Source organism: Methylococcus sp. S1M (assembly GCF_051295855.1).
Lineage (GTDB): Bacteria > Pseudomonadota > Gammaproteobacteria > Methylococcales > Methylococcaceae > Methylococcus > Methylococcus capsulatus.
The window spans coordinates 114,239-171,909 of sequence record NZ_JBPDXO010000001.1 but is presented as its reverse complement, the minus strand read 5'-3'; the positions used below and the strand labels follow the sequence as shown (position 1 = coordinate 171,909).

Below are 57,671 nucleotides of genomic sequence, written 5' to 3'. Positions count from 1 at the left end.
AGGCATAAGCACCGTTCCCGTCCTGCTCCATCGGCACGAGTTCCCGACCCCGCCCGCGCCAGCCGCATTCCGGACACAGGTACATGGATCGCTCCATTTCGTCCAGGAAACGCTGAAACGCAACGAAGCTGATCTTGTTCATCGACATGCGGGCGGAACTGATGTGAAAGCGGATCCCTGCCGCTTTGTCGTCGCAATCCTTGGTGATGCGTCTGGCCATGGCGATTCCCCGTTCTTGTTGTTTGTGGACTGGTGCGGGTAACCCGGTTACCTGTGTCAAACAACTTACTCCTTCCTGGATCGACGGGTCAAATCCCACACCCACCGACCGTCCATGATCAGCGAAACAGGCCGGTTACCGACGATGGTGATACCAAGACATGAAGGATCACGGACGACAGCAGGCCGGCAGCCACGTCGTCGAGCATGACGCCCCAGCCGCCCGCCGTTCCACGGTCGATGGCCCGGATGGGCCAGGGTTTGACGATGTCGAAGAACCGGAAGAGGATGAAGCCCAGCAGCACGTTCTGCCAAGAGGTCGGGAGGCCCCACATCGTCACGAGGAAACCGACTATCTCATCCCATACGATCGCGGGATGGTCGATCTCTCCCAGCGCGCGGCCACAGCGCCCGCAGGCAACCACGCCCAGCCCCAGCGAAACGACGACGACGGTCGAATAGACCACCGGACCGGTGCCGACGAGCAGAAGATATGGCGGAATTGCCACCAGGGTCCCCAAGGTGCCAGGCGCCCAGGGAGACAGCCCGGCCCCGAAGCCAACGGCGATCGCAGTCCAGGGACTATGGAATGCCTGGCGGAAACCGACGCGACGGCCCCTCATCTTCGCGCCTCCCCGGAAACGAAGTGCAGATACCCAGAGCGTGACAGCTCGACCGGACGGCCGCGCCGCCGGATGATCAGACCCGATCCGGTACGGATCGTCCCGATGCGCCTCACCGGGGTGGCGGTTGCATCGGCGGCAGACGCGATCGCCTGGGCATAGGCGGGGGACGCGGTGAAACACAGTTCGTAGTCGTCACCGGCGACCAACGGCATCTGCCAGTCGCCGGAGTCGGCCACGTAACGGCCGACGCCTGCCGACAACGGCAGAGACTCCCAGTCCACCTCGGCGCCAACGGAACTTTGCTCGAGGATGTGCCCGAGGTCTGCCGCCAGACCATCCGAGACATCGATGCCGGCGCTGGCAAATTCTCCGAGGCGTATGCCGAAGTCGGTCCGGGGCTGGGGGGCTTCCAGCCGATCCAGCGCCTCCTCGTCCGGGACAAGATAGGCCCCCTGCCTGATCCTCAGCCCCAGACCGGCGAGGCCGATGCTGCCGGTGAGATAAATGGCATCTCCGGGTTTGGCACCCGCACGCTTTACTCCAGGCCTGCCGTCCACGGTTCCCAGGGCGTGGACCGTGATGGCCAGCGGCCCCCGCGTGGTGTCCCCCCCGATCAGCTGTACCCTGTGGCGCTCGGCGAGGCGGAAGAAGCCTTGCGCAAAAGCCGCGATCCATTCGGGATCGTTTTCCGGCAGGGTCAAGGCCAGCAAAGCCCATCTCGGTCTGGCTCCCATGGCGGCCAGGTCGCTGAGATTGACCGCGAGCGCCTTATGGCCGAGCCTTGTCGGATCGGTATCGGAAAAAAAATGGATGCCCGCGACCAGTGTGTCGGTGGTCAGGGCTAACCGCGCAGCTGCCGTGAAGTTCAGGACCGCGCAGTCGTCGCCGATGCCGATCTCGGTGTTCACGTCCGCTACCCGCTGTCTGGAAAAAAAGCGCCGGATGATCTCGAATTCACCCGGCCGTTGCATGGAACCGGGCAAGTTCACCCCCGTCGGCGGGCCGCCATTTCGACCGCCCGGCATTCGTGTGCCACCCGGTCGAGGATGCCGTTCACATAACGATAGCTCTGGGCAGCGCCGAATTCCTTGGCCAGATTGATGGCCTCGTTCAGAATCACCCGGTACGGCGTCTCCGGCCGGCGCATGAATTCGTAGCAACCGATGCGAAGGATCGCTCGCTCCACCGGATCGACTTCATCGATGGGACGATCGAGATATTTCGCCAGCGCGGCATCCAGCAGGGCCAGATTGTTCGCCACGCCATGGAGGAGCTCCTTGAAATAGCCGACCTGGACGTCGGGCACCTGACATTGACTGGCCCGCTGCTCCAGCGTCACATCCTCTTCCTCGTCCGTCCCTTGGGAACGGCCAAACTTCTCCAGCAACTCCTCGAGTTGTTCCCGTTCGGGCGGACTCAGTTCAAAACCCTCGGCATGGCGCCGGTACAACGACTTGGCTAGCTGCAACTCCTCGACGAACTGACGTTCGATGTCCGGCAGGCTGTCCCGCGCCAGTTGCCACTGGTAGACGGCCTGCACGGCGGCACGGCGCGCCAGTGTCCGCGCCAGACTCATTCGGCCCCCAACTGCCGCAGCAGATTGACCATTTCGATCGCGGACAACGCCGCTTCGGCGCCCTTGTTGCCGGCTTTGGTCCCGGCCCGTTCGACTGCCTGCTCGATGGTGTCTACGGTGAGCACGCCGAAGGCGACTGGCAGACCGTGCTGCAGCGAAACGCCCGCCAGGCCTTTCACGCATTCGCCGGCGACGTAATCGAAATGCGGGGTCGCGCCTCTGATCACCGCACCCAGCGCGATGATCGCATCGAAACGCCCGGAATCGGCGATCTTCTTGACGGCCAGTGGCAGCTCATAGGCACCCGGTGTCTTGGCGATGCAAATGTCCTCCCTGCTGGCGCCGTGGCGGATCAGGGCATCGACCGCGCCGCTGACCAGGTGGTCCACGATGAAACTGTTGAAGCGCGAAGCGGCGATGCACACACGCAGCCCGGCGGCATTCATGCCACCTTCGAAAATCTTGATATGAGCCATATCGGTTCCCGATCAGTCGGTTGTCACGTAGTCCACGACTTCCAGCCCGTAGCCGGAAAGCCCCAAATATTTCTTGTGCGCGCCCAGTACCCGCAGTTTGCGCACGCCCAGGTCGGCGAGAATCTGCGCCCCGGTTCCGGTCGTGCGCCAGTCCACGCCCGGGTCCTCGCGCTGGCCGATGTCCACACCGTGGTCCTCCATCTGGTACTGATGTATGCGCTCCACCAAGCAACGATCGTCTTCCTCGTTGCGGATCACGACGAGCACGCCACGCCCCTCGTCGGCGATCCGCTTCATCGCCGCGCGCAGGGAGATACCGATGTCGCCGCGCCTCACCCCGAACAAATCGGTCAGCAGATTGCGGCCATGGACCCTTACCAGCACCGGCTCGCCGCCGGCGACGTCGCCCAGCGTCAGGGCGAGATGCAGTTTGTTGTCCAGACGGTCCTGATAGGCGTGGAGGCGGAAGCGACCGTGTTCGGTCGGGAAATCGCATTCGCAGATGCGTTCCACGGTCTGCTCGTTCTGCATCCGGTAATGGATCAGGTCGGCGATGGTGCCGATCTTGAGGCCATGGACGGCCGCAAACTTTTCCAGGTCGGCACGCCGCGCCATCGAACCGTCCTCGTTGAGGATTTCGACGATGACAGCCGCCGGTACCAGGCCGGCCAGGCGCGCCAGGTCGCAGCCCGCCTCCGTGTGTCCGGCACGGTTGAGCACCCCGCCGGGTTGCGCCATGAGCGGAAAGATATGGCCCGGCTGGACCAGATCGTCGGGCCTGGCGTCCGGAGCGACGGCGCACTGGATGGTACGCGCCCGGTCGCTGGCCGAAATACCCGTGGTGACACCGGTGGCGGCTTCGATCGACACCGTGAAATTGGTCGAATGCGGCGTCCGGTTCTCATTCACCATCAAGGGCAGCCGCAACTGCTGGCAGCGCTCACGAGTCAGTGTCAGACAGATCAGACCCCGGCCATAACGCGCCATGAAGTTGATGTCCTCCGGCCGCACATGCCCCGCCGCCATGACGAGATCGCCTTCGTTTTCCCGGTCCTCATCGTCCATGATGACGACCATCCTGCCTTGGCGGATGTCTTCTATGATTTCTTCGATCGTATTCAGCGTCATTCCGGGATGAATCCATGACCGCGCAGCCATTCGCGCGTGAGTGAACCGGCGGGCCGCGCCGCGTCCCCGCCTTGAATCAAGCGCTCCAGGTACCGGGCCAACAGGTCGACTTCAAGATTGACGCGTCGGCCAGCCTGGGCGTCCTTCAGCGTCGTTACCGCCAGCGTATGGGGAACGACGTTGACGTCGAACACGCTGCCGTCGACGCGATTGACCGTCAGACTGATTCCGTCGATGCAGATCGACCCCTTTTCGGCGATGTATTTCGCCAGGTGCGCAGGCGCATCGAGCTGGAATCTGACCGACCGTCCATCCTCGTCCCGTGCCATGATGGTACCGATGCCGTCGACATGGCCGCTGACGATGTGTCCACCCAGGCGGCTGCCCGGTGTCAGTGCCAGCTCCAGGTTGAGCGCAGTCCCGGTCCGGAGCTCCCCGAGCGTGGTACGTGACAGGGTCTCGCGGGAGACGTCGGCGCGGAAACCGCCCTCGCCGAACCCGACTACCGTCAAGCAGACGCCATTGACCGCGATGCTGTCGCCAAGCCTCACATCGCTCATGGCCAACTTGCCGGCGGCGACGGTCAGGCGGTAATCGCCGCCGCGGGGCTCCTTGCGCTGTAACTGCCCCATGGCCTGTATTATGCCTGTAAACATGGTTTCAGGGTTCCCCGGAACTCACCACCCGTTTCAGCCGCTCGACCGCAGGATCAGCCGCATGTCACTGCCGACCCGCCGCGCATCCACGATCGCCAGTTCCGGACGGTCCGCCATCCCGGCCAGACCGGGCAGACGGAACAGCCCACGCGCTTCGTCTCCCAAGACACAAGGAGCGAGATAGACGACCCACTCATCGACCACGCCGGCCGACAGCAGCGCTCCGTTCAGGCTAGCACCGGCTTCGAAAAGCACCTCGTTGAACTCCAGCCGTCCCAGCAGCCGCACGACGGCTGCCACGTCCGGCCTTCCCGCGCCATCGGGCTCGACCTCCAGCACTTCGGCGCCGACATCGAGCAGTGCTTGCCGCGCCCGGGGATCGCTCGCCGTGGTCAGCACCAGCGTACGTCCGGGCTGCTGGAAAACCCGTGCGTTCGGCGGTGACTGCAGACGGCTGTCCAGAATCACCCGTGCCGGCTGCTCCAGCTCGGTCGCATCATTCGGCCGGGCGGTGAGAAAAGGATCGTCGGCTCGCAAGGTGCCGATCCCTGTCACGATAACCGAGCTGCGCGCCCTCAGGCGATGGACGTCGCGCCGAGCCGCATCTCCGGTGATCCATTTGCTGTCACCGGACGCCAGGGCGGTACGCCCGTCGAGGCTCATGGCCAGCTTGCTCCGGACAAACGGCAAACCCGAACGCATCCGCTTGACGAAGCCCTGATTCAAGCGCTCCGCCTCCCGCGCCAGCAAACCGCAGGACACTTCGATGCCCGCCCGCCGCAACCGTTCGAGACCTTGCCCGGCCACCCGTGGATTGGGATCCTGCATGGCTGCCACCACCCGATGCACCCCCGCCTCGATCAGGGCATCGGCGCAGGGCGGTGTGCGGCCATGATGCGAACAAGGCTCCAGCGTCACATAGACCGTGGCCCCTGCCGCCCGCCCCCGGGCATCCCGCAGCGCCGCGATCTCGGCATGGGGGCCGCCGGCCCGCTGGTGCCAGCCCGCGCCGACCACTTCGTTTCCTTGCACCACGACGGAACCCACCCGGGGGTTGGGGTCGGTCGTATACATACCCTTTTCGGCCAGACGCAAGGCATGCGCCATGAAGCAGTGATCCTCGGGAGACCAGCCGGCGCCATCAGACAAAGGGAATATCGATGAAGACACGGATCGCCTGTTCTTTTAGGCGTCGAATGCATCCGCCTGTCTGCCGGCGGTTTCCGAATCCGGTTCGCTCTCCAGGCGGTCGATCACTTCACGAAACTGGTTGACGTCCTCGAACCGGCGGTAGACAGAGGCGAACCGGACATATGCCACGTCGTCGAGCTGGCTCAACTCGTTCATCACATATTCGCCGACCAAGCGGGACTGCACTTCACGTTCACCCGTCGCAAGAAGACGCTTCTCGATCCGGGTGATGGCGGCTTCTACCCGGTCGCTGGATACGGGACGCTTCTCCAGGGCGCGCAGCATGCCCGCCCGCAGCTTCTCCTCGCGGAACGGCTGCCGGCTGCCATCCGATTTCACCACCCTGGGCATGTTGAGTTCCGCCGCCTCATAGGTGGTGAAGCGTTCCTTGCACTCGCCGCACTCACGGCGGCGGCGCACCTGGTCCCCTTCGTGGGACAGGCGGGAATCCACGACTCGGGTATCTTGAGCACCGCAGAAAGGGCACCGCACAGGCGTACTTCACCCCTCACAAGCGGCGCGACTCCGCTGAGCGGCCTGCACTTTCAGTTGGCATAGACCGGGAAACGCCGGCACAGATGGGTCACCTCCTCGCGCACCTGGCCTATGACCGTTTCATCTCCCGGGCAGTCCATGATATCGCACATCCAGCCTGCCAACAGCCGGCACTCCTCGACCCCAAAGCCGCGCGTCGTCACCGCGGGGGTCCCCACCCGGATGCCGCTGGTCACGAAGGGCGACTGCGGATCGTTCGGCACCGCATTTTTGTTGACGGTGATATGCGCTCTGCCCAACACCTCTTCCGCCAGCTTGCCGGTGAGGCCCTTTTGGATCAGATCGACCAGGAACAGATGATTCCGGGTGCCGCCCGACACGATACGGTAGCCGCGCTCGATGAAAGTCTTCGCCATGGCGTCGGCGTTCTCCATCACCGCTGACTGGTAGTGCCTGAAATCCGGCTGCAAGGCCTCCTTTAATGCCACTGCCTTCGCCGCGATCACATGCATCAGCGGCCCCCCTTGAATGCCGGGGAAAACCAGCGAGTTGAGCTGTTTCTCGACCTCGGGATTGGCTTTGGCCAGAATCAGGCCACCGCGCGGGCCACGAAGCGTCTTGTGGGTTGTGGTCGTGGTCACGTCGGCGATCTGCACCGGGCTGGGGTACAGGCCGGCCGCGATCAGCCCCGCGACGTGGGCCATGTCGACCATGAGCCAAGCACCGACCGAGTCGGCAATCGCCCGGAAACGCTGCCAGTCGACCACCTGGGAGTAGGCCGAGAAACCGGCCACGATCATCTTTGGACGGTGCTCCCGGGCCAGTTCGTCGACCTGGTCGTAATCGATCTCCCCGGTTTCCGGGTTGAGTCCATATTGTACGGCATTGTAAATCTTGCCTGAAAAGTTGACCTTGGCGCCATGGGTCAGATGTCCACCGTGCGCCAGACTCATGCCCAGCACCGTATCGCCCGGCTTCAGCAAAGCCATGTACACGGCGGCATTGGCCTGCGAACCGGAATGCGGCTGGACATTGGCATAATCAGCCCCGAACAGTCGTTTCGCGCGCTCGATGGCCAGTGTCTCCACAATGTCGACGTACTCGCAGCCTCCGTAGTAGCGTTTGCCCGGATACCCTTCCGCGTATTTGTTGGTCAGCACGGTTCCCTGTGCCTGCAGCACCCGCGGGCTGGCATAGTTCTCCGATGCGATCAGCTCGATATGGTCCTCTTGCCTGCGTTCCTCTTCCTGGATCGCAGCCCAGAGTTCGTCGTCGAATCCGGCAATTTCCATACCCTTGCTGAACATGGGAACCTAAACCTCTTCCGTCGGAGTGAAAAAACGCGCCTTGGCAGCGCAAGATCGAACGCGAGAGTTTACACTGATTGGTCGCAGGCTTCCAAACGCGTTCCCGGGAATCGCCTTACCCCCAGCGGCTCACGACAAGCGGAAAATGGCGATTTCCTTGCGTAGCTCAGCGATCGCCGTTTCCAGCCGCTGGGAGGCCCGGTTGGTTTCTTCCAATGCCCGTGCGGACTGCATCGCACTCTCCGACAAGGCCACCATGGCGTCGCGAATCTGGAGCGCGCCGGCCGACTGCGAGCGCATGCCTTCGTGCACGGCGTCGAAGCGGGGCGTCAGCTCGCCCACCTGTTCGATGATTCGGGAAAATTGTTGACTGATCCGGCGGGTCTCGTCGACCCCCCGCCGGACCTGCTCCGAAAACTTGTCCATTTCCATGACCCCGATCGATACTGCGGCATGCATCTCCCGCACCACGGTCTCGATGTCCAGCGTGGCCACGGCGGTCTGATCGGCGAGGCGGCGGATCTCGCGGGCGACGACGGAGAATCCCAGGCCGAACTCTCCGGCTTTCTCGGCCTCGATCGAGGCGTTGAGCGACAGGAGATTGGTTTGTTCAGCCACCCGCTTGATAGTGGTGGTCATGGCGGAAATATCGCTCGCACGCGCGCTGATCGCATTGAGCTTGTCGGCGATGGAACCGGTGGACTCGGCCAGGGTATGCATCACCTGTTCCATGTCGGTCAGTTCGTTCCGTCCGGCGTTCGCCATCTCGGCCGTACTCCCGGCCATGCGCGTCACATCCGCCATGGTGCGCAACAGCTCCTCCGAGGTCGCCGAAATTTCCCGCGAGGCCGCGGCGATCTGATTCGTAGTCGCACCGAAAGCCGATATGTCCTCCTCCTGGGCCCGGTTCATCGCCGTCAGCGTATTGGAAGTCGACACCAGCTCGATGATCGATTTCTGCACCTGTCCGACCAGCGAATTGAGATAGGACGTCATCCGCCCCAGAGCCCGGAGCAGCTTGCCGGTTTCGTCGTTCCGGTCGCTGTCGAGGTTCGCCGTCAGGTCGCCGGCGGCGACCGTCTCGGCGGCGGCAATGGCTTCGCCCACCGGGCGCGAGATGGTACGCGAGACCAGAGACGCCGCCAGGGCGGTGGGAATCAGCAGCAGCGCCAGCAGCCCGCCGTTGACCAGGCGCTGGGTATCCACCAGGGCCAAGGCTTCGCCCACGTCCATCTGCACCGAGAGGCCCCAGCGGAAGGACGGGAGATAGGTCCAGCTCGCTAGCACCGGCTCCTTGAATATCCCTGGGATTTCACCGAAGTCACGATTTCCGAGGACGGCTTTCTGGATGCCTTGGCCTTGACTGTCCCCCATCTGGATACGGAGTTTCTGCGCCGCGTCGGGCTGGTTCCTCAGCGGTGAAATGATGCGTATCTCGTTGTGGTCGAGGAGGCCCACGATGGTCTGCCCGGTGTTTCCCAGGCCGCTGTAGTCCAGGAACGGTGCGAACACCTCGTCCGTATCCAACTGCAGGGCGATGATGGCGACGAGTTCTCCCCCACTGTCGAACAGTGGCGTCACGACGTATCCCACCGGTTTATCGCCCCCCGGATAGGCGCCGAAATCGGAGATTTCGGCATCGAGCAAGGTGGTGGCGTGCAGCACTGCTTTGGCCAGCGGTGACTCCTTCAGCAAACCTTCAAAGAGGTTGTTCCCGAGCTGCTGGACCGGATGCGACTGGTACAGAACCTCCCCACGCGGATCGAAGGCGATCAGATTCCTGAAAGCGAGATTTTCGATCATGAAGTCCAGCACGGGACGTATCTCTCCATCGAATGCCTGAAGTTCCCTGGCGTAGCGTCCCGGTTCGCGCCGGTACTTCTGCAAGGCGTTGATCGAAGAGACCAGATAACGGTCGTTGCGCAGCACCACTGCAGCCCGTATCCGCTCATAAGCATAGGTTTCGACGTCCTCGGCCTTGGAAAGGGCGATGAACATCAGCTCTCCCTGGACGCGGTCGCGCAGTGCCTCAGCGGAAAGGTTGTTGGTGACCACGGTCAACACAATGGCTGGAACCGTCGCCAGGACCAGGAACCAGCGGAGTATGCGCCCTCCGATGGTGCCTTGTTCGAGCCACGACACCGTAAATTTCACCGCAGTTTGTCCTTGCGGCCGGCGGCCGCGACGGGAGGCACCGGATTCGCCCAGTTGTGGTTCCAGCCCAGGTAGAGTTCGTTGAGAAAACTTTCCCACTCGCGTCTGCTGCGGGTCCTGGGATACGGAACGGGCCGGATGGGATGATCCGTCGACCAGACGATTTCGACCTGGCCGTTGTCGAGAATCCGCCCGATGTTGAACGACCGCCAGGTATGGCGGGTGGCCGGATCGATCGTCACCACCCCCTCGGGGGCATCGATGCTTTGGCCGAGCATGTATTCGTTCACCAGGGCGGCCTCGGGCGACCCCGCCTCCCGCACCGCCTCGGCCCAAAGCAGCACGCTGAAATACGCCGTCTCCGGGAAATCCGCCGTCACGCGGTCCTGGCCGTAACGCTCCCGGAAGCGGCGGACGAACGAGGTGTTTTCCTCGCGGCCCACTGCCTGAAAATAACCCCAGGCGGAATAATGCCCGACAGCATCCGCCGGCGGGATATCGCGGAGCTCTTCCTCCCCGACCGAAAGCGAAACGACGGGAACGTCTTTCGCCTGGATGCCGGACTCCCGCAGCACACGGTAGAAAGCCAGATTCGATTCTCCCGCGATCGTACTGATGACGACGCTCGGGCGGAGGGCGACGATCTTTTCGACCACGCTGCCGACGTCGCTGCTGCCGAAGAAAACGTATTCCTCGCCCACGATTTCGCCGTCCAGCCCCTTGATCCAGTCCCGCAGGACGGCATTGACGCTGTGCGGCCAGACGTAATCCGACCCCACCAGGAAAACCCGGTGGCCCAGCTTGTCCAGGCTCCACTTCAGGGCAGGAACGATCTGCTGGTTGGGAGCCAGCCCCGTGTAGATGATGTTCTTGGAAATCTCCAGGCCTTCATAGGCCATGGGGTAGATCAGCAGATGGTCATGTTTTTCCACCACCGGCTTGACGTTTTTCCGGCAAGCCGAGGTCCAGCAGCCAATGATCGCACTGACCTTTTCCTCGGTGATCAACCGGCCCGCCTGCCTGGCGAAGGTTCCCCAGTCCGATGCGCCATCGGCCACCACCGCCTCGACACGGCGCCCCAGCAGACCGCCACCGGCATTGATCTCGTCGATCGCCATGAGCTCCGCATCCACCGCCGATTTCTCGCTGATGGCCATGGCACCGGTCAGCGAATGCAGTATACCGATCCTGATCGGCGGCCGGGTGTGCTCACGAAATGCCCATGCGCCTACCAAAGCGGCCAGGACCGCGAGCACCGCGCTCGAAACGATCAGCTTCTTCATGGCTGACACCCGGAGCCCTGCACTGGCATCCTTGCTCAGATCACGTGATCCAGCGTGGGATAGATGGAAAACAGCCGGCTGAATCCACTGATCTCGAAAACGTCGTTGACCGCCGGAGTCAAGGCGCAGAGTTTCACCGAGCCTTCCGCTTCCTTGAGTTTCTTGGCGATCAGCAGAAAGACCCGTAACCCGGCACTGCTGATGTAACTGATGGAGGAAAGATCCATCACCAGGTTGCGAGTTCCCGCGTCCAGCCAGGCCAGCGCCTGCTCCTCGAAAGCACGGGACGCGGCGGCGTCGATACGGCCGCTCAGATGCGCGACCAGCACCGCGCCGCGGGTTTCACAAGTGATATCAAGCATCGGTCTGCTCCAGGCAACGAGTCGAAATGCGGAAAATCATTCAACAAAAGTCAAGCGTAACTCCGCCATCCCATGGGAAAGCGCTCGCGAACGCACCCGGTCCGCGAGCTTATAAAGCAGATAGCCTGCCATTTCCAGGATACCCGTATCGGACTCCAGCAGCGCATCGTGGCTGGGAGCATGAGTGGCGAGCGGGATCACCTCGCCACGATAACGGGCAATGACGGCAAATGTGAATTCGTCCACCAGGGTCTCGACCTCGACGATGCCCTGGCCTCGTTCGTTCCGCACCACGAAACCATAATCATGGAGGATTTCGAACGCCTGCCACATCGCATATTCGCTGCGCCGCACGACATCGGCGCGGGCGCCCCAGGCCCGTCCCTGCCGGTCCAGGTAGTCGATCACGTCGTCGAGCTGCGATTCCCCCAGGACGAACGATCGCCGCCGCCGGGTACCCGCGCCGATGCGGAACACCCCCGACAGCAAGGTCGCGCCGGCCACCCCGAGAGCGACGCTCGACTGGGTCACCGGCACAAGGAAGGACGGCAGTTCTTCACGGTAATAGTGCTTCAAAGGCTCGTGGCTGACCCCCAGCAAGAGCCCGATGCCGACGGTGAGAATCTTGCGGTTGTCGAGCATGCGCGACGCGATCATCTGCAGGCCGGCCAGCAGGGTGAAGGATGACAGGAATACCGCCGCCGCTCCGATCACCGGTACGGGCAGCACGAACCACAATACCGTGACCTTCGGTACGAACGCCAGGGCAATCAGGATGCCTCCGAGCCAATAGGCGATGTGGCGGCTGGTACAGCCGGTGGCGGCGGCCAGGGAGACGGCACCGCCGCTGGAGGTGAGGGGCAGACCGTTCACCAACCCGGCTATGAGATTGGAAACCCCTTCCGCACGGATGCCACGGGAAATCTGCGCCATATCAGGATGCCGCCATTCCGAGTCGTTGAAGCGCTGAGCCGCGGCGAGCGCACCGAATCCGTGCAGGGAAAAAGCCAGACCCAGTACGACGTAAGGCACGACCAGCTTCGGATCGAATGCCCAGCCGAAGGTGGGCAACTGGGGCAGCGCCAGCAAAGGCGTCGCCTTGTAATTCTCGGCGTCTTCGGGCCGAATGCCGTCGACCAGAACACTGACGGCCAGACCCACGGCCAAGCCGGCAAAGGCCGAAAACAAGCGAAGACTGCCGGACGACCAGACGTTGCAGACGATCATGACCGCAAGCGCGAGAAATCCGACGGCGATGTCGTGCTTCCATAGCCCTCCGGGCGCATCGATGCCACCGAGCAGTGTGACGCCCTTGTAGCCGAGGCCCAAGCCGATCAGGGTCACGGCCACCCCGGCGAGTTCGACCGAGAATACGCTGCGCAACCGCCGGAACACCTCACCAAACAAGATCTGCGCCATCCCCATCACGCCCACCATGCCGAAGGCCAGCTCCAGCCCCCCGGCAAGCCGCGCCAGTTCCATGGTCGCGAACGACGCCGACGTGGTCTGCAAAGGACAAAAATATCCGGAACCGATGCCCAGGCGCCCGACCGCCTGCAACATCACCCCGACACCAGAAACCAGGAGTGTGGTCGCCATCAGAATCTGCGAATCGTGGTCACCGATATTTTCGGTCCTCACGAACAGCGGCGAAATCGCGAGGTAAACCCCCAGAAACGACATCTGCTGCAAGCCCACGAACGCGGCGATCGCTGCTGGCGGCCTGTCGTTCAGCCAATAGACGATGTTCTCGGGCCGCTTCATCCGGGATGGGGTCAATCGGTCACAGGCAAGAACTGCGAGTTGTCGCCGCTGGTGACCCACAGGTCTCCAGACTCCAGATCGAACCACCAGCCCTGCAGGAAAAGCCGCTCTTTCTCCACGGCCTCCCGGACCCAGGGATAGGTCAGCAGATTCCCCAGCGAACCTTGAATGGCCGCACGCTCGACCAGATAGGAGTAGTCTTTCAGCCGCTCCAGTGAGACCCGTCTGAGTCCCTCCCCGCTGGCATCCGGCACATACTGCCAGCAGGCTTCCATGGCCATCGAGACCCACTCGCCGATGAAGTCGCTCTCGAACTCGGCTCCCGTCGCCATGTCGAGCAAGGCCTTGATACCACCGCACTGGGCGTGACCGAGGACGATGACATGGGGCACATGGAGATGACGGACGGCATATTCCAGCGCTGCGCCTACACCATCGGGGGCGGACGAGCCATGGTAAGGCGGAACGAGATTGGCGACGTTGCGCACCACGAACAGATCGCCCGGCGCCACGTTCATGAGCAAAGCCGGATCGACCCGCGAATCGCTGCAGGCGATCATGAGCGCGACCGGCCGCTGCCCCCGCTCGACGAGCTGCTGCATGTGTTCCGGGTAACGCCGGTAGAAACGTTCCTTGAATCCTTTGACGCCGGAAATGAAACGTTCGAGATCGCAGCAGATGCCTTCGACCTCGCATTCATCCTTGCCTTTGCTGTCAGACTCTTGCACGATTTCTGTCCTTGATAAGGTGGATGCGGTCCGCGCACGGCCCGTCGCGTCGAAAGACGCTCGCTCAAAAGCGGCGTCATTCTACACCGGTTTTCCCCAACCCAATCCACATCGAGCCGCCATGGAACAGAACGAGGCCGACGTGCAATGCGCCAAATTCGAGCGCACCATCGAAGCCGGCATAGAGCCTCTGATCGAGGTCATGGAGCAGCTGGAAGCCTTCTGCTCGGCCGCGGGCGTACCCGAGCCGGTCACGGTCCAGTTGAATCTGGTGCTGGAAGAACTGGCGACCAATGCCATCAAATACGGATACGGAGCCGGTGAACAGGGACAAATCGGCGTTTGCCTCACCCTGAATGGCGGTCGCGCCTCGCTCACCGTCACCGACGACGGCAATGAGTTCGACCCCACGGTCGCGCCATCTCCCGACATCCACAGCAAGCTCGAGGAACGCGCCATCGGCGGCCTTGGGATTCTCCTAGTGATGAGGATGATGGATTCGGTTTGTTACCAGCGCCGGGACGGGACAAATGTCGTTGCGGTAAGTAAGACGTTCGCTCCACTCCAGTAGGAAAGCACCCATGAAAATCGCTGGTGTTTGACAGCAGGTCATACGGCTTGGGCGAGAACCGGACATGCCGGTTCAACGAGGGATATTCACACGCATGTGTTTCCTTGCAACACAATAGAACTGCGGCCCGATAACAACCGATCGATGATAATGGGGTCTTCATACACCACCGGCGCCGAGGCCGAAAAACCATCCACGCATAGATGGCGCCATATTGAAATGCGGCCGGTGGAATGCTTTGCTCAGGTTGCGCCCATCAACGGTCGGCACCCAGCCTCTCGACAGAAGCAAAGATTTGCCAATCTCTCGATTATGCAATCAAGCAGGCTGCTTCCGACTTTAATGATATCCGCCTTAACGTCACCCCATACTATGTCATGAACCGATTGGATACAAAGCCTATCTTTCCAGAAGCGGATTGTGACATATTCGACTGGGGGGCGTTTTACGTATAATTGACCCTGGAAAGAGAGCGACCAGGCCACAGCAAAAAAACGACCATGAGGAACTCATGATCTTCGAACCCGGCAAGACCTTGGAAACCCCGTGAACGTCAAGCAGCCCATCAGACTCGGTGTCAATATCGACCATGTGGCGACCATCCGGCAGGCGCGGCACACCCCCTACCCTTCGGTCCTGCACGCCGCTTTCGTTGCCGAGCAGGCAGGAGCAGGCGGGATCACCGCACATCTGCGCGAAGACCGCCGGCATATCCAAGACCGGGACATCGAGCTGCTCCGCGAACACATCGAGACCCGGCTCAATCTGGAGATGGCCGTCACGGACGAAATGGTCGCCATCGCCTGCCGTATTCACCCTCACGCATGCTGCCTCGTCCCGGAACGGCGGGAGGAGCTGACGACCGAGGGAGGACTGGACGTCGCAGGACACCTGGACCGGATCGGCGAGACGTGCCGGCGCCTTGGCGACGCCGGCATCGAGGTGTCCCTGTTCATCGACCCGGAGCCCGCTCAGATCGAGGCCGCAGCCCGCGCCGGCGCGCCCGTGATCGAACTGCACACCGGCCGTTACGCGGATGCGAGGAACGACCAGGAACGGTCCATCGAGTTGGAAAAACTCCGCCATGCCGCGTCGGTAGCGGAAGCGTTGGGGCTGCAGGTCAATGCGGGACACGGCCTGACCTACGCCAATGTGGGAGCGATCTGCCGCATACCGCAGATCGTCGAGCTCAACATCGGCCATGCCATCGTCGCCCGCGCCTTTTTCTCCGGCCTGAAAGAAGCAGTGGCCGACATGGTGACGCTACTGCATACGGCCCGGTGGGGATGAAATGTCGGCCACAAATGGATTGGTCCTGTCTTGTGGCAGATGGATGACCGCTTTTTGATTGATAGCGGGGCAGCGTCCAGGGTCACGATCAAGCTCCCCATTCATGGGTCGAGCCGTCCTGGTACGGCAGCATCCCAAAAAAAGCCACGCTCCCGGCGTTTGCGCTGTGTCCCCCGTCTTTCCGCCCGGGGCATCGGACGATGCCCTTTACAGCATGCGACCTCGGCGGACAGTTTGCACGTGACGATGAAATTGACCGCTCGCCTGTGATCTGTCATATTTGAAAATCAGTTCCGGTCCGGCTGAACCGCTGTGAGTGCGCGCAATCCCACCTCAAACGTCCATGGATAACAAGGGAAGCAAAGCATCCGAGGACCGTCTCCGCCCGGATTTCGGCGGAAGCATGCCCGCCCGGCCCATCCTGCTGGAGCCGCGCGGTTCGTCCTGGCTGCGCGTGGGGGGGATGCTTTTCCTGTGGCTCACGCTCGTGATCATGGCGTTGATCCTGTGGCGAGGAGAAGCCCTGATCAAAGCGCTGAATATGTCTCCCGGCGAACGTATCGCCCTACAGAACCCGGATCTGCAGCAATATCAGAACGAACTCGATTCCCTCCAGGGCAGGGTTGCCGGTTTGATGAAGGACTCGGTCGAGAACAAACTCAGAACGCTGGAAAGAAGCGTTCAGAATGGACGCTTCGGCGCGGACGAAGCAGAACTCCTCGAAGCCCTGAAGTATGAACTCCGGTTCCTGCAAAGCTACGCCACTCAGGGCGGCCAGCTCAAATCCGCCGGTGAACACGAGCGCTACCGGATGTCATCGGAACCGGCCGAGGATCCGGCCGCTGCCAGGACCGTGCGGGAATGGGTGGAATTCGAGAAACTGCTCTACCTCGGGGCCGGAGCCCTGGGAGCGGGGACCCTGATGCTGGGGGGAGCCTGGCTGAGTACACGTTCGGTACAATACCTGCCGTCCCGCCAAGATGTGTTCCTGACGGGCCCTGCGAAAGACGATTCCGCATCGTGACTGTTCCTTGAGCGCTTTCAACGTCCGGCCCTCGAGCCGCGATCTCGCCGGGGCAGTAGCGATACCGGCCGATGTTCGGCCATTCCGGCACCGTCTGAGTGTGGCACCGATGATGGACTGGACCGATCGGCATTGCCGCTTTTTCCTTCGGCTGATTTCCCGCCATACCCTGCTCTATACCGAGATGGTGACGACCGCCGCCATCCTCCATGGCGACCGGGAGCGGCTCCTTGGCTTCCATCCGGCGGAGCACCCGCTGGCGATCCAGCTCGGCGGCAGCGATCCCGAGGCTCTGGCCGAATGCGCAAAAATCGCGGAATTCAGGGGATTCGACGAAGTCAATCTCAACGTTGGCTGTCCCAGCCCCCGTGTCCAGACCGGCCGCTTCGGCGCCTGCCTGATGGCCGAACCGGAGCGCGTGGCCGACTGTGTCCGCGCCATGTGCGAGGCCGTCTCGGTGCCGGTCACCGTCAAGACCCGCATCGGCATCGACGACCGCGACTCTTACGAAGACCTGCTTCATTTCGTGACGATCGTTGCCGAAGCCGGCTGCCGCACTTTCATCGTCCACGCCCGCAAAGCGTGGCTGCAAGGTCTTTCACCCAAGGAAAACCGCCAAACCCCGCCACTGCGCTACGACGTGGTCCGCCGGCTCAAGTCCGAGCTACCGGAACTCGCGATCGTGCTGAATGGCGGTATCCAGACGCTGGACGAAGCCGAACGGCACCTGTCGTGGTGTGATGGCGTCATGATAGGTCGAGCCGCTTATCACAACCCCTACCTTCTTGCCGAGGCCGACCGCCGTTGCTACGGGCACAGCGACGTCAGGCCCCGAACCCGGGAGGAGGTCATCGAAGATTTTATGCCCTACGTCCGGAACGAACTCTCCAAAGGTAGCCGGCTGCATGCCCTCACGCGACATATCCTGGGCCTTTATCATGCAACGCCAGGGGGGAAACGCTGGCGTCGGCACATCAGCGAAGGCGCCTCCCGGCGGGGCGCCAGCGAGGCACTGCTGCTGGAGGCCGCGCATGCACTCGGCGCGAACGGCCTTCGCGGAAACCAGGGCCGGCAGGGCTCGTTCACTTAACCCGATTCTAGAGGCCAACCCGATGCACAGCGTGATGGAAACACTGTTCAGCCAGCTTATTCAGGAAATCGGCGAAGACGTCTCCCGCGAGGGACTCGTCGACACGCCCAAGCGGGCGGCGAGCGCCTTTCGGTTCCTCAACAGCGGCTATCACCAGTCGCTCGATCACGTCCTCAACAACGCGGTTTTCGAGGCGGATTCCGAGGACATGGTGATCGTCAAGGACATCGAGCTGTATTCGCTGTGTGAGCATCATCTGCTGCCCTTCATCGGCAAGTGCCACGTCGGCTATCTACCCCAGGGCAAGGTCATCGGTCTGTCCAAGATCGCCCGGATCGTCGAGATGTATGCCCGCCGCCTGCAGATACAGGAACGCCTCACCAAACAGATCGCAGACGCGATCCAGACCGCGGTCAACCCGCGTGGCGTCGCCGTCGTGGTCGAGGCCAAACACCTGTGCATGATGATGCGCGGTGTAGAGAAACAGAATTCGGTGATGACCACATCGTCCATGCTCGGCCTCTTCCGCAAGCAAAGTAGCACGCGGGCGGAATTCCTCGACCTCATCGGCCGAAAATAGGGCCATGCATCCCACCGCCGCCCGAACCGGAGTCCTGCTGATCAACCTCGGCACACCGGAAGCGCCGACGCCGAAGGCCGTCCGGCGCTATCTGCGCGAATTCCTGTCCGATCCGCGTGTGGTCGAAATTCCCCGCGTGCTGTGGTGGCCCATCCTCAACCTCGTCGTGCTCCGTACCCGGTCTAGAAAATCGGCCCATGCCTACCGCACCATCTGGACCGAACGCGGTTCGCCGCTTTTGGCCTACACGCAAGACCTGCGCGACCGGCTGGCCGCCGACGGCAGGTTCGCCGCCGTCGAAATTGCCATGCGTTACGGTAATCCCTCCGTCCGGTTGAAGCTGGAGGAACTCCGGAACCGAGTCGAAACGATCGTGGTACTGCCGCTGTACCCGCAGTATTCGGCCGCTACGACCGGCTCGGCGTTCGATGCGGTATGTGACACCTTGAAAACCTGGCGCCACATTCCCAGCCTGCATTTCATCGGCGACTATCACCGCTCGCCCAAATACCTGGAAGCCGTCGCCGCCAGCATCCGCTCGTTCTGGCAGGAACACGGCCGTCCCGAGCGCCTGGTGTTCTCCTTCCACGGCCTGCCCAAATGCTGCATCGACAGGGGCGACCCGTATGCCAGCCAGTGTCAGGCAACGGCGCAAGGCATCGCCCGCCTGCTCGAACTGAGCGATGACGAATGGCTGCTGACCTATCAGTCACGCTTCGGCCGGGCCGAATGGCTCAGGCCCTATTGCATCGACACCCTGCGGGAGCTTCCGAGCCAGGGCATCCGACATGTGGATGTGGTATGCCCCGGTTTCGCCGTGGATTGCCTGGAGACCCTGGAAGAAATCGCCATCGCCAACCGCAATGAATTCCTCGGCGCCGGCGGAAAAAACTATCGTTACATTCCAGCCCTGAATGCGAGTCCGGCACATGCCGACATCCTCATCGGCCTGCTGGAGCCGTATCTGGCGCTGACTGCCTGACACGCAGGCCGCAGCGCGGCATCTCCATCGCCAGGAAGCCTTCATCGGTGATTCCCTTTTGACGGTCCCCTCTACGCGCATGATCCGCAAGCTCCTCTACCTGTCGGTGTTAGCCTCGACGATCGCCCTGACCGTCTATCTCGCCCATCAGGATGCCGTGATCCGCGAAAAATTCGAGGGGCGACGCTGGGCCTTGCCCGCCCGGGTATACGCAATGCCGGTGGAGCTCTATGCCGAAGCACCGATTGCTGCAGATCAACTGGTGTGGATGCTGGATCAGCTCAAATACCGGAACGACCCCGGCCTGACCTCGCAAGGCAGCTACACCCGCAAGGGCAACGAGATACGGCTCCGAACCCGGGAGTTTCTGTTTCCCGACAAATCCGAACCCTCCAGCGAAGTCCGCGTCGAATTCGCCGGCGGTAGCGTGCGCGCGCTGGAGAGCCTGGATTCTGACGACCACCCCTCCCTGGTACGGCTGGATCCGGTGCAGATCGGCAGCTTTTACCCCGCGCTGAAGGAAGACCGGATACTGGTCAAGCTCGACGACGTGCCCAGGCCGCTGATCGACGCACTGCTGGCGGTCGAAGACCGTGATTTCTATGAACATTTCGGCCTCTCCGCCAAGGGCATCCTGCGGGCCGCCTGGCAGAACATCAAGGCAGGCGGCTTCGTCCAGGGCGGCAGCACGCTGACTCAGCAACTGGTCAAGAATTTCTTTCTTAGTGCCGAACGTACGCTGGGGCGTAAGATCAGCGAGGCCTTCATGGCGCTGATTCTGGAAGCCCGCTACAGCAAGGCTGCGATTCTCGAGGCTTATCTCAACGAAATCTACTTGGGCCAGGATGGCACCCGCGCCATCCATGGTTTCGGTCTGGCGAGCCAGTACTATTTCAGCCGTGCCCTCAACGAACTGGAACTGCATCACGTGGCGCTGCTGGTCGCCTTGGTGCGGGGACCGACCTATTACGATCCGCACAAACACCCCGAGCGCAGCCGGGAAAGGCGCGATCGCGTGCTGGATGCCATGGCGGAACAGGGTTTCATCACTTCCGCCGAGGCCGACGCCGCCAAACGACGGCCGCTGGACGTGGTCAAGAACCCACACCAGGCCATCAGCCGTTATCCGGCCTTTCTCGATTTGATCCGGCGCCAGCTTCAGGAACAGTACCGTCCCGAGGACCTGACTTCCGAAGGGCTGCGCATTTTTACCACACTCGACGTCTTCGCCCAGGAGCATCTGGATTCGGCGATCGCCAAGACCCTGGCACGGCTCGACCACTCCACCCGGCCGGAAGAACGGTTGGAAGCCGCTGCCATCTTCACCCGGCGCTCCAACGGCGAGATCGCAGCCTTCGCGGGCAGCCGCGATGTCGAGTCGTCGGGCTTCAACCGCGCGCTCGATTCCGCCCGTCAGATCGGCTCCCTTTACAAACCGGTGGTGTATCTCACTGCCCTGGAACAGCCCAGCGGCTATACCGTCGCCACCCCCCTGCTGGACGAAACCATCAAAATCGACGGCGGCGGCAAACCGTGGACGCCCAGGAATTACGATGGCAGGGAACACGGACAGGTGCCGCTCCACACGGCTCTGGCCCAGTCGTACAACCTGGCGACGGTACGGCTGGGCCTTGCCGTCGGCGTCGAACGCACCGCCGAGACGCTCAGAAAACTGGGCGTAAACCGCGAGGTGGAAACCTATCCCTCGCTGCTGCTGGGCGCGGCCAACCTGTCGCCGATCGAGGTCGCCACTCTTTATCAGACGCTCGCTAGCGACGGTTTCGTCACACCGCTGCGGGGTATCCAGGCCGTGCTCTCGCACGACGGCGAGACTCTGCAGCGGTTCGGGCTGGAACTTCGACAGGCCGTGGAGCCGGGAGCAATCTATCTGCTGAATACCATCCTCCAGGAGGTCATGAGCGAGGGCACCGGCCGTTCTGTCTATACCTACCTTCCGGAAAACTTCCATGTCGCCGGCAAGACGGGGACGACCAACGACATGCGCGACAGCTGGTTCGCGGGTTTTAGCGGCGACTACACCGGGGTGGTCTGGGTGGGGCGCGACGACAACCGCCCCGCGGGTCTGACCGGGGCCCGGGGAGCGCTGCAGATCTGGGGCGCCACCATGCAGAAGCTGGCGAAGGAACCCCTTGATCTCATCCCGCCGGAGAATATAGTCATGCTGCGAGTCGACCGACAAACGGGGCTGCGCGCCGACGACGGCTGCCCCGACGCCCATGAATTGCCGTTCATCAAAGGCTCGGAACCAGCGGCCTGGGCACCCTGTGCCGAAGGCGGGGAAACCGGCGGAGATTCTTGGTTCCGACGACTGTTCTGACGGCTCCGGCCAGTCCCGGCTGCCGCACCGGCCGGTTTTCACGTCGAACGTTGAAGGGGCGGTGTCAGTCGCGGTGGCGCGGATCCGTCTCCAGGCGCAAGCGCGTGCTCCATCCGCCATTTGATGAACTCCTTGGAGCTCAGCGGGCGGGAGAACAGGTAACCCTGCCCGAAGTCACAGCCCTGTTCCAGCAGGATGCGCCGCTGTTCCTCGGTTTCGACCCCTTCCGCGATGACCTTGAGCCCCAGGCTGTGGCCCAAAGCCACCACCGTACCGGAAATGGTCCTGTCGTCGGCATCGAAAGCGATGTCGCGGACGAAGCTCTGGTCGATCTTCAACGTGGCTATCGGCAGGTTCTTGAGATAGGACAGACTGGAATAGCCCGTGCCGAAATCATCGATCGAGAGGCTGCATCCCAGCGCGATCAGTTCCTGCAGCACGATCATGGTCTGGGCATCGGCATCCAGGAGGGTGGATTCGGTCAGTTCAAGCTGTAGCGACGAGCCGGGAACGCCGTAACGGCACAGCAACGACTCGACACGCGGCACCAGCCGCGGATCGCGAAAATGGCGCGCTGCCAGGTTGACGCCCACGGTAATCGGCGCCTGATCGGCTTTCTTCCATTGGGCGAGATGACGGCAAGTGTCCTCAAGCACCCAGTCACTGATGGCGATGATCAGATCATTGCTCTCGGCCACGGGAATGAACTGGTCGGGTGACAGCAGGCCCCGCGTGGGATGCTGCCAGCGTACCAAAGCTTCGGCCCCGACCAGCGTGCCATTGGCCAGATCGATCTCGGGCTGGAAAAAGGTCCGGAGCTCGCCCGCCGGGATGGCTTCTCTGAGTTCGGACAGCACCGTCAGGCGTGCCAGGATGTCCACGTTCATCCCGGGATCGTAGAATCGGAACTGGTTGCGGCCCTGCTGTTTCGCGTGGTACATCGCGGTATCCGCGTTGCGGAGCAGCGTCTCGAAATCGGTTCCGTCGTGGGGGTAAAGGCTGATGCCGATGGAGCCGGTCACTGCAAAGGTCTGCCCCGAATGCTCGAAGGGCTTGCGCAGGGCGGCGAGTATCTTATCGGCGACCTGCGACACCGCGTCACGGCCCAAATCCGGCAGAAGGAGTGCGAACTCGTCCCCCCCGAGGCGGGCGACCGTGTCCGTCTCGCGGGTAAATTCCTTGATCTGGGTCGCCACCCGGACCAGCAGTTCATCACCTACCTGATGCCCCAGGGAATCGTTGACGTCCTTGAAATGGTCGACGTCCAGGAACACCACGGCCAGCTCTTCCTTGCGGCGTTCCGCCAAGGCCAGCGCGTATTCCGCTCGTTCCATCAGGTAGCGCCGGTTGGGCAAGGCCGACAGAGGGTCATAATAGGCCAGATGGTGGATGTGCTCTTCCGCCTCCTTGAGGCTGGAAATGTCCGCGGCAACACCGATGTAATTGACCATGGCGCCGGTCTCGTCGCGAACCGCCACGATCGTCTCCAGAACCGCGAACAGCTCGCCATTCTTGCGCCGGTTCCAGAATTCGCCCTGCCAGGACCCTTCCTGTTCGACGGCCCTCCACATCGCCGCATAGTATTCTTTGCCATGCCTGCCGGACTGCAGAAACGCCGGCGTCCTGCCCACCGCCTCCTCCGGACTGTAGCCCGTCATGTCGCTGAAGGCGGGATTGACCGCCACGATCACGCGGTTCGCATCCGTCACAATGATCGACTCGCGTACCGCTTCGAACACCTTGCCGGCCAACAGCAGGCGCTCGTCGCCTTTTTTCCTGTCGGAAATGTCGATGCATGAACCGATATAACCGATGAATTCGCCGCCGGCGTCGAACCGGGGGGTCGCCTTGCCCAGTATCGTGCGGTATTCCCCGTCGCGACGACGCAGGCGGTATTCGATTTCGAATGGCTTCCGGGCATCGAACGCAGCCGAGTACGCGCAGATCCAGCGGGAACGGTCCTCGGGATGCATACCCTCCAGCCATCCGTCACCCAATTCGTATTCGAGTGAACGCCCGGTGAAATTCAACCACATGTCGTTGAAAAAAGTGCAGCCGCGCGCGGTATCCCCCATCCAGATGAGCACCGGCGCCGAATTCGCCGCCAGCCGGAACCGCTCCTCGCTTTCCCGGAGCCGCATTTCGCTCCTTTCCCGCTCAGCGTCGCGGGCGAGGATGTCCAATGCAAAAGACACGTCCATCGCCATGGTATCGAGCACGGCGACGATGTCTTCCGAAAAGAAACCCCGTTCTCCGGCGTAGAGATTGATCGCACCCACCACCTTTCCGAACCGACGGATGGGAAAAGCGCCGGAGGCGCGCACGCCCGCGGCCAGACCCGCTTCATGCCAGGGCCGTGTCAGGGGATCGGCAAGAAAATCGTCACTGATCACGTGGTGACCGGCGGCCACGGCCATTCGCGTAGGGCCGTGATGATGCGCGGTATCCGCCCTGGAGAGGTGCAGCCTCCCTACGTAACCGGTATCGTCGCCGTAGCGGGCAACCGGGACCAGGTCGCCGGTTTCGTTTTCGATCATCCCGATCCAGGCGAAGAGGAAGCCGCCATTCCTTATGGCGATCCGGCAGACCGAATCGAACAGCTCCTGTTCGCTGGTATGGCGGACGATGATCTGATTGGTCTGCGCCAGCAGGCTGTACAGATTCTTCTGCCGTGCGAGCGCCAGTTCGATACGCTTGCGCTCGGTGACGTCCCGCACGATCGCCTGGACGAAATCGGAACCCTCCACGCTGATCGAGCGGACGCTCAATTCCACGGGGACCGGAACCCCGTCCTTGCGGGTATGCACCGACTCCCAGACGCCTCCACCCCGGGCGAGCGCTTCGTCCAGACGCCCATGTTCGACACCTTCCACATCCCCGGCCACGACGTCCGCCAGGGTCATCCCGGCCAGTTCTTCCCGGGAATACCCATAGAGATCCAGCGCACGATCATTGACATCGACGATGCGGTGATCCCGGTCGGCGAGAAGAATGGCGTCATTGGCATAGCGGACGAAGTATTCGAAGCGTCTCGACAGGTCGGCCCGTTCCTTCTCCGCCTCGAGAGCGGCCTGCATGTGATGGCGCTCGGACGAGCGCGCCTGCAGCGCCACCGCGGCCGCGAGAGCGCCGAGCAGTCCCAGTAAAGACGCGCCGAGAAGAAAAGACTGGTTTTCCTGAGGGAGTTGAGTCGCGGAGGTGGCTGCCATCACGTACCAAGCCGATCCTGGAATCGGTGCCCCCAGCGACAATAGGTCCGCTCCGGCGTCACCTTCCTGCATGACCATGCCGCGCTCACCATAGACGACCCTGAGGGCCGCTTCGGCAAGCGGCTTCGGCGGCGGCGAAGGCTCCCCGCCACGCTCCAGAAAATCACGGTTCAGGGAAACCAAGCGGTTTCCTCTCTGACCGATCAGAGAGATCTCCGGTTTGACCTGCGACAGCGACTCAAGCACGGTCCGCAGGAGATCGCCAGCCTCGGCCACCGTCACAAGGGCGCCTACGAACCGACGCTCGCCATTCGCTTCGTACACTACCAGCGGAAAGGACACATCGACCCGAAGTTCCGTTTCGTCCTGCGAAAGGTACCAGTCACCGAGGAGCGGCTGTAGGCCCTCTCCCGCCACGGGCAGCGGAGCACGCTCATAGATGCCGCCTGCCTCGTCTCCAGTGTGGGGCACCAGTGACAAACGGATACGGCCGGCCACGTCGAGCAGCAGAACATTTCGGTAGCGGCCCATTTCCCGGCACGATTGCATCTGGGCCAGCATGCGCTGGGTCGACGCCGCATCCTGCTGGCCTGCGACCAGCCAGGCGGCAGCGGCCGCGAGGAATGGCGCATTCCCGGCCACTTGCTCGGCATCGGCCAGCCGCTCGGCACGCCAGTGCGCGACATGCTGAAATTTCGCCTGGACCACTGCTGCCAGCGTATCACCGGCGTGCTCCCGCAAATGCCGCACCTGCGACAGGTAGAACTGCAACCCACCGACGAGAGTGGTGACTAGCGTCAGTGCGACGACGACCGACCATGGGAGGGGGCGCCGGAACGGCTGCAGCACCGCCAACCGCTTGGCGTCGTGTGATGCCCCCTTTACCTCGTTACTCATTGATACCCCTGGAAAGAACGCGAAAACACAGGGTGAGGCCGCGCTGCCGTGAAAGCGGTTTACAGCCTGAACTTGCTGATTTCAGCCTGCAATTCCTGTACTGCAGTGTGGAGTTTGACCACCATCGAGCTCAAGTGCTTTGACGATGCCGCAGCCACCTGGGCTTCATCCTTCAGCGCAACCATCGCGTCATTGATCTGCCGGGCGCCTTCCGACTGCGCCCGCATTCCCTCGTAGACCTGGCCGAAACCCGGCACCAGAGGCTCGATCCGCTCCAGAACAGCGGTGAAATGGTCCGCCAGCCGCCGCACATTCGACAGACCGGCCGTGCTCATGTCCTCCTGGAAAGACTCAAGAACCTGGATGCCGCCTGCGACCGCCCGCTGCATGTCACGCACCATCGCCTCCACATCCAGGGCCGCCACGGCACTCTGATCGGCCAGCCGCCTGATTTCACTGGCGACGACGGCGAACCCCGCTCCCTGCTTCCCGGCTTTCTCGGCCTCGATCGAGGCGTTCAACGAGAGCAGATTGGTCTGTACGGCGATGTCCGTCATGGCATTCATGATCCTGTTGATGCCTTTCGCCTGTTCACCAATGGCGGCGAAGCGCTCCACCACCGACGACATTCTCTCGCTCATACGGCGCATCGCGGTCTCCGTTTCTGCCAGGCACGCTCTCCCGGCCGAAGCGACTTCCGCGGTTTCGGCGGTCGCACCGGCGACATCCGCGACGTTGCGAACCATTTCGTCACCGGTGGTCGAAATCTCGCGGACCGACGCGGCGACCTGCTGTGTCAGAGCGCCGAACTCATGCGCCAGACTCTCATCATGCCGGGCAGCCGTGGTGATTTCATCGCCCAAGGCAACCAACTGCTCGCTGGAACGCTTCACACGGCCGATCAGGTCGGCCAAGGCCTGCCGCATCGCCTCCATGGCACGCAGCAGGTCACCGATTTCATCCGAGTCGGCGACTTCCAGCCGTGATCCCAGATCGCCGGCCGCCACCCGTGCCGCGACGCGCGCCGCGTCCTCGATACGGCGGCTCACCGTCCGCAACGCCAAAAACGCCAAGCCCAGAACCGATGTCAGAACGAATGCCGATACGCCCACCGCACCCTTGATCGTATCGCTAAGCCCGGCCAGGATTTCCTCGCGGCTGGCAACCAGAACCAGCTTCCAATCGCCGGTCGCCAATCGCGTCGAGACGAAATAGGTTTCGGCGCCGTCACGAGGATCGGGCGCCAGCTGGAAAGTTCCCTTGCCCGTATCGAGATACGCCGGCTCCAATACCGCCAACCACCGGGTATCTTCGATGGGACGCGCCCGCGCGGACGGATCGACCGTCGAGGCGATGACACGCCCCCGCTGGCTCAAGAGGAAAAATCCCCCGGATTCATGATGATGCATCTTCCGAAGGGTGTCGTCGATGTCATTGAGCGCCTTGTCCACTCCCGCGATGCCCAGAAACCGCCCGTCCCGCAGCAAGGGAACGGCGTGCTCCACCATGTATTTCCCTTCGTAGTCATAAGGTTCGGTCACCATCGTGAACCGCTGGCCTTGCGCCCCGTTTCCGGAGTTCCGGTAAAGCCGGCTGATCCCTCCGGACAGACTGACACCCTCCTCCTCTTTTTTCCCTTCGTGGCGATTCTTGACTCCGCGGTAATAGTAACTCGACTCGGTGTTTACCAACGGCGATAGGCGGATTCGCAGAGGGTCCTCGCGATCGCGAAACCAGTAAGGGAGAAACCGTCCTTCCCGGCTCACTGCATCGGATGGAACTTCGCCGGTCTGGGAAGCGGTACGGTCGTGGCCGTCGCCGTCGGGCTCATAACCGAAATAAGCACCGGTAAACTCCGGAAAGGCCTCCAGGATCCTCCGAGCGAACTCCAGGGATACCAGCCGATTGCCGAACAGCCCCGCTTCTTGCGCCAGCGCCATGGTCTTCGGGACAGTCAAGGCGGTGACATTGGCGAGATCTATCCTCAGCCCCGCCTCGTTCACCTCGGCCCGAAGTCTCAGCTCCGACTCTCGGACCAGGTCTCGATAATAGTTCCAAATGACAACCCCCAGCATCGATACCATGGCCAGAGACAGGGGAAGAACGCAGGCGAGCAATAGCCGCGCGCGCACCGTAAATCGGAGTCTCATGTCGGAGCCTTAAAGACAAAGCCAAGCCGGCGCCGCGAAATGCAGCCCCGGCTTCGCCGTGAAGAACGGGGACCGGATGGCCCCGTCAGGGAGTGAGGACGAAGAAAGTAAAGCTGTCCCTCTTCCCCCAGGATGGGGGAAACAGGCTCACGGCATTCCCTTGCGTATTGCATCCGCCCCGGGCCGGGATTGCCCTTGCCCCGCATCAGCCAGCCGGCTCGACGACCACCCCGTCCCGAATCTCTTTCCAGGACCAACGGCCCTCCGGTTCCAGGTCCAGCACGGCGTCGTAGAACGACAGATTGTCGTGGCTGTTACCAAGAGTAATGTAGGCGATCGAATGGTCATGCAGCATTTGCAACACCCGATCCAGCTGCTCGGCATCGAGCGCAGTCCCCGGCCGGTCCAGGAACACGAAACGGGGGCCAAGCAAAAGAAGATGCGTGAACGCCAACAGCTGCTGCTCCCCCAGGGACAGGACGTCATCCCAATCCGCCTCCGTGTCCAGACCGCCAATCCGCACCAGAATGGAATCGACGTTCAAAGACCGCAGAGTCGCTATGATCCGATCGTCGGGAATCTGATCTTCTCCGCCCGTGCGCAGCAAAGATTCACGCAGAGTCCCCGGCGGCAGATACGGCCGTTCCGGCAGAAACAGGGTATCCTCCAAGCCAGGACGGATGATCTTTCCGGTACCCGCAGTCCAAAGATCGGCCGTCGCCCTGAACAAAGCCACTTTCGCGGTTTGGTTCTCGCCTCGGATCAGCAGGCGGCCGCCCGCGGGAATCTCCATGGAAAGCCGATCGATCAGCACCCGGCCGTCCCGGGGCGAATACAGGGTCAGTTTCTCGTAAGCGATCCGGTCACACATCTCGCAGACTTCTATCGGAGATGTGATTCCCGAACGCACCTTCTCCACGGCCTGGATCAGGCCGCGAAGGCGGGCTATCACCGCAGTGTACGCCGAAATGGACTGGAACTGAGTCACGATCAGGGAAAACGCACCGAGCAGATAGGTGAACGCCATCGCCGACTGGGTGATCACACCGAATTCGACCTTGCCATCGATGAACAAGGGAGCAACCACCAGTGCCGGTATGACCGGGATCAAATAGTTGTACCAGGTCGTGAAAAATCCTAGGTTGCGATTGACTGCGATCAGTCTGCGGAAATTGGCGGTGAGTGCTTCGAGCTGCCGCAGCAGGCGGGACTGAATCCGTCGTTCCCGATGCAGCAGGGCGATGGATTCGGCATTCTCGCGAACATGGATGAGACCCGCGCGAAAATCCGCTTCGCGGTCGAGCTGATCATAATTGAGTTGGACGAGGGGCCGCCCCAGCCGAACCGTGAAGTAGGAGCCCGCCACGGCATACGCAACCGCGACCCCGAACAACAAGGGACTGATGCTCCACATCACGCCGGAAAAAGCCAGCACGGTGAACGAACTGTTGAGAAGCATCAAAGTGAAGGAAAGCGTGGTCACGGTGAACGCTTTCACATCCTCGGCGATGCGCTGGTCGGGATTGGCAACTTCCTGACTCTCGTCGAGACAGTAATAGACACGCCCGTCCAGATAAGCATTCACCAATCTTCGGGTCAGCCATTCCCGCCACAACAGGCCCAGGCGTTCCTCACAATACCGGTAGATTACCGCGGCGACGGTGGTCGCAGCGAACACACCGAGATAGAGCACCGTATACCAGACGAAGCCGCCCATGTAGCGATTCTCGATCGCGGTCATGAAATCGCGGCCCACATAGCTGTTCAGCACGTTCAGACCGTTGATCGCCAGCATCAAGAAGAGAAGCGAAACAAACAGGATCTTGGCCTTCCAGCCCACTTCCGAGCCGGCGAAGTCGCGCGCACTGCCAAAGATACTCTTGAGGATCAATCCATATTCTGAGATTCGTTCGGCGCTCATATTTGTTCTTCTCGAGGCTTTTCCCGCAGATGCCGGCCACGGGCCACCCGTGAACAGGGGAGCGACCGGCCTGGCCGCACCTCACCCTGTCGGCACCGGAACAGGACGGCGTTGAGGCATTATCGACAAAACGCAAAAAGACACAATCGACACCTCCCCCACGAACGGCGGTCCTTCGCAGGTTCAGCAAATTCGGGGGAGCGGATCGTCTTCGAGTTCGGGGAGGATTCTTTCGCCGCCGAGGGAGGTCTGAAGAACGACTCGCGGCGCACCCATTTCGATCGTGCCCGCAATGCACGCCTCTGTGAATCCGCTCTGGTGGAGCGCCGCCACCGCCTCAGCCGCGATCGCGGCGTCGACGACCGCCACCACTCTTCCTTCACAAGCCAAATAATAAGGATCGTAGCCCAGAATCTCGCAGACACTGCGGACTTCCGGCCGGACCGGCAAATCACGCTCGATCAGGCGAACGGTCGCCCCGGCGGCCCGGGCGATCTCGTGCGATACTGTCGCCACGCCGCCACGGGTGGGATCCCGCATGAAACGCAGCCCCGAAAGGGCGAGTAGGATACCGGTGATCGGCAGAACGCTGCCGGCATCGGACCGGAGGCTCCCGGCCAACCCAAACTGCTCCCGCGCCAAGAGGACCGCGGCGCCGTGATCGCCCACCGGTCCGCTCACTATGACCCGGTCGCCCGGGCGAATGCAGTGCAAGCCCAGATCGACGCCCGCCCGCCTTTGCCCTAAGCCGGTGGTTGCCAGATAGAGCCCGCCACCCTGCCCCCGCCGGACCACTTTGGTATCCCCGGCCAAGACCCTCACGCCGCAATCCGAGCAGGCACGCGCCATGGACGCAACGATCCGCCGGAGAATCTCGACATCGAGCCCTTCCTCTATGAACACGTTGAGACTGAGAAAGCGGGGCACTGCGCCGGACACGGCGAGGTCGTTGACCGTACCGTGCACAGCGAGACTCCCAACGTCACCGCCCGGGAACTCCAAAGGCTCGACCGTGAAGCCGTCCGTGGTGATCATCCACTCGCCGCCGCTCCCGGCCTCCAGCGGAAGCCTCGCTGCATCAGCCGTGGTGTCCAGTTCTTGCCGGCCCAGGTGGAAAGCGAAAATTTCTTCGATGATTTCCCGCGTCAAACGGCCGCCGTTACCATGGGCCAGAGAAATCCGGGTGATGTCACGACAGAGGTCGTCATTCATGAGAGGTGGTGGGAAGACTGTCTTGGAAAGGAATCAGATGGTAGCAGAACGCCCCATCAAGGTAGTGCCCAAATAAAGGTTGTTGACATCCCACTCGGGATCAGTATAATGTTGCAAATCGATTGCGGGAATAGCTCAGTTGGTAGAGCACAACCTTGCCAAGGTTGGGGTCGCGAGTTCGAGTCTCGTTTCCCGCTCCAAACGCTTTTTGGGAAAAGCCGCGTTCACGTCGCGGCTTTTTGCTTTGCCTTCAAAGGCTGAGTGGCAGAGTGGTTATGCTGCGGATTGCAAATCCGTCTATGCCGGTTCGATTCCGACCTCAGCCTCCATCTTTCCCCCGCACGATCGGGACTAATCGCTCCCCGACTCGGTTTTACCGAGCCAGGTTCCGCTTCACCCCGGATCAAGATCCGGGCGCGGGAATGGCTCCTTCGCTGCCGTCGGCCTACGACGGTCCATTTTTCTCCAGAAAATCAGGCCGATGGGAGAAAACCCGCCTGGTCCGAGACCGAGCGGGTCCTCCACGACCTCAGACCCTGTATTACAGGCTGTAATACATATCGAACTCGACGGGATGAGTGCTCATCCGCAGGCGGGTCACTTCCTGACCTTTGAGATCGAGGTACGCATCGATCATGTCATCGGTGAAAACACCACCCCTCGTGAGGAACTCGCGGTCCTTGTCCAGCGCTTCCAGGGCCTGATCGAAGGAATAGCATACCTGAGGAATGGCCTTTTCCTCTTCCGGCGGCAGGTCGTACAGGTCCTTGTCCATCGCATCGCCCGGATGGATCTTGTTCTGGATGCCGTCGAGACCGGCCATCAGCATCGCCGCGAAAGCGAGGTATGGATTCGCCGTGGAATCCGGGAAGCGGACCTCGATGCGACGGGCCTTCGGGTTCATGACGTAGGGGATACGGATCGAAGCCGAGCGGTTACGGGCGGAATAAGCCAGCATGACCGGCGCTTCGAAACCCGGCACCAGCCGCTTGTAGCTGTTGGTGGAGGCATTGCAGAACGCGTTCAGCGCCTTGGCATGCTTGATGATACCGCCGATATAGTGCAATGCGGTTTCGGACAACCCGCCGTAAAGGTCACCGCTGAAGAGATTCTTGCCGTCTTTCGCCAGGGACTGGTGAACATGCATGCCATTGCCGTTGTCTCCTACCAGGGGTTTCGGCATGAAGGTGGCGGTCTTGCCATAGGCATGCGCCACGTTCTGAACGGCGTATTTGAGCAACAGTACCTCGTCGGCCTTTTTCACCAGGGTATTGCAGCGGACGCCGATTTCACACTGGCCTGCGGTGGCTACTTCGTGGTGATGGACTTCCACGACCATGCCCATGTCCTCCAGGGTATTGCACATGGCCGAGCGCAGATCCTGGAAGGAGTCGACCGGCGGCACCGGGAAGTAGCCGCCCTTCACACCCGGACGATGGCCGATGTTGCCGTCTTCGTAGACCTTTTCCGAGTTCCAGCCCGCCTCCTCGGAATCGACCTTGTAGAACGAGCCGGACATGTTGGCGCCCCAGCGGACGTCGTCGAAGATGAAGAACTCGTTTTCCGGCCCGAACAACGCGGTATCGGCAATGCCGGTGGACTTCATGTAAGCTTCGGCCCGCTTGGCGATGGAGCGAGGATCGCGCTCATAACCCTGCATGGTGGCCGGCTCGACGATGTCACAACGGAGGATCAGCGTCGGATCGTCGAAGAACGGATCCATGACCGCCGTGGATGCATCCGGCATCAGAATCATGTCAGATTCGTTGATGCCTTTCCATCCGGCGATCGAGGAACCGTCGAACATCTTGCCCTCTTCGAAGGCGGCCTCGTCGATGGTCGAGGCGGGGACCGTCACGTGCTGTTCTTTGCCGCGGGTGTCGGCGAAACGCAGGTCCACGTAGCGGACTTCCTTTTCCTTGATGATCTGCAATACGTCTTTCGGTGTCATGGTAAAGTCGTCTCCTCCAGCTAGGATTGGGTAACTCAACAGTTACACAGGAATTGTACCAAGGGTACCGGGCAAATATCTTCTTGATTTTACGCCCGAGTTAAGTGCCATTCGTTTCGAATGGCGCACTATCATAGTGCCGACGGCACTTCTATGGAGCATTGCGATCACAGAAATCCCCGAATGCCTGCTATCCCCCAGGCACCGGCCGATCTGGCGCTGGCGAGATGTTCTGCCGCCATCCCACCCAATGCATAGACTGGGATATTGACGGACTGGAGACATTGGGAGACATGCTCCCAGCCCAGTGGAGCCGACTCCGGATGGGACCGGGTAGGCAACACGGGACCGAAAACGGCGAAATCCAGTTGCAGAGACTCCGCCTTTTCCAGTTCGCTCACATCGTGACACGAAGCAGCGACCCAGAACCGGTCGTCCAGCGGCCTTGAATCCAGGCTGTTCAAGCGCGCGCTGGTGAGATGAACGCCGGCGGCACCGAGCTCGACTGCCAGCTCCGGCTCGGCGTTCAGAATCAATCGAGTATGATTGTCGGCACAGTGGTACAAGCATTCCCGCGCAAACGCGCGGAAGTCCGTCCGCGACAGCGCCTTGGCCCGCAACTGGATCAGGGAGTGGCCTTCGGCCACCAGGTGCCGGAACTGGCGGCGCATGGCCCCGAGGTCGCCCGCTGCATCCTCGACGATCGGGTAGTGGAACGGCAGCCGGGCCGCCGTCACAATGGATCGGTTCGCCGCCGGAAACCGGAAATCGACCAGTTCATCGGGACGGACCCAGCGGACGGGCTGCCCCAGGCGACCTCGCGCAATGCCGGAAAACCGCCGAACCCGCCAGACGTCCAGGACGACCCGCCGCAAGGGATAATCGTGGCGCACCACCAACATTGGTTCTGCGCCATCCACGGCGATGCCTGTCTCCTCCATCAGTTCCCGGCGCAGAGCATCGAACGGCGTCTCGCCGGGCTCGATCTTGCCGCCGGGGAATTCCCACAGACCGCCTTGATCCACTTCGGCCGGCCGTCGTGCGATCAGTATGCGCCCGCCGGCATCTTCGACGACGCCAACGGCCACGCGAATCTCCTTGTTTCCGAGATCTGTCAACGGAGCTTCAGGTCCGGTACTCGGCGTTGATACGGACGTAATCGAGAGACAAATCGCAGGTCATTACGCGTGCGGACGCCTGCCCTCTGCCCAGGGAGACACGCACGGTAATCTCCGGCCGCCGCATCACCGTGATACCCCGCGCCTCGGTATACTCGCGGTCGCGCGCGCCCGCGGCGACGATCCGGACCTCGTCCAGCCAAATCGCCACCCGCGAGATGTCCAGGTCCTTGCATCCCGCCCGTCCGACCGCCGCCAGGATACGACCCCAGTTGGGATCGCTGGCGAAGAACGCGGTCTTTACCAGAGGCGAATGCGCGATGGTCTTGCCGACCAGTCTGGCCTCGTCTTCCGAAGCCGCTTCTTCGACCAGGATGCGGATGAACTTGGTGGCTCCCTCCCCGTCGCGGACGATCGCTTCGGCCAGTTCCGCGAGCACCGCGTCCACGGCTGACTGGAATGCCTCGACATGTGCACTGCCCGGTTCGATCAGCGGAGCTTCCGAGCGCTGGCTCGCCATCAGCACGCAGGCGTCATTGGTCGAGGTGTCACCATCGACGGTAATGCAATTGAAGGAGCGGTTCACCGCCCGCTCGAGAACGCTCTGCAACAGCCCGGCCCCGATCCGCGCGTCAGTGGCGACGAAGGCCAACATGGTCGCCATGTTCGGATGGATCATGCCGGCGCCCTTGGCAATACCGGACACCACTACGGGACGCCCTGCGATCTCGATTCGGCGGACCGCCTTCTTCGGTCGGGTATCGGTGGTCATGATGGCGCGGGCGGCCGCCTCCCAACCATCTTCCGACAATGCCTCGAAGGCTTTCGGCAAGGCGGCCCGGATCTTGTCGAGCGGCAGATACTCGCCGATCACGCCGGTGGAAAAAGGCATGACCCGGTCGGCCCGGCCGCCGACCAGCGCGGCGACCGCCTCGCAGCTCGCACGGGCATCCGCCAGACCTCGCGTCCCGGTGCCTGCATTGGCGTTGCCCGAATTGACCAGCAGCCAGCGCGGTGCCTGCCGTAAATGCTCGCGCGCCACGGTGACCGGCGCTGCGCAGAAGGCATTCTGGGTGAATACGGCCGCACAGGCCGAACCTTCCGCCATTTCGATGAGCAGCACGTCGTCGCGGCCGACGTGCTTGATGGCCGCCGCCGCCGTACCCAAACGAATCCCGGCTACCGGACAGAGGCGGATGTCTGACAGATTTCTGTCCTCAGGCGAGGCGGCCATGGCACTGCTTGTATTTTTTCCCGGAACCGCATGGGCAAGGATCGTTGCGGCCGATCTTTTCGCCGGAACGCACGAAAGGCCGCGGACCTTCGGGAATCGCATAGCCTTCGGATTCTTCCGGCGGTGCGGCGGCAGGTTCCTCGAGGGTCAGCGCGCTGACCTCGGCATGCTGGAACTGCATTTCCTGGGGCTGACGGCCCTGCTCCTCCATCTCCTGGACTTCTTCCTCGGAATGGACCTGAACGCGGGAGACGATGCCGACCACTTCCTGCTTGATGCCGTCGAGCATGCCGGTGAACATCTCGAAGGCTTCCCGCTTGTATTCCTGCTTGGGATCCTTCTGGGCGTAGCCGCGCAGGTGGATTCCCTGGCGCAGATGGTCCATCGAGGCCAGATGCTCCTTCCAGGCGTTGTCGAGCACCTGCAGCATCACCGACTTCTCGAAATGGCGCATGACCTGCGTCCCGATCGCCTCGACCTTGGCTGCGTAAGCAGCGTCGGCTTCCTGAATGATACGCTCCAGCAAAGTCTCCTCGTGGAGGTCAGGCTCGTCATCCAGCCAGCGCTGTATGGGCAGACTCAAGCCGATCTCACGCTCGATCACCTCCTGCAGGCCCTGGACATCCCACTGTTCCTCGAGGCTGTGCGGAGGCACGTGCTCGGCGAACATCCGACCGAGCACGTCGTGACGGATATCCTCGATGGTCCTGGAGATATCGTCGGCCCGCATCAGCTCGGTGCGCATGTGGTAGATCACCTTGCGCTGGTCGTTGGCAACGTTGTCGTATTCCAGCAACTGCTTGCGGATGTCAAAATTGCGCGCTTCCACTTTGCGCTGGGCATTCTCGATGGCGCGGGTCACCCACGGATGTTCGATCGACTCCCCCTCCTTCATGCCGAGGCGCTGCATGAGCACCGCCACCCGGTCGGAAGCGAATATGCGCATGAGGGGATCTTCCAGTGAAAGATAGAAGCGGCTGGAACCGGGATCCCCCTGACGTCCGGAACGGCCGCGCAACTGGTTGTCGATGCGACGCGATTCATGGCGCTCGGAGCCGATGACGTGGAGACCGCCGGCAGCAACGGCGGCATCATGGCGCTGCTGCCACTCGGCCTTAACCTGTTCGGCCATGGCGGGATCGGCATGCGCCAGATCCTCTTCCAGACTACCGCCCAGCACGATGTCCGTACCACGACCGGCCATGTTGGTGGCGATGGTGACCGCTCCCGGCCGACCGGCCTGGGCGATGATGTGGGCTTCCTGCTCATGATGCTTGGCATTGAGCACCTGATGCGGCACACCGGCCTGGCGCAGGATGCCGGACAGCAGTTCCGAGTTCTCGATCGACGTGGTGCCGACCAGCACCGGCTTGCCGTGTTCGACGCAATACTTGATGTCCTCGACGATCGCGGCGAATTTCTCACGGGCGGTCAGATAGACCAGATCCCCCATGTCGTTCCGGATCATCGGCCGGTTAGGCGGAATCATGACCACTTCGAGGCCATAGATCTGGTGGAACTCGGCCGCCTCGGTATCCGCCGTACCGGTCATGCCCGCCAGCTTTTCGTACAGGCGGAAGTAATTCTGGAAGGTGATTGAGGCCAGCGTCTGGTTCTCGTTGTGCACCGGAACGTTTTCCTTCGCCTCCACCGCCTGGTGCAGCCCCTCCGACCAGCGCCGGCCGGGCATGGCGCGGCCCGTGAATTCGTCGACGATGATGACCTGTCCGTCACGCACGATGTAGTCCACGTCGCGCTGGAACAGCGCGTGCGCTTTCAGAGCGGCATTGATGTAGTGCATGAGGCGGATGTTGACGGCGTCGTAGAGGCTTTCATCGCTGCCGATCAATCCCTGTTCCACCATCAGCCGCTCGATGGTCTCGTGGCCGCTCTCCGTCAGATAGACCTGGCGCGCTTTCTCGTCCACCCAATAGTCGCCGGGCCCGCCCTCCTTTTCCTGGCGGGTCAGATGAGGAATCAGGGCATTGACTTTGTGATAGAGGTCGCTGCGATCCTCGGTCGGACCCGAGATGATCAGAGGGGTTCGCGCCTCGTCGATGAGGATGGAGTCCACTTCGTCCACGATCGCGAAAAACGGATCGCGCTGCACCCGTTGATCCAGGGTGAACGCCATGTTGTCACGCAGGTAGTCGAAGCCGAATTCGTTGTTGGTGCCGTAGGTAATATCGCAAGCATAGGCCCGCCGGCGCTGCTCCTGGTCCAGGTTGCTGACGATGACGCCGGTGCTCAACCCCAGAAAACCGTAAAGTTTGCCCATCCACTCGGCGTCGCGCCGCGCCAGATAATCGTTGACCGTCACCACGTGACAGCCCTTGCCTGGCAGCGCGTTGAGATAGGCGGCGAGAGTCGCGACCAAGGTCTTGCCTTCGCCGGTTTTCATCTCGGCGATCTTACCGTCGTTCAGCACCATGGCGCCGATCAGCTGAACGTCGAAATGGCGCATGTTCAGCACCCGCCGCGATGCCTCCCGCACCACCGCGAATGCCTCCACCAGCAGATCGTCGATCGTCTCACCGTTGCTCAGCCGCTCCCGGAACTCCAGGGTCTTCCGTCCGAGCGCCTCGTCGCTCAGCGCCGCAATCGTGGGTTCGAGCTGGTTGATCTTCTTGACCAGACGCCTCTTGCGTTTGATGATGCGGTCGTTGCGGCTGCCGACGACTTTTTTGACAAGCTTGCCAAGCATGATTCGGTGGATTCCGGACGAAAACGTAATCCGCGCATGATACCGCAAAACCCGACCCCTGGAGAAATGCGGGGAGCGGCCCGGTGGGCGGATGGAGAGGTATAATGGATGTCGGCATTCTCCCAGGCTTACCCCCACCATGAGCACCGCGCCGGCGGCTTTCGACATCAAGACTTTCCTCGCGACCCTCACCGGCGCGCCCGGCGTCTACAAAATGTTGGACCGGAACGGCGAGGTGATCTACGTCGGGAAGGCCAAGAACCTGAAGAAGCGCGTGGCCAGCCACTTCGCCCAGCGGGGCAGCTCGCCCAAGCAGAACGCGATGGTAGCCCGGGTGCAGGCGATCGAAGTCACCGTGACCCGCACCGAGGGCGAGGCGCTGCTGCTGGAAAACCAGCTCATCAAACGCCACAAGCCGCGCTACAACATCAACCTGCGCGATGACAAGAGCTATCCCTACATCTACGTCTCCACCCATCAGGAATTTCCACGGCTGGCCTTCCATCGGGGCAGCCGGGCACGGCCAGGGCGCTTCTTCGGACCGTTCCCGAGTGCTGCCGCAGTACGCGACAGCCTGAAAACCCTGCAGAAAATATTTCCGGTCCGGCAGTGCGAGGACTCGTACTTCGTCAACCGTACCCGCCCCTGCCTGCAGTATCAGATCGAACGCTGCACCGGCCCCTGCGTGGGACTGGTCGGAGCGGAGACCTACGGCGAGGACGTTACCAACACCCTGCTGTTCCTCGAAGGCCGGGGCGAAGCATTGATCGACCGGCTCGCCCAGCGTATGGAACAAGCCGCCCAGCGCCTCGAGTTCGAGAAAGCGGCGCGTTACCGTGATCAGATTTCCAACCTCCGCACCGTTCTGGCGAAGCAGCTCGTCGCCGGGGAACAGGGCGATCTCGACATGATCGCCTGCGCCATCAAGGGCAATATCGCCTGCGTCCACGTCGTATTCGTCCGCAACGGACAGCAGATCGGCGACCGCAGCTTTTTCCCCAGAATGCAGGACGAACACGACGCTGCCGCGGTGCTCGGAGCCTTCATCCCTCAGTTCTACCTGGACAAGGAGATCCCGCGCGAACTGCTGCTGAGCCACGAGATCCGCGAACTTGAGCTGTTCGAGTCCGTACTCGGCCAACAGGCCGGGCGCGCCGTCAAGATTTCCTGGCGGCTGCGCGGTGAGCGCGCCAAGCGTCTGGAACTGGCTCGTGCCAACGCCGAATGCGCGCTGACGACCCGCCTGGCCAGCCAGCAGACCATTGCCGATCGCCTGCGTCACCTGACCGACATGCTGGGGCTCGCCGAGCCGCCCAAACGCATGGAATGCTTCGACATCAGCCATACGCAGGGAGACCAGACCGTCGCGTCCTGTGTCGTGTTCGATCGCACCGGCCCGCTGAAGTCGGCTTACCGCCGTTTCAACATCGAAGGCATCACCGGCGGTGATGACTATGCGGCCATGGCTCAGGCGCTGTCGCGCCGCTATCAGCGGATCCGTGCCGGTGAAGTCGAGGCGCCAGACATCCTGTTCATCGACGGCGGCAAGGGCCAGATCCACGCAGCGGCCCGGACGCTCGCGGAACTCGGCGTGGAAAATATCCGTATAATCGGCATCGCCAAAGGGCCCGACAGAAAGCCCGGCATGGAGACCCTGTTCCAAACGGGATGCAGCGATCCCATCGTGGTCAAACCCGACAACCCCGGCTCCCTGCTCATCCAGCACATTCGCGACGAGGCGCACCGGTTCGCCATCACCGGGCACCGGCAGCGGCGGGCAAAGACCGCGACCCGGTCCCCGCTGCAGGCCATCGCGGGATTGGGCCCCAAACGGCGCCAGCGGTTGCTGCGGCAGTTCGGCGGCTTACGGCAGATCAGTCGCGCCGACGTGGAAGCCTTGAGCAGCGTCGAGGGAATCAACCGGCAGCTGGCTCAGCGGATTTACGACCTGTTTCACGATCATGGCGCCTGACCCATGCACTTCAACCTGCCCACTTATCTGACGCTGCTGAGGATCGTCCTCATCCCGGTCCTCACGGTGGCGTTCTATCTGCCCTGGAGCGGCGCCCACGTCGTCAGCGGCGTCATTTTCGCAATCGCCGCGATCACCGACTGGCTGGATGGTTACCTCGCGCGGCGAATGGGTCTGGCCACCCGCTTCGGAGCATTCCTCGACCCCGTGGCCGACAAGCTGATGGTCGCGGTCGCGCTGGTCCTCATCGTACAGGCCGAACCCCGGCCGCTGATCGCACTAGCCTCCGCCATCATCATCGGCAGGGAAATCACCATCGCGTCGCTGCGCGAATGGATGGCAGAAATCGGGCAGCGGAAACGGGTCGAGGTATCGGCCCTGGGCAAATGGAAAACCACCTTCCAGATGCTGGCGATCACCCTCCTGCTGCTCGGTCTGGACATACCGCACGGCGGGGTCAAGACGACGGGCGAATTGTTGCTAGTGGTTTCCGCGACCCTCACGCTGTGGTCAATGATCGTGTACCTCCAGGCCGCCATGCCCGTGTTCAAGGCAGGTGCCGAGGCCGAATGAGGCTGCCCCGGCGTCAGCGCACCCGGAGTGCCACCATGCTGACGTCGTCGCGCAGCGGATCGTTCCCGGAGAACGCCCGAAGTTCGCTCAGGAGCCCGGCGACCATCGCTTCCGGCGACAGTGAACGGCGTGCCGAAAACTGGCGGCAAAGCCGGGCGATGCCGAAAAACTCCCCTTCGCCGTTCTGTGCCTCGATCACCCCGTCGGTGTAGAGCAACAGCCAGTCCCCGGCCTTCAAATTCTCGGCCTTTTCCTCGAAGGACACGCCTTTTCTGACGCCCAGGACCAGACCGTCCGCGTCCAGAGGGACGCAGCTGTCCTCCCCGCTTGGGAGGAGCAGCGCGAAGTTGTGCCCCGCGTTGGCATAGCTGAGCCTGCGAGTCCTGCAATCGTAGCGGACATAGAACATCGTAATGAACAGGTCCGCCCCCGACAGATCCTCGTGCAGCGCGTCGTTGATGCCGGCGAGAATCGGAGCGACGCCTTCGCCGCCGGACGGTTCCACCGGTGTCCTGCGCGCCTCCGTCCGCAACGCGCTGCGCACCTCCGCCATGATGAGCGCCGCACCGACGCTGTGGCCGGAAACGTCGGCGATGACCAGATCCACACAGTCGCCGCGATGAAAATAATCGAAATAATCGCCCCCCACGTGGGTCGCGGGCACGCAAAAGCCGGCGATCTCGACCGTCGTCAGATGCAGCGGGGCCTTCGGAAGCAGTGACAGCTGGATCTGCTTGGCGATTTCCAGTTCGTGTCGCTCCTCCTCCGCGCGGCGGAGTTCGGTCACATCCGTCTGGATCCCGATATAGTGGGTGATGACGCCAGCCTCGTCCGTCACCGGGGAAATAAGCAGTTCGTTCCAGAATGGCGTGCCATCTTTGCGGTAGTTTCTGATCGTCAGCCGGCACGGCCGGCCTGCCCGGATCGCCTCGCGGATTTCTTCGACACTCGCCGGATCGGTCCCGGCTCCCTGCAGCATCCGCATGCTGTGATGCAGGAGCTCCTCCTTGGAATAGCCTGTGATGGCGCTGAGTGCCGGATTGATGTAAACGTTCGGCAATCCCTTGGTCTGTGCATCGGCGATGTTGATGCCCACACTCGCCGACTCGATCGCACGGTTGCGCACCCGCAGCTCATCCTCATAGCGTTTGCGGGTGGTGATGTCGTGGTCGACGCCCCGCCATTTGACGAGTTCGCCCCGCTCACCGAAGATCGGCGCTCCGGTGGATTCGGTATAGACCTCGTGGCCGTCTTTGTGGCGATAGCGGTTGATGAGACGGAAGAACGGCTTTTCGCTCGCCTTGGCCGGTGGGAGGGCGCTCATCCAGTGCTGCCTGTCCTCCGGCGTCAACAGGTCGAAGTAATGTTTGCCGCGCACCTCTTCCGGCTCGAAACCGAGGATGGCCCGGACCGCAGCGCTGCTGTAGAGGTAACGTCCTTCGGGGTCCTGCTCCCAGAGCCATTCTCCCGCCATCTCGGCTACCTGCCGGAATCGCTCCTCACTCTCGGCGAGCGCTTCCTTGTCCCGCTTCTGTTCGGTGATGTCCTGCTGGATCAGGAGATAGTGGGTCGCTTCGCCGTGACCATCCAGGATCGGGGTGATGCTTTCGAGCGCCCAGTAAACCTCCCCGTTCCTCCTCCTGTCCTGGACCTCGCCGCGCCAGGCGGCGCCCGACCGAATGACCTCGCGCAGACGTCCCAACCGGTCCGCCCTCCCCGCACCGCTGCAGCGCGTGCCCACGAGTTCCTCGGCTCCGTAGCCGGTGAGCGTCGTGTAACCGCGATTCACATACTGGATGCAGCCCTGAGAATCGGCGATCAATACCCCCGAAGGGCTCTGGTCGACGGCACTGGAGAGCATGAGTAGCCGGTCTTCGGTCTGTTTTCTCACGGTGAGATCGCGGGTGACGCCGACGAACCAGCGGCGTTGGTGCCGGCGAAACTCGCCGACGGACAGATGGAGCGGAAACAGTCGGCCGTCCTTCCGGCGCCCCTGGACCTCGCGGCCGATCCCAATGATCCGGGGCTCACCGGTGCGAAGGTAACGACCGATATAGGCGTCGTGTTCCTCACGGTGGGGCGAGGGCATCAGCAGCGCCACATTGCAGCCGAGAACCTCGTCCGCATGGTAGCCGAACATGCGCTCCGCGGCGGGTGTGAACAACTGGACGACGCCCTGCTCGTCGATGACGATGATGCCGTCGACCAGCGTATCGAGCACGGCCCGCAGGGTCGCTTCGCTGTCCCGGCCGCGGCCACTCTCCAACGCGGGGTCGGACAGACGCACCAGGCTGATCGCACTGCCGGCGCCGGCCAGTGGACGAATTTCGCCTTCGAGTAGCCGGTCTTTCCTGCTCCCCAGGCTGACCCGCATCCGCCGCGCCGATGCCCCGGACACCGGCGCCGGCAAGAATTTTTTCCCCACCAGATCCCGGCGGCCGCAGCCCAAGAGGCGTTCCGCCGCAGCGTTCATTTCCACGAGACTGCCGGCGGAATCCACCAGACAGAGCGCCTCGTCGAAGGCGTCCAGCAGGGCCCGCGGGAATTCCTGTCGCGCCAGGGAGGGCTCGTTCATACTCCCGGCGAGTGGCCCAGATCGACCAAGGCATCCAGCTCCGCCCCCAGTGCGGTGAACGGTGTCAGAGAAGGCGAGGCGGCGTCTTCCAGTTCGTCCCGCAACCGCCGGAAACGCATCAGCCGACGCCGAAACCGTTCCCCTGCAAACAGCGCCAGCGGTTCCTCCGTGCCCGCCTGCAAGGCCTGCCTCGTCAGACACGCCGCAGCCCGGCGGAACCGTTCGAGGAGCGCGGCCTGCGCGCGCCGCTCCCAGCGGTCGCGCGGCCGGACACCGCGGAGCAGGCCGAGAATGCGGCGAATCCCCAGATGTCCGGCGATGGCGTCGTCCGCGGCAACCACCCGCTCCAACGGCGCACCGGCCGACCGGGCGAGATGAGCCAGTACCGGAAAGTCCCGCAGTTCTCTCAGCGACGCCCCGGCCCGGGCTTGCTCCTGGTCCAAGCCGAAATTCACCAATTCCGCCAGCCGCCCGTTCCAGGCGGTGTGTTCGGTGTCGCCAAACGATGCCAGTCGGTGGGGCAGATACGCCGCGAGATCGGACCGCCATGCCTGGATTTCGGATTCGGCCGGACGCAATGCCAAACCCTCGCGGACCGCCCATTCACACCAGATCCGCAGAAGATCCTCGAGCTCCAGGAGCAGGTGGTAGGCAGCGGTCACCCCCCTGTTTCCCCGCATCGCCGACACTGCTTCCCGCAACGCTTCGCCACCGACCACGGCGTCGAAGCACAAGTAGGCGCCCGCCAGATCGGCGACGGTCCCCGCCTCGAATTCTTCGGCCAGAACCAGGAGAGACGATCCCGCCCGATCCAAGATGCGGTTGCAGATGACGGTGGCGGTGATTTCACGGGCCAGGGAATGGCCCGGGAGAGCCGCTCCATGACGCCGCCGCAGCTCCGGCGGAAAATAATCTGCCAGGACCGGGCGACACCATTCGGCGTCCAGAAAACCCGGCGCAGTGAGCAGTGCCCGTTTCAGGACCAGCTTGGCGTGGGCGAGCAGGACCGCCAGTTCCGGCCGCACCAGTCCCCGTCCTTCGCGTGCCTGAACCTCTTTCCGGCCCGGGAATGCTTCGTAACCCCGATCCAGGCTGCCCGCGTCTTCGAGCCGCTCGGCGAGTTCCAGGAAGGGTTCCACGTCACGCAGACAACGTTCCCGGTCGAGCGAGATGGCGAGGCTCTGGGAGGCGTTGTCGCGGAGCACCGAATCGCAAACGCTCCCGGTGAGTTCGGCCAACAACCGGTCGCGCGCCTCCCTGTCGCCCAGCGTACCCTGCGCCTGCAGGAGACCCGTCAGGATCTTCAAGTTGACCTCGTGGTCGGACAGATCCACGCCGGCCGAATTGTCCAACGCATCGGTATTGATGCGACCACCGCCCAGCGCGAACTCCACGCGTCCCTGCTGGGTGAAGCCGAGATTGGCCCCTTCGGCCACCACCGCCGCTCGCAGCTGGATACCGTCCACCCGTACCGCGTCATTGGCCCTGTCGCCGACATCCTCATGACTCTCCGCGCTGCCCTTCACATAGGTGCCGATGCCGCCGAGCCAGAGCAGATCGACCGGGGCGGTCAGCAGCAGACGGACGAGCCCTTCGCCGTCCACGGAGCGGTGGCGTACGCCGAGCCAGGCCCGGACCGGCGGGGCGAGGGGAATGTCCTTCGCGTCGCGCCGGAACACGCCGCCACCGGCCGAGATCGCCCGGTGGTCGTAATCTGCCCAACTGGACCCCGGCAGATCGTACAAGCGCCGCCGCTCCCGGTACGACACCTCCGGATCCGGGTCCGGGTCCAGAAAGATGTGCTGGCCGCTGAAAGCCGCCAGCAACCGGATGTTCTGCGAATACAGCATGCCGTTGCCGAAGACGTCGCCGTCCATGCTGCCGACGCCGACCACCGTGAAGGGCTCTTTCTCGATGTCCCGGCCCAACTCCACGAAATGCCGCTTCACGCATTCCCACACACCGCGCGCCGTGATGCCGAGACGCTTGTGGTCGTAACCCTGTGAACCGCCGGCGGCGAAGGCGTCTCCCAGCCAGAAGCCGTATTCCTGCGCGATGACGTTGGCCGTGTCGGAAAGACGCGCGGTACCCTTGTCCGCCGCGACCACCAGATACGGGTCGGGGTCGTCATAGGCGATGACGAAGGGCGGACGCATGACGCCGTTGGCCGTGACGTTGTCGGTCAAATCCAGCATGCCGCGGATGAGCGTGGCGTAGGCTCCCGTGGCGAGACGCCGGCACTCTTCGGGATCGCGGCAGGGCGACTTGAGGACGAAGCCGCCCTTGGCGCCCTGCGGCACGATCAGGGCATTCTTGATCATCTGGGTCTGCATCAGGTCCAGTATCTCGACCCGGAAGTCGTCCGGCCGGTCCGACCACCGGATGCCGCCCCGAGCCACGCGCGCCCCGCGCAAGTGTATGCCCTCCATCGCTGCCGAGTGAACGTAGATTTCGAACAGCGGTTTCGGAGCGGGCATGTCGATGACACCCAGGCTGCTGATTTTGAAAGCGACGAAGAAATCGGGGTCGGCGCGGCGCCGGTAGAAATTCGTGCGTACGGTAGCGTCGATCAGGTTGAACAAATCCCGTAGGATGTGGTCTTCGCCGCTATCCGCCACAGCGGTCAGTACCGCGACGAAATCCTGCCGCAGCGCCGACTGCGCCTCCTCGTCCGCTCGCGCATCCGGGTGGAACCGGGCTTCGAAATATCGGTAAAGAAGACGGGTGGCCTCGGGATTGTTGAACAGCGCCCGGAAAAAACGCGAACGCCCGAACCGGCCGCCGAGTTGGCGCCGGTAGTCGTGATAGGCCCTGAAGACCTCGATTTCCTTCCAGGAAAGCCCCGTGGCGAGGATCAAGGCGTTCAGCACGTCATTCTCCACCCGGCCTGCCGTCACGGCGGCCAGGGCATCCAGCAACGGTTTGCGTAGAGACATGAGATCACCGCCCGGCGCTTCGCCAGCAGCCACGGCGAAACTGCGGACCGAACAGCGCAGCCCCCGGAACTCCAGCCTGAACCGGATCTGGTCGACGATGCGCAGTCCCAGATTCTGCAGCAGCGGCATGATCCGGTCGAGGTCATCCTCCACCAGGCTGTAGATCCGAAGACGGCAGTAAGCATCGCCGAACTGCGGCGAAGGCCGCCACAGATCGGCGACACAGGACTTCGTCCGGGCCGCTTTTTCGAGCAGGAGCGCATCCCGCACCGCCGCCTTCGGCGAAACCTGCGAGCGGTACTCGTGCGGAAAAATCTCGGCCATGGGCAGCGGTTCCGCGGCGATTCGCCGGCGCCGGCAAAATCGCATCAGTATGGCGGCATAGGTGATTTCCCAGTTTCCGCCGGCAGCCGCCCCCTTACCGTCCATACCGGCGCCTCCCCTGCCCTAGGCCAGCTTTTTGCGCATTTCCAGGACATTGCCGTTTTCGGTACGACGGTAGGTCACCGTGTCCATCAGCGCCCGGATGAAAAAAATGCCACGGCCGTGTTCGCCCGGCGCATCGAAATCTGGCATCGGAACGGACTCCAGATCGAAGCCCTGCCCCTGATCGTAGACGCGGATGCACAGTTCCTCGTCCTCGATGTGGATCCATACCCGGACCGTCTTTCCCGTTTCGCCCGGCGTGGCATGTTCGATGGCGTTGACCATGGCCTCGGTCAACACCAGATTCATGTGATAGCCCAGAGTATCGCGGTCGCCGCGGTAATCCACCAATTCCCTGGCGATCTGCTCCGCGATGTTCCCGATCAGCCCGAGGTAACGGGTCTGGTTGGGGACCACGATGTCGACATTGACATCGGTTTCGCCTGGCATGACCACCTCCCGGCTACTCGCCGCGCAATGCTTCCTCGACGGTGGAATAAATCTCGAACACCCGGTGCAAGCGGGTCAGCTCGAACATGGCATGCACCCGCGGCTGGAGACCCGCCAGCATGAAGGCGCCGGAGCGCAGAGCGGCATTCTTCTGGCCGGACAACAGGGCACCCAGCCCCGAACTGTCGATGAAGCTCACCGGGCTCAGATCGACGATCAGATGGCGTCCGCCGCCTTCCAGCAACCTGAGCATGAAGTCCTTGAGTTCGCCGGAATTGTGGGCATCCAGGCGCGGTTCGCCCAGCCTCAGGACGGTCTTGCCGTCCACGGTTTCGGTCGCGAGATTCATGACTCCGGACTCCCCGTCCTGCCAAAGACTTCGTCCCATTGACGTGGGCTTACTCATACACCGGCGGCGGCAGGCAGACAAGTACCGGCTCACCGCCCCTGGTTCCACCAGCGCCGGACGATCGCCCCTATGTCGAGGTCTGCCGTGTCGGCGTTCCAGGCCTTGTGGAAATCCACGTCGTTGCTGTTGGGCGGGGGATCCGGTCTGAATATCTGACAGCGTACCGGCAGGGGTGTCGCCTCGCCCAGAATCAGGGCCTCGCCCCGGCCCAGCGCGGTGAGGACGTCCACCAAATCGGCTTCGCCTTCGGGCACCAGTTTGCGGACGTAGGCCTGGTCGTCCGGGTTGCTGATCCTGAGGCAGATGTAGGAGCCGCACTGCGAAAGCACCGTTTCGGAAAGTTCGTGTGGGCGCTGGCTGACCACGGCGAGCCCGACGCCGTATTTACGGCCCTCCTTGGCGATGCGCTCCATCGACTTCCGCGTACCTTCGTACTGGGTGGCGCGTTCGCGAGGGATGTAGGTATGCGCCTCTTCGCAAACCAGCAGAATGGGGAATTCACGCCGGTCGAGGTTCCAGTAGTTGAACTCGAAAGCCAGCCGGCCGATCTGGGCGGAGACGGTCGGGCGCACGTCGAACGGCACCGGACTCAAGTCGATCACGCTGATCTGGCAGCGCGGCTCGCCCAAGCCGACAAAATCCCGCAACAGATCCGGCAGGCTCTCCGACCGGGTGCGGCGGGCCGGATTGAGCAGAAAGTCGTAGCGCACGTCGTGTAGCCGGCTGCCGAGCTTGAGCAGGAAATCGTCGAACTGCCCAAACAACGGGCCCTTGGTCTTGCCGAAATCGGTCCGGTGTTCGTTGGCTTCCTTGAAACGCTCGTACACCTCCTGCAGCGAGAAATACACCGGCGCATCGATCGACACCCCTTCCAGACCCAATTCACGGGCGCTCCGCCGCTTGAGTTCGAACACCGTTTCGCGGAGGAACGCCGTCTGGATCGACGCTGCCGGATCGTCGCGCTCGATCAGGAGGTCCACCAGCTCGGCGAAGCTCATCAGCCAGTAGGGAATTTCCAGCTCGCGGGCGTCCATCGCCCGGGTGGCCATGGGCGGAAACGCGCTGTGGAGCACGCCATCGGCGCCGCGCCAACAGTATTCGCCGTGCAGGTCCAGCAGGATGATATGCGCCCTGGGAGCGGAGGCGAGCATGCGCTGGAGCAGGCTGGCCACGGTCCAGGACTTGCCTGCGCCGGATTGGCCGAGGATGGCGAAATGACGGCTGCACAAAGCGGAGGGATCGAGATAGACGCCGGTCGCGGGATGATTCGGCAGATAGCCCGGATTGAACCGTAGGTTGCGGGTGCGGGCGAACACGGCGTTGATCTCTTGAGGAGACGCGGCGTGGACCTCGGCGCCTGGCACCGGATAGCGCCGCACGCCGCGGCTGAATGCGCCCTTGTCGTTGAATTCGCCCAAAGGTACCAACTGCATCGCGCTGCCGGCGGCCGATCCGGCTGCCCCGCCGGAGACCTCCCGAACCAGGGCGAGGATACGGAACGTGCCATTCCGGATCGACACATAGGTCCCCACCTGACCGGGATGCTGGACTTCGTCCCCCAACGATACCTCGTTTCGGAAACCCTCCTCGTACGACAACAGGCGGGCCGCGAAGCGTCCGGCCCGAACCTCGGTAATGCGACCGATCAGTGAATCATCGGAGGCATCCATGGCGACCCGGCTCCGTGGGTGCAACGAGCCCTCAATCTTCATCGTCCCCCCAAGGTCGGGGACGCACCGTCTCGGGCAGCTTCGGCTTTCGCGCCGTGCGCAACAAGAGCAATGCGTTGCCGACGATGGCCAGGAAAGCAATAATGGATAAGATCAAGAACGATCCCATGACATTCCTCTTTCGCCCACAGATTCGATCGATGACCGGCCGCCAAGGTTTCCATTCTGCCCGGACGAGGACGACATGAACACATCGGTCTGGCGCATCGGACAGACATTGAACTCGGTGCAGAGCACCTTCGTGGGGCTCCTGCGTATCTGGTCCATTCCGCTGGTACTGCTGCTCAGCCTCGCTTCCGGCTATACGACATATTATGGCCTGTCCTACTTCATCACGGACTGGATCGCGCTGATCATCACCGTCGCGGTGCAGTCGGTCATCGTGATCTGCTCCCTGGAACTGGCGGGCTGCCACTGGCGCGCCAATCGGGTGCGCTTCCTCACCGTCGGCGTGACGCTGGCGGTCGCCCTGCTGGTCTCGGTGTCGTTCTCCTATTTCAAGTTCTACGAACTTTCGCAGCAGGACAATACCTTGCTGGCCCGCTACCGTGCGCTGGATCAGAACCTGAACGACTATCTGGACCGAGTCAACAAACTGAAAAGCGCGCTGATGGCTCACCAGCAGAAACGGGCCGAAGCGGCGGCCAAGGAGGCCACTCAGGCCTATCTCGGCACCTTGCAGGGCATACGCGATGAAAGCCGGAAACGGGTGGGCAAGGGACCGATGTGGAGCCACTACAACGAACTCCAGCGCGCCGAGGAAAACCGGCTGCGCCAGATGGAGACGAGCTTCGGCGAGCTCGACCAGCGCATCACGGCCGCACGGGACACGATGCAGAAATTTTCTTCCGATCTCAAGAATCCGGCGCTTTACGCCGAACTCATGGAACAAGTGCGGCAGGTCCAGTCGAAGGCGGACAATCTCGCATCGGTCCACGGCGCCACACCGGTTCTCGCACCGCCCTGGGGCAGCCATGCCGAATTCGTCCGGGGCATCACCCCCTCCTTCGCCATGTGGGAAGACCTTTCCCTGTTCGCGCTCGCCTGCGCCGCCATGGTGGATTTCTTCACACTCGTGCTGTCCTACCGGCTGGAATTCAGTGCGCCCGGCCCGTTGACCGAGGAGGAGAAAGTGCTGGCCTTCCACGGACTGCGCGAGTTCTCACAGTTCGCCATCAACGACAACGACGAGCTGGAATTCGTCTTCGAGAAATCCGAGCTCGAGCGGGCGAAACGCTATCCCGACTGGAACCGCATGTTCGCCGTCGCCTTTCTGCTCAACCGCGGGTTCCTGCGAAAGGTGAGTGAACGCAGCGTGGAATTCGCACCCAACCTCTACCCCATCGTGGCCGAATGTATGAGAAAGGAGCTGCCGCAGGCTGGCTCGGCTTTCCACGATGGCAACGTACGGCAGTTCATCGAGAGAAAAGGCCATGAGCGGAGAGTCTGACGCCGAGCGCTGGGACCCCGGCTTCGTCGGCGACCATTACCTCGTCACCGCCCGGCTCGGCCCGTTCCGCAAGCTGTTCCTCAAGCCGCGGGAGTTCACTCCGCGCTTCTATCACCGCCTCACCGAACTGATCATCGAGGACTGGAGCCTCCCGGTACCGGACCTGAGGCTGGGTGAGGCGGTGCGCATCAGTGTCGACCTTTCGGTCAGATTCCAGCCGACCCTGGACTATGCCCGCAGCCATCCCGACAGCCTGGACCAGCTTTCCCATACCATCAAACTGCATCACCAGCGGGTCCTGCTCGACATGGTCCTGGAAGAGCTGCGGGTGCTGGAAGACCCATTCTGGCTGAGGGAGGGATATGCCGGAATCGAACGGCGCGTCGAAACCCTGATCAACGAGACGCTGGCGGGACAGGGCATACGCTGCCGGACCCGCTGCGTCCTTTCCCCGCAATTCCAGGCTCTGGATGAAGCGGAACTCGAAAATCTGCCGTCGTGGTCGCCGTATCGACCGTTGTATCAGGCTTTGCTGCAGCGCCAGCACCACATCGCCGCCGAAGCAGAACGGCGGCGGCTGGAGCTGGAAGCCGAGGAAGAGGCGGTCCGGATGGAGCGCGAACGTGCCAGACTGCTGCTGGAACAGCGGGAAACCGAGCTGCGGAAGGCGAAGTATGCCCTCGAAGCCGAGCGTCTGAAGGCCGAACTCGCCGCGGAGGAGACGCTACAGGCGGAACGGCGGGCCGCAGAGGCACGTCAGAAGGAAGAACAGGTACGCCACGAGCAAAAACTGCGGGAAATGGAAATCGAAGCAGAATTGCAGTCCAAGGCCCGGCGGGCCGAAGCCATGGAAGACGCCGACGCCCGCCTGCGCCGGGAAATCGAGCTGCTCGCCCTGGAGCGCCAGCGCCTGCTGCTGGAGGAAGAAGTCAGGGACATCAAGCTCGCCAAGGCCAAAGGCTGGATCATCAACGCCTCGCGCCGGTTCCAGCTCGGTCAAGACGCCGAATTCGACGATCCTGAACCGCCCGGCCTTCCCCCCGAACTGCCGGAAACGTGAAACACCGATGCCATCGAACCGCCTGGCCCTGTTCGTCGTACTGTCCGCCTTCGTCAGCCACTCCGCAGCGAGCCGCGACTGGGGAGACGTCTCATCCCCCACCGCAGCGACACCCGAAGCCATCGGCGAAACGGGGGCGGGATGCCTGGCCGGCGGCGTCCGCCTCCCGCCCGAAGGCGAGGGCTACAAGGTCATGCACCTCGAACGCAACCGCAACTACGGCCATCCGGACCTGATCCGCAGCATCATCGACCTGGGACACGCGACCGTGCAAGGGCATTGGGGCGAACTCCATGTCGGCGATTTGTCCCAGCCCCGGGGCGGACCGATGCGGTTCGGCCACCGCAGCCACCAGACCGGCATCGATGCAGATGTCTGGTTCGCGCTCGACCCGAATCTGATCCGCAACGCCGACGGTCTACGCAGCAACATTCCCGCACCGTCGTTGCTGACTCCGGACCAGACCCGGCTCAACCACATGCTGTGGGACATCCGCCATGCCCGGGTCCTGGAAACCGCCGCCCGCGACCCGCACGTCGACCGGATCTTCGTCAACGCCCACATCAAACAGGAACTCTGCCGCTCGGTACGGGGAGACCGCTCCTGGCTGCGGAAAATCCGTCCCTGGCACCGCCACGACGACCACTTCCACATGCGTCTCGCCTGTCCCGCCGACAGTCCCGACTGTGTACCGCAAAAACCGCTCGAACCCGGCGACGGCTGTGACGCTTCGTTGGACTGGTGGCTGTCCCTCCCGCCCCTCCGGCCACTGCCCGACAACCATCACGGGCCGGCCCCCTCGCCCGCCCTGCCCCGCGTCTGCAGGGCGGTATTGAATGGCCGATGATATCTTAGGTTTGACCGATTCGACCCGGTTGTGCCGAGGTTTCCCACGATCAGGCCGCAGGCAGACGCCAGACAATCGCACTTGCGCCCACCGCACAGTCCGATGCCCGAAGATCGTGCGATCTTAAAGGCGGTCCGTCGTGATCACGGCCACACCCCCAGACGCTATAGCCGTGCCCTCACCTCCTTCGCCGCTCTCTCACTCAATCCGGGGGTTCCGGTTTCCAGCCAGGTCGCCTCGGTCTCCTTCCTCAGCCAGGTGCACTGCCGCTTGGCGAACTGGCGGGTGGCGATGATGGCGCGCTCCACGAAAGTATCGAAGCCGTAGTCGCCCTGGAGATAGCCCCAGGCCTGGCGGTAACCCACGGCACGGATGGAGGGCAGGGTTTCGTTCAGGTCGCCGCGCCGATAGAGGGCCTCGACTTCTTCCAGAAAACCCTCCTCCAACATCCGCCTGAACCGCTCGGCGATACGCTCCGCCAGCACGGCCCGGCTAGCAGGCGCCAGTACGATGCGCAAGGGCCGGAACGGCAGCTCGGGGGACCGGCTGCCTTCGCACAAATCGGACAGCGTCCGACCGGTGAGGTAGAACACTTCCAGGGCGCGTTGCAGGCGCTGGGGATCGTTGTGATGGATGCGGGCGGCGGCGGGCGGGTCGATCCGGGCCAGTTCCGCATGGAGCGCGTGCCAGCCGTCGCGTGCCGCCCGCGTCTCGATCTCCCGACGGAGATCCGGATCGGCCGAAGGCAGCTCCGCCAGGCCCCGCAATAGGGCGTTGAAGTACAACATCGTGCCCCCCGCCAGTACCGGCAGACGGCCGCGGGCGGTGATGTCGGCAATCAGGGCCAAGGCCTCATCGCGGAATCGGCCGGTCGAGAAGACCTCGCTCGGGTCGAGAACATCGATCAGGTGGTGCGGCACAGCCGCGCGCTCGGTGGGAGTGGGCTTGGCAGTGCCGATGTCCATGCCCCGGTAGACCAAGGAGGAATCGACGCTGACGATCTCACCATCGAGGGCATTGGCGAGCTCGATCGCCAGCTGCGATTTGCCCGATGCGGTGGGCCCCATCAGCACCACGACCGGCGGCAATTCGGCTGCGCTCATCGGCCACGCAGGAACAGACGGTCCAGCGCCTGAGTGTCGAGCTGCACCCAGGTCGGCCGGCCGTGGTTGCACTGACCGGCGCGTTCGGTGGCCTCCATCTCGCGCAGCAGCGCGTTCATCTCCGGCACGGTGAGCTTGCGGCCGGCCCGTACCGAGCCGTGGCATGCCATGGAGGCAAGGACGGTGTTCAAGGTTTCCTGCAAACGCCCGGAAGACCCGTGTTCGCGCAGATCGGCCAGCGTATCCCGCACCAGGCGTTCGACATCGCTCCCCTCCAACAAAGCCGGCACCGAACGGACCAGCACGCTGCCCTCGCCGGTGCGCCGCAGCTCTATCCCCAGCCGCGCCAGATGCTCGCCGTACTCTTCGGCCAGATCGGCGTCGGCGCGGCTCAGCCTGATCCTCACCGGCAGCAGCAGGGGCTGGCTGGCGATCCCTCCGGCCTGGTATTGCCGTTTCATGCGCTCGTAGGTGATCCGCTCGTGAGCGGCATGGCCATCGACGAGGATCAGCCCCTGCGCGTTCTCAGCCAGGATGTATACTCCCTTGAGGTGGGCCAAGGCATAACCCAGCGGCGGGATCTCCTGCTCCGCCCGGGTCTCCGTCGGATTCGGCAGGGAAACCGAATACAGCCTGCGCAGATCACCGAGGGTCTCGCTGTCGCCGCTGGACAGGTATGGCCGCTGCGGTGTCTCCGCCACGCGGAACAGAGGCTGCTGGCTCTGCTGCGGTTGTTCCGCAAGCGGGGCAGGGTTTTCCGTGGCGGGCGCAGCGACCACGCTTGCCGTCCGCCCCGGCCGATGGCCGGCGATGACGCGGTGCAGAGCGCTGAACAGGAAATCGTGCACCATCCGTCCTTCGCGGAAACGCACTTCCAGTTTGGCCGGATGGGCGTTGACGTCGACCAGGGCCGGATCGATCTCGAGGTACAACACATATACCGGCTGGCGCTGATGATACAGCACGTCCTGGTAGGCTTGACGGATGGCATGACCGACCAGTTTGTCGCGGATCGGCCGGTGGTTGACGTAGAAGAACTGCAAATCGGCCTGGCTGCGCGAGAAAGTCGGCAATCCCACCCAGCCGTGCAGGCGCAGACCGGATGCCTCGAACTCTACCCGCAGCGCCTGTTCCAGGAAGTCCGGCCCGCACAGCGCGCCGATCCGCTCGGGCCGGCCGCCTTCCTCAGCGTCCGGCTGCAGCCGGAGCACTTCGCGCTGGTTGTGCCGGAGCCTGAAGCCGACGTCGAACCGTGCCAGAGCCATGCGCTGTACCAGAGTCTGGATATGGCCGAACTCGGTTTTTTCCGCCCGCAGGAACTTGCGGCGGGCGGGCGTGTTGTAGAACAGATCCCGCACCTCGACCGTCGTGCCCTGAGCGTGCTGGGCAGGCTGGATATCGAAGTCGCTTTCACTGCCGTCGGCGCTCACCTGCCAGCCGCATGGGACATCTGCTGTGCGGGAGGTCAGCGTCAACCGGGCCACGGCGCTGATGCTGGGCAAGGCCTCGCCGCGAAAACCCATGCTCGCCACCCGCTCCAGGTCTTCGAGCGAGGCGATCTTGCTGGTGGCGTGGCGCGACAGGGCCAGCCCCAGGTCTTCACGGTCGATGCCGCAACCATCATCGCGTATCCGGATCAGCCGGACTCCTCCCTGCTCGACGTCCACTTCGACCTGGCGGGCGCCGGCGTCGAAAGCATTCTCGACCAACTCTTTCACCACGGAAGCCGGTCGCTCGATGACCTCGCCGGCGGCGATCTGGTTGATCAGCTGGGGAGGAAGTCGGCGGATGCGCATGCGGAGCGGGGCGGAGAGAAGTTCGACGCCGCTCATCCGGCGAGTCTTCTCCGTACGCCTGCGAACACGGGATGCGGGCGCACTTCCTCTATCATCGCGGCCGGCGGCCGACCCGCTGCGGAGAAATCATTTCCCGGGTGAGTACACGACTCTGGCCTTGACACCGGGATCAGCCGAGACCCGCATTCTGCCCCGTTTGTCCCAGATGAGCTGGTACCGATCGAAGCTGGACAGCCAGTAATTCCACACCGGGGCGTCCAGCGAAGGGGTTTCGCTGGTGGGAGGATAACCAACCGCCAGAATGACCTGTTCCTTGGTCATGCCCTCCGACACCTTGCCTGCCCGGATCGCCTCCCGCACCTCGGGCGGAAACGCGGCGAGAGGGATCTTCGGATCCTTCGTCACGACGATTTTCTCGATCCACTGTTGCAGCGTTTCCTCCTTGCGGCCGTAGTCATGGCCAAGCCGCATCTTGCGGCCGCCTACCTCCGCATAGGCGCGGTCGCCGCTGTATCCGTACACCTTGACCGGTGTTCCGGCGGCGATGAACGGGTTTTCGCCGTAGTTGCCGTCACTGATCCAGTCGTCCTCGAAATGCAGATTGCAACAGGTGTAGCCCGTCCTCAGCGCCGGAGCGTTGGAATCGTAGTGGGGCGCACATGCGATCAACCCTCCCATGGCCAGACATGAAAGCGCGAACCGGCATGCCGCCGTTGAATGCCTGACAGGCATATTCATTCACGAGCCCTCAAATGTGCTGCCGGGGAAACACGAATACTCATCCCAGGCTGTCGAGAAACTTCTCGGCATCGAGCGCGGCCATGCAGCCCGAACCCGCGGAAGTGATGGCCTGGCGGTAAATCGAGTCGGACACGTCACCGGCCGCGAACACGCCTTCCACGGTGGTCGCCGTGGCGCCTCCCTCACTGCCGCCCTTGACCACGATGTAGCCGTTGCGCATTCCCAATTGCCCCGCGAAGATCTCCGTATTCGGACTGTGACCGATCGCGATGAACACCCCCTCCAGGGCGATGTCCTTGCTCGTGCCGTCCCGCACGTTCCTGATACGCATGCCGGTGACGCCCATGTCATCGCCCAGGACTTCTTCGAGCACGCTGTTCCATTCGATGCTGACGTTGCCGTTCGCCGCCCGCTCCAGCAGCTTGTCCGACAATATCTTCTCGGAGCGGAACTTGTCGCGGCGGTGGACCACGGTGACCTTCGCCGCGATGTTGGACAGATACAGCGCCTCCTCCACCGCCGTGTTGCCCCCGCCGATCACGGCCACGTGCTTGCCCTTGTAAAAGAATCCGTCACAGGTGGCACAGGCGGACACGCCCCGGCCCTTGTAGGCTTCTTCCGAAGGCAGCCCCAGGTAGCGGGCGGATGCGCCGGTGGCGATGATCAGCGCATCACAGGTATAGACCCCGGCATCGCCAGTCAGGGTGAAGGGGCGCCCGGAAAGGTCGGCCGTGTGGATATGGTCGAAGACAATCTCGGTGTCGAAGCGCTCGGCATGACGCCGCATCCGCTCCATCAGGTCCGGTCCCATCACGCCGTCGGCATCGCCCGGCCAATTGTCCACCTCGGTCGTGGTAGTGAGCTGCCCACCCATCTGGATGCCGGTCACCAGTACCGGCCTGAGGTTGGCACGCGCGGCATAGACCGCCGCAGTATAGCCGGCTGGACCCGATCCCAGGATCAGTACTCTGGAATGCTTCGGTTCGCTCATGAAATCCTCTATCCTGCTATGAAAATGAGGGCATTATACGGCGCGACCGCGCGCGATTTCTAACCGGCCACACACGGGAACGCCGGCGCCACGAACGGTGCGCCTTGCGAATCGGCGCGCACATTTGGAACAATAGCGGATTTCCATATTTGATTGATTTGGTGAGCCTTTTGGCGAGAGCGGACAAAACAATGAAGCCGGTGGACGATCTGCGCTCTTCGCTGGTGCGGACATTGAGAGAGGGAGCGTTTCTGGCCTATCTGGCGCTCGCCTCGTTCTTCCTCATCGCATTGGTGACGTTCGATCTGGAGGATGCCGGCTGGACCCATATCGGCAGCCGCCGGCCGGTGTCCAACGGCGCCGGAGCGGTGGGGGC

The 57,671-nt window shown here is 62.8% G+C and carries 46 protein-coding genes and 2 tRNA genes (2 of these 48 running past the window's edge); 15 read left to right on the top strand and 33 right to left on the bottom strand.

The window, feature by feature from the left end:
• The 15 genes from ACSHWJ_RS00730 to ACSHWJ_RS00660 all read right to left on the bottom strand — a co-directional run.
• Positions 1-220 carry the 5' portion of a hypothetical protein gene (locus ACSHWJ_RS00730; protein ID WP_017365336.1) on the bottom strand. Its footprint begins 89 nt before the window's first position, so the window shows 220 of its 309 coding nt (coding positions 1-220); it begins with the start codon at positions 218-220; its stop codon lies off the left edge, out of view.
• 118 nt (positions 221-338) lie between these two features.
• Positions 339-842: a phosphatidylglycerophosphatase A family protein gene (locus tag ACSHWJ_RS00725; RefSeq protein WP_218797797.1), complete on the bottom strand. Its 504-nt coding sequence runs from the start codon at positions 840-842 to the stop codon at positions 339-341.
• Complete coding sequence (gene thiL / locus ACSHWJ_RS00720; RefSeq protein WP_218797798.1) at positions 839-1,816, bottom strand: thiamine-phosphate kinase; 978 nt, start codon at positions 1,814-1,816, stop codon at positions 839-841. The genes ACSHWJ_RS00725 and thiL overlap by 4 nt, the downstream gene beginning before the upstream one ends.
• 14 nt (positions 1,817-1,830) lie before the next feature.
• Positions 1,831-2,421 (bottom strand): transcription antitermination factor NusB, encoded by a 591-nt coding sequence (gene nusB, locus ACSHWJ_RS00715; RefSeq protein WP_218797799.1) that lies wholly within the window; start codon positions 2,419-2,421, stop codon positions 1,831-1,833.
• The gene (gene ribH / locus ACSHWJ_RS00710; RefSeq protein WP_010960913.1) at positions 2,418-2,897 is read right to left on the bottom strand and encodes a 6,7-dimethyl-8-ribityllumazine synthase; all 480 of its coding nucleotides are present in this window, start codon (positions 2,895-2,897) and stop codon (positions 2,418-2,420) included. The genes nusB and ribH overlap by 4 nt, the downstream gene beginning before the upstream one ends.
• Positions 2,898-2,909: 12 nt before the next feature.
• On the bottom strand, positions 2,910-4,019 hold the full coding sequence (ribBA, locus tag ACSHWJ_RS00705) for a bifunctional 3,4-dihydroxy-2-butanone-4-phosphate synthase/GTP cyclohydrolase II (RefSeq protein WP_026045948.1): 1,110 nt from the start codon (positions 4,017-4,019) through the stop codon (positions 2,910-2,912).
• Between the two features lie 2 nt (positions 4,020-4,021).
• Positions 4,022-4,681: a riboflavin synthase gene (locus ACSHWJ_RS00700; RefSeq protein WP_010960915.1), complete on the bottom strand. Its 660-nt coding sequence runs from the start codon at positions 4,679-4,681 to the stop codon at positions 4,022-4,024.
• Between the two features lie 33 nt (positions 4,682-4,714).
• Complete coding sequence (ribD, locus tag ACSHWJ_RS00695) at positions 4,715-5,851, bottom strand: bifunctional diaminohydroxyphosphoribosylaminopyrimidine deaminase/5-amino-6-(5-phosphoribosylamino)uracil reductase RibD (RefSeq protein ID WP_218797800.1); 1,137 nt, start codon at positions 5,849-5,851, stop codon at positions 4,715-4,717.
• Between the two features lie 15 nt (positions 5,852-5,866).
• Positions 5,867-6,364, bottom strand: a complete 498-nt coding sequence (gene nrdR, locus ACSHWJ_RS00690) for a transcriptional regulator NrdR (RefSeq protein ID WP_010960917.1) — start codon at positions 6,362-6,364, stop codon at positions 5,867-5,869.
• A gap of 53 nt (positions 6,365-6,417) precedes the next feature.
• On the bottom strand, positions 6,418-7,674 hold the full coding sequence (gene glyA / locus ACSHWJ_RS00685) for a serine hydroxymethyltransferase (RefSeq protein ID WP_010960918.1): 1,257 nt from the start codon (positions 7,672-7,674) through the stop codon (positions 6,418-6,420).
• A gap of 129 nt (positions 7,675-7,803) precedes the next feature.
• Positions 7,804-9,828: a methyl-accepting chemotaxis protein gene (locus ACSHWJ_RS00680; protein WP_050738190.1), complete on the bottom strand. Its 2,025-nt coding sequence runs from the start codon at positions 9,826-9,828 to the stop codon at positions 7,804-7,806.
• On the bottom strand, positions 9,825-11,111 hold the full coding sequence (locus ACSHWJ_RS00675) for an ABC transporter substrate-binding protein (RefSeq protein ID WP_432539158.1): 1,287 nt from the start codon (positions 11,109-11,111) through the stop codon (positions 9,825-9,827). Before ACSHWJ_RS00675 ends, ACSHWJ_RS00680 begins: the two co-directional genes overlap by 4 nt.
• A 35-nt stretch (positions 11,112-11,146) precedes the next feature.
• On the bottom strand, positions 11,147-11,473 hold the full coding sequence (locus tag ACSHWJ_RS00670) for an STAS domain-containing protein (protein ID WP_218797802.1): 327 nt from the start codon (positions 11,471-11,473) through the stop codon (positions 11,147-11,149).
• 36 nt (positions 11,474-11,509) lie between these two features.
• Positions 11,510-13,237, bottom strand: coding sequence for a solute carrier family 23 protein (locus ACSHWJ_RS00665; RefSeq protein WP_432539157.1), 1,728 nt, complete (start codon positions 13,235-13,237; stop codon positions 11,510-11,512).
• 11 nt (positions 13,238-13,248) lie between these two features.
• The gene (locus tag ACSHWJ_RS00660) at positions 13,249-13,965 is read right to left on the bottom strand and encodes a carbonic anhydrase (protein ID WP_010960923.1); all 717 of its coding nucleotides are present in this window, start codon (positions 13,963-13,965) and stop codon (positions 13,249-13,251) included.
• A 121-nt stretch (positions 13,966-14,086) separates the two neighbouring features.
• Here ACSHWJ_RS00660 and ACSHWJ_RS00655 point away from each other — a divergent pair, with 121 nt between their 5' ends.
• The 7 genes from ACSHWJ_RS00655 to mrcB all read left to right on the top strand — a co-directional run bounded on the left by ACSHWJ_RS00655 (position 14,087) and on the right by mrcB (position 21,840).
• A complete protein-coding gene (locus ACSHWJ_RS00655; protein ID WP_050738191.1) occupies positions 14,087-14,536 on the top strand; it encodes an ATP-binding protein in 450 nt (149 codons plus the stop codon).
• A gap of 546 nt (positions 14,537-15,082) precedes the next feature.
• The gene (pdxJ, locus tag ACSHWJ_RS00650; protein WP_010960925.1) at positions 15,083-15,826 is read left to right on the top strand and encodes a pyridoxine 5'-phosphate synthase; all 744 of its coding nucleotides are present in this window, start codon (positions 15,083-15,085) and stop codon (positions 15,824-15,826) included.
• A gap of 403 nt (positions 15,827-16,229) precedes the next feature.
• Positions 16,230-16,850 carry a hypothetical protein gene (locus ACSHWJ_RS00645; protein ID WP_228370144.1) on the top strand — a complete coding sequence of 207 codons (621 nt, stop codon included), beginning with the start codon at positions 16,230-16,232 and terminating at the stop codon, positions 16,848-16,850.
• Positions 16,851-16,857: 7 nt separating this feature from the next.
• Positions 16,858-17,940: a tRNA dihydrouridine(20/20a) synthase DusA gene (dusA, locus tag ACSHWJ_RS00640; protein ID WP_010960927.1), complete on the top strand. Its 1,083-nt coding sequence runs from the start codon at positions 16,858-16,860 to the stop codon at positions 17,938-17,940.
• Positions 17,941-17,962: 22 nt separating this feature from the next.
• Positions 17,963-18,520, top strand: coding sequence for a GTP cyclohydrolase I FolE (gene folE, locus ACSHWJ_RS00635; RefSeq protein ID WP_010960928.1), 558 nt, complete (start codon positions 17,963-17,965; stop codon positions 18,518-18,520).
• A 4-nt stretch (positions 18,521-18,524) separates the two neighbouring features.
• A complete protein-coding gene (gene hemH / locus ACSHWJ_RS00630; protein WP_010960929.1) occupies positions 18,525-19,502 on the top strand; it encodes a ferrochelatase in 978 nt (325 codons plus the stop codon).
• A 79-nt stretch (positions 19,503-19,581) separates the two neighbouring features.
• Complete coding sequence (mrcB, locus tag ACSHWJ_RS00625; RefSeq protein ID WP_256996459.1) at positions 19,582-21,840, top strand: penicillin-binding protein 1B; 2,259 nt, start codon at positions 19,582-19,584, stop codon at positions 21,838-21,840.
• 38 nt (positions 21,841-21,878) lie between these two features.
• Here the strand turns inward: mrcB and ACSHWJ_RS00620 are convergent, their stop codons facing one another.
• From ACSHWJ_RS00620 to hypE, 4 genes are all read right to left on the bottom strand, one after another.
• A complete protein-coding gene (locus tag ACSHWJ_RS00620) occupies positions 21,879-25,946 on the bottom strand; it encodes an EAL domain-containing protein (protein ID WP_432539156.1) in 4,068 nt (1,355 codons plus the stop codon).
• A gap of 59 nt (positions 25,947-26,005) precedes the next feature.
• Positions 26,006-28,096: a methyl-accepting chemotaxis protein gene (locus tag ACSHWJ_RS00615; protein WP_432539155.1), complete on the bottom strand. Its 2,091-nt coding sequence runs from the start codon at positions 28,094-28,096 to the stop codon at positions 26,006-26,008.
• A gap of 205 nt (positions 28,097-28,301) precedes the next feature.
• The gene (locus ACSHWJ_RS00610; RefSeq protein ID WP_218797807.1) at positions 28,302-30,017 is read right to left on the bottom strand and encodes an ABC transporter ATP-binding protein/permease; all 1,716 of its coding nucleotides are present in this window, start codon (positions 30,015-30,017) and stop codon (positions 28,302-28,304) included.
• 183 nt (positions 30,018-30,200) lie between these two features.
• A complete protein-coding gene (hypE, locus tag ACSHWJ_RS00605; protein WP_432539154.1) occupies positions 30,201-31,229 on the bottom strand; it encodes a hydrogenase expression/formation protein HypE in 1,029 nt (342 codons plus the stop codon).
• A 124-nt stretch (positions 31,230-31,353) separates the two neighbouring features.
• On the opposite strand from hypE, the gene ACSHWJ_RS00600 reads away from it, so the two are divergent.
• Positions 31,354-31,429: transfer RNA gene (locus ACSHWJ_RS00600), tRNA-Gly, on the top strand.
• Positions 31,430-31,484: 55 nt separating this feature from the next.
• Positions 31,485-31,558, top strand: a tRNA-Cys gene (locus tag ACSHWJ_RS00595).
• Between the two features lie 212 nt (positions 31,559-31,770).
• Here ACSHWJ_RS00595 and glnA read toward each other — a convergent pair.
• The 4 genes from glnA to secA form a co-directional block, all read right to left on the bottom strand.
• Positions 31,771-33,180 (bottom strand): glutamate--ammonia ligase, encoded by a 1,410-nt coding sequence (glnA, locus tag ACSHWJ_RS00590; protein WP_010960935.1) that lies wholly within the window; start codon positions 33,178-33,180, stop codon positions 31,771-31,773.
• A gap of 167 nt (positions 33,181-33,347) precedes the next feature.
• The gene (locus ACSHWJ_RS00585; RefSeq protein ID WP_432539153.1) at positions 33,348-34,268 is read right to left on the bottom strand and encodes a Nudix family hydrolase; all 921 of its coding nucleotides are present in this window, start codon (positions 34,266-34,268) and stop codon (positions 33,348-33,350) included.
• Positions 34,269-34,305: 37 nt separating this feature from the next.
• Complete coding sequence (gene argJ, locus ACSHWJ_RS00580; RefSeq protein ID WP_432539152.1) at positions 34,306-35,532, bottom strand: bifunctional glutamate N-acetyltransferase/amino-acid acetyltransferase ArgJ; 1,227 nt, start codon at positions 35,530-35,532, stop codon at positions 34,306-34,308.
• Complete coding sequence (secA, locus tag ACSHWJ_RS00575) at positions 35,516-38,236, bottom strand: preprotein translocase subunit SecA (RefSeq protein WP_432539151.1); 2,721 nt, start codon at positions 38,234-38,236, stop codon at positions 35,516-35,518. Before secA ends, argJ begins: the two co-directional genes overlap by 17 nt.
• 91 nt (positions 38,237-38,327) lie before the next feature.
• On the opposite strand from secA, the gene uvrC reads away from it, so the two are divergent.
• Entirely contained in the window at positions 38,328-40,208 is a 1,881-nt protein-coding gene (gene uvrC, locus ACSHWJ_RS00570; protein ID WP_432539150.1) for an excinuclease ABC subunit UvrC, read from the top strand.
• 3 nt (positions 40,209-40,211) lie between these two features.
• On the top strand, positions 40,212-40,781 hold the full coding sequence (gene pgsA / locus ACSHWJ_RS00565) for a CDP-diacylglycerol--glycerol-3-phosphate 3-phosphatidyltransferase (RefSeq protein ID WP_010960940.1): 570 nt from the start codon (positions 40,212-40,214) through the stop codon (positions 40,779-40,781).
• 13 nt (positions 40,782-40,794) lie between these two features.
• On the opposite strand, the gene ACSHWJ_RS00560 is transcribed toward pgsA, so the two are convergent.
• From ACSHWJ_RS00560 to ACSHWJ_RS00535, 6 genes are all read right to left on the bottom strand, one after another.
• On the bottom strand, positions 40,795-43,356 hold the full coding sequence (locus tag ACSHWJ_RS00560; RefSeq protein ID WP_432539149.1) for a PAS domain S-box protein: 2,562 nt from the start codon (positions 43,354-43,356) through the stop codon (positions 40,795-40,797).
• Positions 43,353-46,721 (bottom strand): NAD-glutamate dehydrogenase domain-containing protein, encoded by a 3,369-nt coding sequence (locus ACSHWJ_RS00555; RefSeq protein WP_432539148.1) that lies wholly within the window; start codon positions 46,719-46,721, stop codon positions 43,353-43,355. The genes ACSHWJ_RS00560 and ACSHWJ_RS00555 overlap by 4 nt, the downstream gene beginning before the upstream one ends.
• A gap of 18 nt (positions 46,722-46,739) precedes the next feature.
• The gene (locus ACSHWJ_RS00550) at positions 46,740-47,168 is read right to left on the bottom strand and encodes an ATP-binding protein (protein ID WP_010960943.1); all 429 of its coding nucleotides are present in this window, start codon (positions 47,166-47,168) and stop codon (positions 46,740-46,742) included.
• 13 nt (positions 47,169-47,181) lie between these two features.
• Positions 47,182-47,517, bottom strand: coding sequence for an STAS domain-containing protein (locus ACSHWJ_RS00545; RefSeq protein ID WP_432539147.1), 336 nt, complete (start codon positions 47,515-47,517; stop codon positions 47,182-47,184).
• Between the two features lie 89 nt (positions 47,518-47,606).
• Entirely contained in the window at positions 47,607-49,247 is a 1,641-nt protein-coding gene (locus ACSHWJ_RS00540) for an ATP-binding protein (protein ID WP_017365169.1), read from the bottom strand.
• 31 nt (positions 49,248-49,278) lie between these two features.
• On the bottom strand, positions 49,279-49,416 hold the full coding sequence (locus ACSHWJ_RS00535) for a hypothetical protein (RefSeq protein WP_432539146.1): 138 nt from the start codon (positions 49,414-49,416) through the stop codon (positions 49,279-49,281).
• A gap of 75 nt (positions 49,417-49,491) precedes the next feature.
• Here ACSHWJ_RS00535 and ACSHWJ_RS00530 point away from each other — a divergent pair, with 75 nt between their 5' ends.
• The 3 genes from ACSHWJ_RS00530 to mepA are packed head-to-tail and all read left to right on the top strand — an operon-like array spanning position 49,492 to position 52,664.
• The gene (locus ACSHWJ_RS00530; protein WP_432539145.1) at positions 49,492-50,757 is read left to right on the top strand and encodes a hypothetical protein; all 1,266 of its coding nucleotides are present in this window, start codon (positions 49,492-49,494) and stop codon (positions 50,755-50,757) included.
• Positions 50,741-51,817: a hypothetical protein gene (locus tag ACSHWJ_RS00525; RefSeq protein WP_432539144.1), complete on the top strand. Its 1,077-nt coding sequence runs from the start codon at positions 50,741-50,743 to the stop codon at positions 51,815-51,817. The genes ACSHWJ_RS00530 and ACSHWJ_RS00525 overlap by 17 nt, the downstream gene beginning before the upstream one ends.
• A gap of 7 nt (positions 51,818-51,824) precedes the next feature.
• The gene (gene mepA, locus ACSHWJ_RS00520) at positions 51,825-52,664 is read left to right on the top strand and encodes a penicillin-insensitive murein endopeptidase (RefSeq protein WP_432539143.1); all 840 of its coding nucleotides are present in this window, start codon (positions 51,825-51,827) and stop codon (positions 52,662-52,664) included.
• 164 nt (positions 52,665-52,828) lie between these two features.
• Here the strand turns inward: mepA and miaA are convergent, their stop codons facing one another.
• The 4 genes from miaA to trxB form a co-directional block, all read right to left on the bottom strand.
• On the bottom strand, positions 52,829-53,767 hold the full coding sequence (gene miaA, locus ACSHWJ_RS00515) for a tRNA (adenosine(37)-N6)-dimethylallyltransferase MiaA (RefSeq protein WP_218797819.1): 939 nt from the start codon (positions 53,765-53,767) through the stop codon (positions 52,829-52,831).
• Positions 53,764-55,599: a DNA mismatch repair endonuclease MutL gene (mutL, locus tag ACSHWJ_RS00510; protein WP_432539142.1), complete on the bottom strand. Its 1,836-nt coding sequence runs from the start codon at positions 55,597-55,599 to the stop codon at positions 53,764-53,766. Before mutL ends, miaA begins: the two co-directional genes overlap by 4 nt.
• 90 nt (positions 55,600-55,689) lie before the next feature.
• Entirely contained in the window at positions 55,690-56,241 is a 552-nt protein-coding gene (locus ACSHWJ_RS00505; RefSeq protein WP_432539141.1) for a hypothetical protein, read from the bottom strand.
• Positions 56,242-56,341: 100 nt separating this feature from the next.
• Entirely contained in the window at positions 56,342-57,295 is a 954-nt protein-coding gene (gene trxB / locus ACSHWJ_RS00500) for a thioredoxin-disulfide reductase (protein ID WP_432539140.1), read from the bottom strand.
• 191 nt (positions 57,296-57,486) lie between these two features.
• Between trxB and ACSHWJ_RS00495 the strand changes: the two genes are divergently transcribed.
• Positions 57,487-57,671: the start of a DNA translocase FtsK gene (locus ACSHWJ_RS00495; RefSeq protein WP_432539139.1), read on the top strand. Its footprint extends 2,140 nt past the window's final position; 185 of the gene's 2,325 nt are visible here — the first part of the coding sequence; it begins with the start codon at positions 57,487-57,489; its stop codon lies beyond the right edge, outside the window.

Excerpts from the sequence above, each read along its gene's own strand:
- ACSHWJ_RS00725 (WP_218797797.1), bottom strand. The coding sequence starts at position 842 with ATGAGGGGCCGTCGCGTCGGTTTCCGCCAGGCATTCCATAGTCCCTGG.
- thiL (WP_218797798.1), bottom strand. The coding sequence starts at position 1,816 with ATGCAACGGCCGGGTGAATTCGAGATCATCCGGCGCTTTTTTTCCAGA.
- nusB (WP_218797799.1), bottom strand. The coding sequence starts at position 2,421 with ATGAGTCTGGCGCGGACACTGGCGCGCCGTGCCGCCGTGCAGGCCGTC.
- ribH (WP_010960913.1), bottom strand. The coding sequence starts at position 2,897 with ATGGCTCATATCAAGATTTTCGAAGGTGGCATGAATGCCGCCGGGCTG.
- ACSHWJ_RS00700 (WP_010960915.1), bottom strand. The coding sequence starts at position 4,681 with ATGTTTACAGGCATAATACAGGCCATGGGGCAGTTACAGCGCAAGGAG.
- glyA (WP_010960918.1), bottom strand. The coding sequence starts at position 7,674 with ATGTTCAGCAAGGGTATGGAAATTGCCGGATTCGACGACGAACTCTGG.
- ACSHWJ_RS00675 (WP_432539158.1), bottom strand. The coding sequence starts at position 11,111 with ATGAAGAAGCTGATCGTTTCGAGCGCGGTGCTCGCGGTCCTGGCCGCT.
- ACSHWJ_RS00670 (WP_218797802.1), bottom strand. The coding sequence starts at position 11,473 with ATGCTTGATATCACTTGTGAAACCCGCGGCGCGGTGCTGGTCGCGCAT.
- ACSHWJ_RS00665 (WP_432539157.1), bottom strand. The coding sequence starts at position 13,237 with ATGAAGCGGCCCGAGAACATCGTCTATTGGCTGAACGACAGGCCGCCA.
- ACSHWJ_RS00655 (WP_050738191.1), top strand. The coding sequence starts at position 14,087 with ATGGAACAGAACGAGGCCGACGTGCAATGCGCCAAATTCGAGCGCACC.
- ACSHWJ_RS00645 (WP_228370144.1), top strand. The coding sequence starts at position 16,230 with ATGCCCGCCCGGCCCATCCTGCTGGAGCCGCGCGGTTCGTCCTGGCTG.
- folE (WP_010960928.1), top strand. The coding sequence starts at position 17,963 with ATGCACAGCGTGATGGAAACACTGTTCAGCCAGCTTATTCAGGAAATC.
- hemH (WP_010960929.1), top strand. The coding sequence starts at position 18,525 with ATGCATCCCACCGCCGCCCGAACCGGAGTCCTGCTGATCAACCTCGGC.
- mrcB (WP_256996459.1), top strand. The coding sequence starts at position 19,582 with ATGATCCGCAAGCTCCTCTACCTGTCGGTGTTAGCCTCGACGATCGCC.
- ACSHWJ_RS00620 (WP_432539156.1), bottom strand. The coding sequence starts at position 25,946 with ATGAGTAACGAGGTAAAGGGGGCATCACACGACGCCAAGCGGTTGGCG.
- ACSHWJ_RS00615 (WP_432539155.1), bottom strand. The coding sequence starts at position 28,096 with ATGAGACTCCGATTTACGGTGCGCGCGCGGCTATTGCTCGCCTGCGTT.
- ACSHWJ_RS00610 (WP_218797807.1), bottom strand. The coding sequence starts at position 30,017 with ATGAGCGCCGAACGAATCTCAGAATATGGATTGATCCTCAAGAGTATC.
- hypE (WP_432539154.1), bottom strand. The coding sequence starts at position 31,229 with ATGAATGACGACCTCTGTCGTGACATCACCCGGATTTCTCTGGCCCAT.
- glnA (WP_010960935.1), bottom strand. The coding sequence starts at position 33,180 with ATGACACCGAAAGACGTATTGCAGATCATCAAGGAAAAGGAAGTCCGC.
- argJ (WP_432539152.1), bottom strand. The coding sequence starts at position 35,532 with ATGGCCGCCTCGCCTGAGGACAGAAATCTGTCAGACATCCGCCTCTGT.
- secA (WP_432539151.1), bottom strand. The coding sequence starts at position 38,236 with ATGCTTGGCAAGCTTGTCAAAAAAGTCGTCGGCAGCCGCAACGACCGC.
- uvrC (WP_432539150.1), top strand. The coding sequence starts at position 38,328 with ATGGAGAGGTATAATGGATGTCGGCATTCTCCCAGGCTTACCCCCACC.
- pgsA (WP_010960940.1), top strand. The coding sequence starts at position 40,212 with ATGCACTTCAACCTGCCCACTTATCTGACGCTGCTGAGGATCGTCCTC.
- ACSHWJ_RS00560 (WP_432539149.1), bottom strand. The coding sequence starts at position 43,356 with ATGAACGAGCCCTCCCTGGCGCGACAGGAATTCCCGCGGGCCCTGCTG.
- ACSHWJ_RS00555 (WP_432539148.1), bottom strand. The coding sequence starts at position 46,721 with ATGGACGGTAAGGGGGCGGCTGCCGGCGGAAACTGGGAAATCACCTAT.
- ACSHWJ_RS00550 (WP_010960943.1), bottom strand. The coding sequence starts at position 47,168 with ATGCCAGGCGAAACCGATGTCAATGTCGACATCGTGGTCCCCAACCAG.
- ACSHWJ_RS00545 (WP_432539147.1), bottom strand. The coding sequence starts at position 47,517 with ATGAATCTCGCGACCGAAACCGTGGACGGCAAGACCGTCCTGAGGCTG.
- ACSHWJ_RS00540 (WP_017365169.1), bottom strand. The coding sequence starts at position 49,247 with ATGGATGCCTCCGATGATTCACTGATCGGTCGCATTACCGAGGTTCGG.
- ACSHWJ_RS00535 (WP_432539146.1), bottom strand. The coding sequence starts at position 49,416 with ATGGGATCGTTCTTGATCTTATCCATTATTGCTTTCCTGGCCATCGTC.
- ACSHWJ_RS00530 (WP_432539145.1), top strand. The coding sequence starts at position 49,492 with ATGAACACATCGGTCTGGCGCATCGGACAGACATTGAACTCGGTGCAG.
- ACSHWJ_RS00525 (WP_432539144.1), top strand. The coding sequence starts at position 50,741 with ATGAGCGGAGAGTCTGACGCCGAGCGCTGGGACCCCGGCTTCGTCGGC.
- mepA (WP_432539143.1), top strand. The coding sequence starts at position 51,825 with ATGCCATCGAACCGCCTGGCCCTGTTCGTCGTACTGTCCGCCTTCGTC.
- miaA (WP_218797819.1), bottom strand. The coding sequence starts at position 53,767 with ATGAGCGCAGCCGAATTGCCGCCGGTCGTGGTGCTGATGGGGCCCACC.
- mutL (WP_432539142.1), bottom strand. The coding sequence starts at position 55,599 with ATGAGCGGCGTCGAACTTCTCTCCGCCCCGCTCCGCATGCGCATCCGC.
- ACSHWJ_RS00505 (WP_432539141.1), bottom strand. The coding sequence starts at position 56,241 with ATGGGAGGGTTGATCGCATGTGCGCCCCACTACGATTCCAACGCTCCG.
- trxB (WP_432539140.1), bottom strand. The coding sequence starts at position 57,295 with ATGAGCGAACCGAAGCATTCCAGAGTACTGATCCTGGGATCGGGTCCA.